Origin of the sequence: Dyella sp. (assembly GCF_036384435.1) — a bacterium.
In the GTDB taxonomy this organism is placed as follows: Bacteria; Pseudomonadota; Gammaproteobacteria; order Xanthomonadales; family Rhodanobacteraceae; genus GSA-30.
This window is the reverse complement of sequence record NZ_DASVMI010000157.1, coordinates 1-57,671: the sequence shown is the minus strand read 5'-3', so window position 1 is coordinate 57,671 and position 57,671 is coordinate 1. Positions and strand designations below refer to the sequence as shown.

At 62.8% G+C, this 57,671-nt stretch carries 47 protein-coding genes (1 of these 47 running past the window's edge); 33 read left to right on the top strand and 14 right to left on the bottom strand.

The genetic code is table 11. From position 1 onward, the window contains the following. From VF436_RS15365 to glk, 7 genes are all read right to left on the bottom strand, one after another. Positions 1–36 carry the beginning of a glycosyltransferase family 32 protein gene (locus VF436_RS15365; RefSeq protein WP_330904900.1) on the bottom strand. It extends 2,886 nt beyond the left edge of the window, so the window shows 36 of its 2,922 coding nt (coding positions 1–36); the start codon lies at positions 34–36; its stop codon lies beyond the left edge, outside the window. A 208-nt stretch (positions 37–244) separates the two neighbouring features. Further along, positions 245–1,960 carry an alkaline phosphatase gene (locus VF436_RS15360; RefSeq protein ID WP_414649869.1) on the bottom strand — a complete coding sequence of 572 codons (1,716 nt, stop codon included), beginning with the start codon at positions 1,958–1,960 and terminating at the stop codon, positions 245–247. Between the two features lie 63 nt (positions 1,961–2,023). Continuing rightward, positions 2,024–3,097 carry an acyltransferase family protein gene (locus tag VF436_RS15355; RefSeq protein WP_330904899.1) on the bottom strand — a complete coding sequence of 358 codons (1,074 nt, stop codon included), beginning with the start codon at positions 3,095–3,097 and terminating at the stop codon, positions 2,024–2,026. Beyond that, on the bottom strand, positions 3,094–5,406 hold the full coding sequence (locus VF436_RS15350) for a family 20 glycosylhydrolase (protein ID WP_330904898.1): 2,313 nt from the start codon (positions 5,404–5,406) through the stop codon (positions 3,094–3,096). The genes VF436_RS15355 and VF436_RS15350 overlap by 4 nt, the downstream gene beginning before the upstream one ends. Positions 5,407–5,429: 23 nt before the next feature. After that, positions 5,430–7,244: a glycoside hydrolase family 9 protein gene (locus tag VF436_RS15345; RefSeq protein ID WP_330904897.1), complete on the bottom strand. Its 1,815-nt coding sequence runs from the start codon at positions 7,242–7,244 to the stop codon at positions 5,430–5,432. 220 nt (positions 7,245–7,464) lie between these two features. Beyond that, complete coding sequence (locus VF436_RS15340; protein ID WP_330904896.1) at positions 7,465–10,200, bottom strand: TonB-dependent receptor; 2,736 nt, start codon at positions 10,198–10,200, stop codon at positions 7,465–7,467. A 111-nt stretch (positions 10,201–10,311) separates the two neighbouring features. After that, on the bottom strand, positions 10,312–11,289 hold the full coding sequence (gene glk, locus VF436_RS15335; RefSeq protein WP_330904950.1) for a glucokinase: 978 nt from the start codon (positions 11,287–11,289) through the stop codon (positions 10,312–10,314). A 484-nt stretch (positions 11,290–11,773) separates the two neighbouring features. Between glk and VF436_RS15330 the strand changes: the two genes are divergently transcribed. The 4 genes from VF436_RS15330 to nagA all read left to right on the top strand — a co-directional run bounded on the left by VF436_RS15330 (position 11,774) and on the right by nagA (position 16,406). After that, positions 11,774–13,042, top strand: a complete 1,269-nt coding sequence (locus VF436_RS15330) for a sugar MFS transporter (protein WP_330904949.1) — start codon at positions 11,774–11,776, stop codon at positions 13,040–13,042. 68 nt (positions 13,043–13,110) lie between these two features. Next, the gene (locus tag VF436_RS15325; protein WP_330904895.1) at positions 13,111–14,163 is read left to right on the top strand and encodes a LacI family DNA-binding transcriptional regulator; all 1,053 of its coding nucleotides are present in this window, start codon (positions 13,111–13,113) and stop codon (positions 14,161–14,163) included. Between the two features lie 36 nt (positions 14,164–14,199). Then, positions 14,200–15,240 carry an SIS domain-containing protein gene (locus VF436_RS15320; protein ID WP_330904948.1) on the top strand — a complete coding sequence of 347 codons (1,041 nt, stop codon included), beginning with the start codon at positions 14,200–14,202 and terminating at the stop codon, positions 15,238–15,240. Next, positions 15,240–16,406, top strand: a complete 1,167-nt coding sequence (gene nagA / locus VF436_RS15315) for an N-acetylglucosamine-6-phosphate deacetylase (RefSeq protein ID WP_330904894.1) — start codon at positions 15,240–15,242, stop codon at positions 16,404–16,406. Before VF436_RS15320 ends, nagA begins: the two co-directional genes overlap by 1 nt. Positions 16,407–16,704: 298 nt before the next feature. On the opposite strand, the gene VF436_RS15310 is transcribed toward nagA, so the two are convergent. Then, positions 16,705–18,414 (bottom strand): LTA synthase family protein, encoded by a 1,710-nt coding sequence (locus VF436_RS15310; protein WP_330904893.1) that lies wholly within the window; start codon positions 18,412–18,414, stop codon positions 16,705–16,707. Between the two features lie 181 nt (positions 18,415–18,595). Here VF436_RS15310 and VF436_RS15305 point away from each other — a divergent pair, with 181 nt between their 5' ends. Beyond that, positions 18,596–20,608: a bifunctional 2',3'-cyclic-nucleotide 2'-phosphodiesterase/3'-nucleotidase gene (locus VF436_RS15305; protein ID WP_330904892.1), complete on the top strand. Its 2,013-nt coding sequence runs from the start codon at positions 18,596–18,598 to the stop codon at positions 20,606–20,608. 484 nt (positions 20,609–21,092) lie between these two features. After that, a complete protein-coding gene (locus VF436_RS15300; RefSeq protein ID WP_330904891.1) occupies positions 21,093–23,339 on the top strand; it encodes an EAL domain-containing protein in 2,247 nt (748 codons plus the stop codon). A 300-nt stretch (positions 23,340–23,639) separates the two neighbouring features. Here the strand turns inward: VF436_RS15300 and VF436_RS15295 are convergent, their stop codons facing one another. After that, positions 23,640–24,083, bottom strand: a complete 444-nt coding sequence (locus tag VF436_RS15295) for an H-NS histone family protein (RefSeq protein WP_330904890.1) — start codon at positions 24,081–24,083, stop codon at positions 23,640–23,642. Between the two features lie 616 nt (positions 24,084–24,699). Here VF436_RS15295 and VF436_RS15290 point away from each other — a divergent pair. From VF436_RS15290 to thrC, 3 genes are read left to right on the top strand one after another with little or no spacing between them, the layout of a single operon-like run. After that, positions 24,700–25,851, top strand: coding sequence for a homoserine dehydrogenase (locus VF436_RS15290; protein WP_414649868.1), 1,152 nt, complete (start codon positions 24,700–24,702; stop codon positions 25,849–25,851). After that, positions 25,848–26,819, top strand: coding sequence for a homoserine kinase (locus tag VF436_RS15285; protein ID WP_330904889.1), 972 nt, complete (start codon positions 25,848–25,850; stop codon positions 26,817–26,819). The genes VF436_RS15290 and VF436_RS15285 overlap by 4 nt, the downstream gene beginning before the upstream one ends. A 6-nt stretch (positions 26,820–26,825) precedes the next feature. Beyond that, complete coding sequence (gene thrC / locus VF436_RS15280; protein ID WP_330904888.1) at positions 26,826–28,145, top strand: threonine synthase; 1,320 nt, start codon at positions 26,826–26,828, stop codon at positions 28,143–28,145. Positions 28,146–28,152: 7 nt separating this feature from the next. Here thrC and VF436_RS15275 read toward each other — a convergent pair whose 3' ends face one another. Beyond that, positions 28,153–28,725, bottom strand: a complete 573-nt coding sequence (locus VF436_RS15275) for a hydrolase (RefSeq protein WP_330904887.1) — start codon at positions 28,723–28,725, stop codon at positions 28,153–28,155. A 62-nt stretch (positions 28,726–28,787) separates the two neighbouring features. On the opposite strand from VF436_RS15275, the gene VF436_RS15270 reads away from it, so the two are divergent. From VF436_RS15270 to VF436_RS15175, 20 genes are all read left to right on the top strand, one after another. Continuing rightward, on the top strand, positions 28,788–29,405 hold the full coding sequence (locus VF436_RS15270) for a TetR/AcrR family transcriptional regulator (protein ID WP_330904886.1): 618 nt from the start codon (positions 28,788–28,790) through the stop codon (positions 29,403–29,405). 118 nt (positions 29,406–29,523) lie between these two features. Continuing rightward, positions 29,524–29,661 carry a hypothetical protein gene (locus VF436_RS15265; protein ID WP_330904885.1) on the top strand — a complete coding sequence of 46 codons (138 nt, stop codon included), beginning with the start codon at positions 29,524–29,526 and terminating at the stop codon, positions 29,659–29,661. A gap of 113 nt (positions 29,662–29,774) precedes the next feature. Continuing rightward, the gene (locus VF436_RS15260) at positions 29,775–31,352 is read left to right on the top strand and encodes a 2-isopropylmalate synthase (protein ID WP_330904884.1); all 1,578 of its coding nucleotides are present in this window, start codon (positions 29,775–29,777) and stop codon (positions 31,350–31,352) included. Continuing rightward, positions 31,349–32,287, top strand: coding sequence for a branched-chain amino acid transaminase (locus VF436_RS15255; protein WP_330904883.1), 939 nt, complete (start codon positions 31,349–31,351; stop codon positions 32,285–32,287). Before VF436_RS15260 ends, VF436_RS15255 begins: the two co-directional genes overlap by 4 nt. Beyond that, on the top strand, positions 32,284–33,696 hold the full coding sequence (gene leuC, locus VF436_RS15250) for a 3-isopropylmalate dehydratase large subunit (protein WP_330904882.1): 1,413 nt from the start codon (positions 32,284–32,286) through the stop codon (positions 33,694–33,696). Before VF436_RS15255 ends, leuC begins: the two co-directional genes overlap by 4 nt. Next, positions 33,693–34,286, top strand: coding sequence for a 3-isopropylmalate dehydratase small subunit (gene leuD, locus VF436_RS15245; RefSeq protein WP_330904881.1), 594 nt, complete (start codon positions 33,693–33,695; stop codon positions 34,284–34,286). Before leuC ends, leuD begins: the two co-directional genes overlap by 4 nt. Next, on the top strand, positions 34,283–35,380 hold the full coding sequence (gene leuB / locus VF436_RS15240) for a 3-isopropylmalate dehydrogenase (protein WP_330904880.1): 1,098 nt from the start codon (positions 34,283–34,285) through the stop codon (positions 35,378–35,380). Before leuD ends, leuB begins: the two co-directional genes overlap by 4 nt. A gap of 165 nt (positions 35,381–35,545) precedes the next feature. Next, positions 35,546–36,568: a ketol-acid reductoisomerase gene (gene ilvC / locus VF436_RS15235; RefSeq protein WP_330904879.1), complete on the top strand. Its 1,023-nt coding sequence runs from the start codon at positions 35,546–35,548 to the stop codon at positions 36,566–36,568. A 205-nt stretch (positions 36,569–36,773) separates the two neighbouring features. Further along, positions 36,774–38,642: a biosynthetic-type acetolactate synthase large subunit gene (ilvB, locus tag VF436_RS15230; protein ID WP_330904878.1), complete on the top strand. Its 1,869-nt coding sequence runs from the start codon at positions 36,774–36,776 to the stop codon at positions 38,640–38,642. Between the two features lie 10 nt (positions 38,643–38,652). After that, on the top strand, positions 38,653–38,901 hold the full coding sequence (gene ilvN / locus VF436_RS15225) for an acetolactate synthase small subunit (protein WP_330904877.1): 249 nt from the start codon (positions 38,653–38,655) through the stop codon (positions 38,899–38,901). Next, positions 38,898–40,466 carry a threonine ammonia-lyase, biosynthetic gene (gene ilvA / locus VF436_RS15220; RefSeq protein WP_330904876.1) on the top strand — a complete coding sequence of 523 codons (1,569 nt, stop codon included), beginning with the start codon at positions 38,898–38,900 and terminating at the stop codon, positions 40,464–40,466. The genes ilvN and ilvA overlap by 4 nt, the downstream gene beginning before the upstream one ends. A 323-nt stretch (positions 40,467–40,789) precedes the next feature. Beyond that, positions 40,790–41,764, top strand: a complete 975-nt coding sequence (locus VF436_RS15215; RefSeq protein WP_414649867.1) for a CsgG/HfaB family protein — start codon at positions 40,790–40,792, stop codon at positions 41,762–41,764. Between the two features lie 72 nt (positions 41,765–41,836). Further along, the gene (locus VF436_RS15210; RefSeq protein ID WP_330904875.1) at positions 41,837–42,094 is read left to right on the top strand and encodes a hypothetical protein; all 258 of its coding nucleotides are present in this window, start codon (positions 41,837–41,839) and stop codon (positions 42,092–42,094) included. A 366-nt stretch (positions 42,095–42,460) separates the two neighbouring features. Beyond that, positions 42,461–42,925, top strand: coding sequence for a hypothetical protein (locus tag VF436_RS15205; RefSeq protein WP_330904874.1), 465 nt, complete (start codon positions 42,461–42,463; stop codon positions 42,923–42,925). 173 nt (positions 42,926–43,098) lie between these two features. Continuing rightward, positions 43,099–43,569, top strand: coding sequence for a cupin domain-containing protein (locus VF436_RS15200; RefSeq protein WP_330904873.1), 471 nt, complete (start codon positions 43,099–43,101; stop codon positions 43,567–43,569). A 114-nt stretch (positions 43,570–43,683) separates the two neighbouring features. Next, the gene (gene ubiA, locus VF436_RS15195; protein ID WP_330904872.1) at positions 43,684–44,709 is read left to right on the top strand and encodes a 4-hydroxybenzoate octaprenyltransferase; all 1,026 of its coding nucleotides are present in this window, start codon (positions 43,684–43,686) and stop codon (positions 44,707–44,709) included. Positions 44,710–44,814: 105 nt separating this feature from the next. After that, the gene (locus tag VF436_RS15190) at positions 44,815–45,822 is read left to right on the top strand and encodes a sulfate ABC transporter substrate-binding protein (RefSeq protein ID WP_330904871.1); all 1,008 of its coding nucleotides are present in this window, start codon (positions 44,815–44,817) and stop codon (positions 45,820–45,822) included. Further along, the gene (cysT, locus tag VF436_RS15185) at positions 45,822–46,646 is read left to right on the top strand and encodes a sulfate ABC transporter permease subunit CysT (protein WP_330904870.1); all 825 of its coding nucleotides are present in this window, start codon (positions 45,822–45,824) and stop codon (positions 46,644–46,646) included. The genes VF436_RS15190 and cysT overlap by 1 nt, the downstream gene beginning before the upstream one ends. Then, on the top strand, positions 46,643–47,500 hold the full coding sequence (gene cysW, locus VF436_RS15180; protein WP_330904869.1) for a sulfate ABC transporter permease subunit CysW: 858 nt from the start codon (positions 46,643–46,645) through the stop codon (positions 47,498–47,500). Before cysT ends, cysW begins: the two co-directional genes overlap by 4 nt. A 3-nt stretch (positions 47,501–47,503) precedes the next feature. Continuing rightward, positions 47,504–48,610 carry a sulfate/molybdate ABC transporter ATP-binding protein gene (locus VF436_RS15175; RefSeq protein WP_414649866.1) on the top strand — a complete coding sequence of 369 codons (1,107 nt, stop codon included), beginning with the start codon at positions 47,504–47,506 and terminating at the stop codon, positions 48,608–48,610. Between the two features lie 154 nt (positions 48,611–48,764). Here VF436_RS15175 and VF436_RS15170 read toward each other — a convergent pair whose 3' ends face one another. From VF436_RS15170 to VF436_RS15160, 3 genes are read right to left on the bottom strand one after another with little or no spacing between them, the layout of a single operon-like run. Further along, positions 48,765–49,475: an aspartate/glutamate racemase family protein gene (locus VF436_RS15170; RefSeq protein ID WP_330904868.1), complete on the bottom strand. Its 711-nt coding sequence runs from the start codon at positions 49,473–49,475 to the stop codon at positions 48,765–48,767. Positions 49,476–49,528: 53 nt separating this feature from the next. Further along, positions 49,529–50,182 (bottom strand): N-methyl-D-aspartate receptor NMDAR2C subunit, encoded by a 654-nt coding sequence (locus VF436_RS15165; protein WP_330904867.1) that lies wholly within the window; start codon positions 50,180–50,182, stop codon positions 49,529–49,531. Beyond that, positions 50,182–50,808: a TetR/AcrR family transcriptional regulator gene (locus tag VF436_RS15160; protein WP_330904866.1), complete on the bottom strand. Its 627-nt coding sequence runs from the start codon at positions 50,806–50,808 to the stop codon at positions 50,182–50,184. Before VF436_RS15160 ends, VF436_RS15165 begins: the two co-directional genes overlap by 1 nt. Positions 50,809–50,922: 114 nt before the next feature. On the opposite strand from VF436_RS15160, the gene VF436_RS15155 reads away from it, so the two are divergent. The 3 genes from VF436_RS15155 (at position 50,923) to VF436_RS15145 (ending at position 55,329) form a co-directional block, all read left to right on the top strand. Beyond that, complete coding sequence (locus VF436_RS15155) at positions 50,923–52,374, top strand: 2OG-Fe(II) oxygenase (RefSeq protein ID WP_330904865.1); 1,452 nt, start codon at positions 50,923–50,925, stop codon at positions 52,372–52,374. 409 nt (positions 52,375–52,783) lie between these two features. Beyond that, positions 52,784–53,320: a hypothetical protein gene (locus VF436_RS15150; protein ID WP_330904864.1), complete on the top strand. Its 537-nt coding sequence runs from the start codon at positions 52,784–52,786 to the stop codon at positions 53,318–53,320. Beyond that, a complete protein-coding gene (locus VF436_RS15145; protein WP_330904863.1) occupies positions 53,317–55,329 on the top strand; it encodes an XVIPCD domain-containing protein in 2,013 nt (670 codons plus the stop codon). Before VF436_RS15150 ends, VF436_RS15145 begins: the two co-directional genes overlap by 4 nt. Positions 55,330–55,410: 81 nt before the next feature. Here the strand turns inward: VF436_RS15145 and VF436_RS15140 are convergent, their stop codons facing one another. Beyond that, the gene (locus VF436_RS15140) at positions 55,411–56,349 is read right to left on the bottom strand and encodes a LysR family transcriptional regulator (protein ID WP_330904862.1); all 939 of its coding nucleotides are present in this window, start codon (positions 56,347–56,349) and stop codon (positions 55,411–55,413) included. Between the two features lie 131 nt (positions 56,350–56,480). Between VF436_RS15140 and VF436_RS15135 the strand changes: the two genes are divergently transcribed. Continuing rightward, entirely contained in the window at positions 56,481–57,188 is a 708-nt protein-coding gene (locus VF436_RS15135; RefSeq protein ID WP_330904861.1) for an SDR family NAD(P)-dependent oxidoreductase, read from the top strand. Positions 57,189–57,671: the final 483 nt, after the last annotated feature.

Here is a 57,671-nt window from a genome sequence, read left to right as displayed (position 1 = left end):
CCACGTCATTGAATTGATCGAACCGGGGATTTTCACGTCGCCTCCTGCGTTTAGCCGTATCGTCCGTTCAGCGTCGATGCGATCCAGATCGCGACGCCGTGGTGATCCAGCTTCCCGCAACGAGGCATGATCGCGGTGGTAAGCCAATAGGCATCTTGCTTGAAAAGCAGCGTATCTGTGGATCACGTTGCCGGAGGTTCGACCAGGGATATCTAACGCATGACCGTGACAACAGGCGCGTGCACTAGCGTTGGCGTGAATCCATCCAGTCTTTGTAGAGCGGTCGGTTGATCGGCAAGCCCTGCGCATCGCATGCCTGCAAGGCACACAGCTCACGTACCAGGGCCGGGGTGTGCTGCACGATCACGTGAAAAATCGTGTTTTCTTCGATCTCGCCATGGAAAGCCGATGCGCCTGGGCCATACGCGAATACCGCAACGTCTTCGCCACCATGCGTCTCGGCCTTGAGTGGCACGGTTGCCTCCTGCATGTAGGATGGATCGTCAGTGCGCACGGTCGTGAGGTCTGGGCGGCCCATGGTGGCGGCCTTGAATTGCCCGGGCTCGTGAGGAAAGTGCTTGCTGCCCTCCGGCTGAATGTCGCTGGCGCCGACATAGCCCGCACCATTGGCGAAACCCAATGTCGTGTAAGGCTTGCCGGCCGCGTCAAGCGCGGGACCCGGGCTGCCTTTTTCGTCGTAGCTGTCGGTCACACCCGACACCAGGCCAAGCATGTCGTTGCCACGCCTTGGGTAGCCGGCAAACGTGAGCGTATGACTATGATCGGCGGTGACCACGATCAGCGTATCGGCCGGGTCGGTATGGTCGAGTGCAGCCTGCACGGCATCGGCCATGGCCACGGTTTCGTCCAGGGCACGGTAGGCATTGCCGGCGTGCAGGGCATGATCGATGCGACCGCCCTCCACCATCAGGAAAAAGCCTTTCGGATTTTGTTTGAGCACCTCGATGGCGCTGGCGGTCATCTGCGCCAGGCTTGGCTCACCGGCGCGATCCTGGGCGCGCTCGTGTTCGTAATGCATATGCGAAGGCTCGAACAAACCGAACAACTGCGGCGTATGTGACAGATCCAGCGCCTGGAGCTGGTCCAGGTTCCACACATACGCACCCTGGGGATGCTGGCGCTTCCACTCGGCAATCAGGTCACGCCCATCGGCACGTTGGCCATGCTTGTCGTGGTACTCGGGGTCGACCTGAGCGGCCGGCATGAATTCGGTACGGCCCCCGCCCAAGGCCACGGTGAGCCCCGCACGCTGCGGAAAATCCACCAGCTGCGCGGCAAAGTCCTTGCAGCCGGCCGTCCTGGCGGCGGCTGTGAGACCGGTATCGACCTCCCAGTTGCGTTCGGGCAAGTGTCCGTAGGTCGCCGCGGGTGTGGCATGCGTGATACGCGTGGTGGTGACGGCTCCGGTGCTCATGCCCGCTGCCGATGCTAGCTCCAGCATCGTGACCAGTTCCTGCCCCTTGCTGGCTGCACAATCCTGGCGAACGGGCACTTGCGAAATGCCGATGAAACCCGCGCGTGTCTTCACACCCGTCATGATCGCGGTCATGGTGCCGGCCGAGTCGGGAGTCTGCTGGTCGGTCTCATAGGTGCGGCTCAACGCACTGTACGGGAACTTCTCGAAACTCAACCGATAGCTTTCACCATCCACGCCCTTGCGCTGGCCGGCATAGACATGCGCCGCGGCGATGGTGGTCACACCCATGCCATCGCCCAGGAACACGATGACGTTCTTCGCCTTCTGCGTATGGCCTGCTCCGCCGTTGGCTCGCGCCGCTTCTGCGGCGCCATGGCGAAACCACCATTGCGGCGTCTCTCCTGCGGGACGCTGGATGGAAGGTACGTCGACCTGGGTCGTGTGGGCCGGTGGCTGTATCGCCTGGCTGGTGCAGCCGGCAAGCAACATGGAGCTCAAGGCAAAACTGCAACGAAAACGCATGGGTATCCTGCAACGACCGCACCAGGGAGCGCTCGATCATAGCTCAGGCACCGCAAGAAATTACTAAAGCTTGACGTACCAACGACGGCGGTCCATCGCGTATACGATCAGCCACCACACTGCAACAAACACCACGGCAAATGCCAGCGACGCTACGTATGGCCCTGCCATGGGCGTGATCCAGCCGGAAAACGCATGCGTGTAAATAGGATCCTGCAAACCCAATCCCGGCAGCAGGATCTGCATCAACTCGGAACCCGCATAGGCGGCGACCGCGTTGATGCCGAAACGTCGCCCAAAGGCAGGCCAACCGCGCCGGTCTACCAAGCGATGAAACAGCGCCAGCAATAACGCTGCCCATCCTGCACACCACAGCACGAACGAGGACGTCCACAGATTCTTGTTGAGCGGAAATACCAACGCCCACGCCGCACCGAGCAATACGCACGCCATGCCGGCTGCCCACACCACGCCCAGGCGCCCATCCCGCAACCAGCGACCGATACACAGGCCAATCAAGCAGGTGGCCAACGACGGCAACGAGGCGAGCAAGCCTTCCGGATCGTGGCCTCGGCCGGTGGCCGGATCGATCACGTAGACGAAGCGCCCGAACAGGGCCGTATCCGAGCGACTGACGATATTGATCCAGGGATCGAACGAGCCCCCCGCCAAGAGGATTGCCCAATACCCAAGCAGGATCGCCCCGATCGCCGCCCACTGCGTGCGTGGCTTGGTATAGATGGCAAACGCCGCCGTACCGGCAAAGCACAGGCCGATACGCTGCAATACCCCAGGGAAGCGCAGATGCGCACCGGGCATGATCCACCAGGCCAGCACATTGATCACAACACCCAGGGCCAGGATCTTCAGCGCACGCCACATCGCCGTGCGCAGCAGGGCGCCGCGATCGGCACCGCTAGCGACCCGAGGTTCAATCGCCAACGCCGACGACACACCCACGATGAACAGGAAGAACGGAAAGATCAGGTCCGTCGGTGTGCAGCCATGCCACGTCGCGTGTTCCAGCGGCCAGTAGACATGGTCCCAGTCACCGGGATCATTGACCAGCAGCATCGCCGCGACGGTGCAACCGCGCAATGCATCGACGGAAGCCAGCCGGCGCGGCGATGGATTCATGGCGCGCGCTCGTGGCGCAGCGATGCCTGGCCGATGGCATACAAAGGCCCGTCGATCGGCGAGGTAAATACCAGGCAAAGATCGTGATTGCCGTTGGCGGCCTTCATGGCGCCCTTGAGATTGAAGTTGAGTGAGCCTTCCGGTGCCGGCAACGGCAAGGTAGCCAGAACGGTGCCATCGCATCGGTCCTGGCGAACCACCAGTTCGCCGTGCGGCGTGGTCCCTGGATGGGACTTGACCAGCTTGGCATCGTGCGCCAGAGCGTAGTTGCGTGGCAGACGCGCCACGTCAACGCTGATCGACTGCACGCCGTCCAGATGCGCGCCACGGTACATGCGACATGCATCGAACACGTTGACGTTGTAGGTCGGCTCGACCGAGATGGCATCGGCGGTTGGCTGCAAGCGCAAGGTGAAGTCACTGCCGGGGCAATTGGTCAGTTCGCCGCTGTCCCGGCTCGCCAGCGTGTAGCGGTCGAAGACATGCATGCGCGGAGCTGCCAGCACGATGCCATCGGCGGCAAACGTCGCCGCGCGCACGGTTGTCGGCAACCCGACGGTCAAGGGCTTGGTATAGACCGCCGAGGTGGCCCCTGGCACGCTGCCATCCAGGGTGTAGCGAATCACTCCTGAATGCGCCTGGTTATCCAGGCTGATCACCGCCTTGCCGCTGGTGAGTGCGGCCTGGCGATCCACCTCAAAAGACGGCGCGAAGGCACTGTCGGCGACCTCCACGCCGGCGCCGCGATAGCGCTCGAACTGGGCAGGCAAACGCATCAGGAAACTGTTCCAGTTGCGCGCTGCCTTGGGCGACCATGCGGTCTCGGCGATGGCATCCAGGCGCGGAAAAATGGCGTGCTGGACGTGCTTGATGGTCGGCAGGTGCTCGGTCCACAAATTGGCCTGCAAGCCAAGCACATGCCTGGCCTGCGCGGCATCGAGTTCCTTGGGGATCGCCTCATAGGCGTAGATGTGTGCCAGGTCCATCGCGGGCAGGCGGCCGGAGTATTCGTCGTCGCGCTTGCTTTGCACGCTGTCGAAGTACAGGTCCGGGGCCGGCGACAACACGACATCGTGGCCTTGTCGCGCGGCGGCCACCGCACCCTTGGTGCCACGCCAGGACATGACCGTCGCGCTCGGCGGCACGCCACCCTCGAGAATCTCGTCCCAGCCGATCAGCCGGCGACCGTGCGCGGCCAGGTATTTGCCGAAGTGTTCGATCATCCAGCTCTGCATCGCATCTTCGTTCTTGATGCCCAGCGATTTCATCTGCGCCTGCACAGCGGGCGACGCCTGCCATTGATCCTTGATGGCCTCGTCGCCTCCCACATGGATGTATTGCGACGGGAACAGCGCCATGATCTCGTCAAGCACACCCTCCAGCACATGCAGGGTGTGCTCGTCGGTATTGAACAGATACGGGTTGACGCCCCAGTCGACGGAGACTGCTGGCCGCTTGCCGGTGACACCAAGCTCTGGATACGAGGCCACCGCCGCCTGCGCATGGCCGGGCAAGTCCAGCTCGGGCACGATGGTGATGTGGCGCTCGGCGGCATAGGCCACCATCTGGCGGATGTCATCCTGGGTGTAGAAGCCGCCGTACTGCTTGGGCTCTCCATGCTCGCCGGCACCCGGTGGCGTACGCCAGGCACCGATGCGCGTGAGCTCGGGATAGCGCTTGATCTCGATACGCCAGCCCTGGTCATCGGTGAGATGCCAATGCAGCACGTTGAGCTTGTGCAGCGCCATCTGGTCGATGATCGTGCGCACTTCGCCGGTGCTCTGGAAATGACGTACCGAATCGAGCATGAACCCGCGCCAGGTGAAACGCGGCTGATCCTCGATGTGCACGGCAGCCAAGGATACCGTGGTCGCGCCCGGCTTTGCCGTCAGCAGTTGCCATAGCGTCACCGCGCCGTAGAACAGACCCGCATCGGTGCGCGCACTGACGCGCACGCCATGCGCGGCGACATCGAGCACATAGCCTTCCGGATGATCGACCACTGCTTTTTCGTCGTGCACGAAGACAATCGACGCGTCGGCCGGCGCGTCGTCGCGTACGGCAAGCTTGGGACCGTGGGCTTGCGCCAGTTGCGCCACGAGGTAATCGGCAGCGTGCTTGGCCCCAGCGTCTGCCTTGGCCGCAATCACCGGCGTATGCGCATCCACGGTGAAGTTCCCTTGGGCGGGCGCCACCTTGGCGGGCATCGGAATCAGGTCCAAGGGGGCCGATGCACCATGACCGGCGGCGTGCGCCCCCATAGTGACGGTCAGGAGGGCCAGGTACAAGGCGTATCGCTTCGTCTTCATCGTCGCTCTCTTGAGGTCATCCATTACGGTCGGGGCAAGCTCACAGCCAGCAGATACCAGGCATCGTGAGGCAGCCACTGTTCGGTCCAGCGCCAGTCGTCGTCCTTGCCGGTCTGAGCATAGCCCAGGTCGAAAGCAATACCTTTCTCGTCATCCAGGCCACTGGTGATGCCATTGATGATGGCACCTGGCGCATTGGTGTACTGGTAGCTGTCGAAGAACATGTATGGCGCATTGTTGTGGCCGCTGGCCATCAGCATGCTGGTGTCGAACGGATTGCGACCGAGAATCCAGTGAAGCTGATTCCAGGCATACGCCTGCAATTGATGCTGGAATGCTTCATCGTCCTGGAACAAAGGAGCCGCCATGCGCGCGGCGGCGGCCAGTGACGCCAGGCGTGCATTCTCACCCTGCCACCACGGAGCGGCTTCGCTGTCGTGCGGAAAAAAGAATGCCACGCGCAGCTTGCCTTGCCGGTCGCGCACCAGTTGACGCGCCAACCCGAACGGATTGGCCGTATCGGCCGTCGCTTGCAGTTCAAACGCCAGCGATCGACGCAGCACATCGCGTATGCGTGCCTGCCGCGAGTCATCGGCGATCGAAGTATATTCGACCAGTGCCACCACTGGCAGGCCGGCATCGGAGGGATGGAAGAACGGACGCACGCCATCGTCGGCACGCCAGTAATCGTGGTAACCGCCATGATCGACCAGTCGCGCCATCAACTTGTCTGCACGCCCATCCGCCGCCTTGCGCCATGACGCATCCTGGGTCGCGCGATACAGCTCCACCGCTGCCAGCAAGGCGCAGTAGTCGTCGATGATGTTGTCCTTGCCGTCATTGGTCAGCTCGCCATTGTGCGCGTCCAGAAAGCGGTAGGCATCCTCGGCGGCGCGCAGGTAATCCTTGCGGCTGAAATCGCCCTCGGCATCCATCCGGCTGGCCAGGGCCAGCGCGGCGATTGCCATGCCACCCCCGGCGCGAAAGCTTGCCTCGTACGCATGCGGCCCACGCGCCGGCTGCTGGATGTACTCAGTCGTGTCGCCCGGCTTTTGCTTGATCTGGGTGCGCCAGTTCGGATCGCCGACATGCCGGTCCTGGGGTAGCTTGCCGGCACCGGAACCGTCGATGGATTGCCAGAACGAGCCATCCGGTCGCTTGTCGCGCACCAGGAAATCCGCGCCGAACAAGCCTTCGTCGAGCAGGCGGCGTTGGTATTCATGGAAGTTGCGATCGTGGCGCGCATCCAGCGCCTGCCAGGTGCGCAACAGGCTCCACGCCACCAGCGGCAATTGCTGGGTATTGAAATAGCGGGTGGGGTTCTGGTGCGAAAGATGGATGCCGTAGTCGCCGGTGGCGTCGTACCAGCCACCGCGCAGATCCAGCGTGCCGGCGCGTCCATCGGGATAGGCCAGCGTACGGTCGGCCTTGTCGAGCAAGCCGCTGGCACGCTGGCCCTTGAAGTAATAGATCACGTCGGACAACGTATGACGTTCGAGCACATTGTCCTGGACGTCGAAAATCCACGAGCGTTCGCCGTTGACCGCCAGATAGTAGCGACCCGGCTTGTCCAGCGCGCTGAAATCGGCCACCGCGTAGCGGCCCGGCCAGTGTTCGATCGCATCGCTGGTACCTGCGCTGCCTTGCCAGACGGTCTTGCCGCTATCGGCATCGACGACGGAGAAAGCGGTTTGCGGCGTGTCCGTACGCAGCATCGCCTGCTTGGGCGCGTGCGTGTCGTAGCCCACCTGGTCGACCAGGATATTCGAAGCGGCCATCGCCAGCGCGGGAGCGCTCGCCATGCAGAGTGCGAGCCACCGGGAACGGCGAAGTTTCATGCGTGTACTCATCCGGACACTATCGACCCGTACAGAGGGGCGAGAAGCCTGTCGTGATGGCTCGCCGTAACCGGAACGATCCGGCGAGCCTCACCAGCAGACATCCCGCAACGTGCATTGTGACGCCCTCGCGACCTTGACGAGCGAGGCGACACGTCCCACCGAAAAATCGGGCCCGGCAAATGCGCCGGGCCCTGGCGGGGAGGTTGTGCCTTAAACGTTAGAACTTGAAGCGGAGGTTGAGGTAGTACTGGCGACCGTTGTCGTAGAAGGCGTACGGCTGGCGGCCATAGCCCGGGTTGACGGTGTAGTACTTGAACTTCGGATTGTTGAGGTTCATCGCATCCAGCGCGACGGACATCCACTCGTTGATGTTGTAGCTGACCGACGCGGCAAGGTTGCCCATGCCAGCCTGGTAGAACGTGTCCGAACGGCTCACGCCAGCGTAGAACGACGAGCGATAGGTGTAACTGATACGTGCGTTGAAGTACTTGTTCTCGAAGTAACCCGACACGTTGTAGGTGTTCTTCGAGGTGCCCTGCAACGGCTTGCCGTCATCGGCATGGCCGCTGGCGAAGGTGTAGTTCGTCTGCACGCCGAAGTTTTCACCGATCGGCTGGATGTAGTTCAGCTCCACACCCTTGACGTTGCCGCCGACGTTGGTCGGTACGCTGACCTGGTAGGTAGCGAACACGTCATGTCCGGCGTTGGTGCTGGCCTGCACATCCTTGAACTGGATGGCCTGCGTGCCGAAGTTGACATAGTTATCCAGGTCCATGTTGTACACACCGGCCGACACCAGGCCGCGCGGCGCGAAGTACCACTCCATCGAGGCGTCGAAGTTGGTGGAGATCAGCGGCTTGAGCTGCGGATTGCCACCGGTACCGGTGTGGGTCAGGTCATCGAGCGAGTAGGAACCTGCCAGCGCGGAGTAATCCGGGCGGGTCATGGTCTGCGACGCGGCGAAGCGGGCGATCAGGTCATCGGTCAGGTTGAACTTCAGGTTGGCGCTGGGCAGGAAGCGACCCGAGCCACTGTTGTAGTTGTTCTTGTAGTAGTCACCAAAGGCCGAGCCGGTATAGGGGCCCGAGACGGTGTAATCAGACACCGAGCTGGTGTTGTAGTTGATGTCTTCCTTGGTGTGGACATAGCGCACACCAACGTTGCCGCTCCAGCGATCACCGGTGAAATTGGCCTGCACGTAGGCGGCCGTGTCCTTTTCCTTCACCTTGTAGATGTTCTGCCAGTTGTAGCGGGCGATCGGATCGCGCGTGGTGTACTGGGAATCGAACTGCGCAAGCTGGCCGGGGCTGTAGTACCAGATCGGGCCCGGGGCGGAGACGCCCAGATCACCGTTGAAGCTACCTGGATAGTTCTGCCAGGAGGTGGGGTAGTTGGCCAGATTCTGCCAATCGCCGGCCGGACCCTGGCCGATATCGCTCTTGTTCTGGCGAGTGTGATCGGAGTAGCGCACACCGAAATCCAGCGAGGACAGCGGGATATCGTCGAAAGCCAGCGAGCCATCGGCCTGGAAGAAGTTCTCCTTGTCCTTGACGTGGATGTCCTGGTCGCCAAAGATCCAGCCAGCCGAGGGCAGGATGCCCGACGGCGTGGAGTTGTCACCCCCAACGCCCCAGTTGATCGGCTTGCCGGTGCCATTCATACCCCAGGTACCACCCTGGCCTGCGCCATAACCCACTTCCAGCACGTTCTGGGTCGGGCTGTCGCCCTTGCCCTGGGTGGTGCCGACCTGGCCGGTAAAGGTCAGGTGGTCCGTGGCGCGCCACTCGGCGTCCAACGTGGTGTATGCCGAGGACGATGATGCGCCCGGACGCGAGATCTGGTCGTACACGCCCGAAGGCACGGTGCTTCCAGGAACCGGGGCAAACGACGCATTGGTCAGTACGTTGCCTTTGACCTGATACCCCTGCAGGCCCGCACCACTGGGGACAAACTGGCTCGTCCACAGCATGTAGTTGCGGTTGAAGTTGTCGGCCTTGAGCTTGGAGTAGAAGCTGTTGAGGTTCAAGGTCAGGTTGTCGAGCGGCTTCCACTCCAGGTCCACCGCGCCACCCTTGCGGGTACGGGTCTGGGTGAACAGCGTCGAACCGATTTCATTCGGGTAGTACACGCCGGCGAGATCCGGATGGGCCTGGGCAATCGCGCTGGTGGCGGCGATCTGGTTGTAGCCGCCGACCACTTCCTGGCCATCGCGCTGCAAGCTGCGCTTCTCGTAGAACGCCTGCGCCATCACACCGAAGGTGTTGTCGTCGCTCTTGTAGTTGAACAGGCCGCTGAACTGCGGCTTGGTGCTGCTGGGCAGATCCGAGTACACGCCACCGACGGACAACTGCGTGGTGTACTGCTTGGCGAATTCCAGCGGCTTGCGCGTGATGATGTCGACCGAACCGGCGGCGCCACCTTCCTGCAACTTGGCTTCTGAAGACTTGTGCACCACCACTTCGCTGACGATTTCCGACGGCAGCAGGCTGTAGCTGACACTGCGGCCGACCGTCTGCACCTGGCTGAGCACGAACCAGTCGCCGGTGCCGATGGTGTGGCCGTTGACCAGGGTCTGGGTCATGCTGGGGTTGGTGCCGCGCAGGCTGACGCGGTCACTTTCGTCGAAGCCGCCTTCGCTGGCGCTGGACGAGCTGATGTTCACGCCCGGCAGGCGTTGCAGGGTGTCGGCTACGTTCTTGGCCGGCAGTTTGCCCACGTCCTCGGCCGTGACGATTTCCACGTGCGCATCGGCGGACTTCTTCAGGTTCAGCGATTCGGCTTCGCTATCGCGGATACCGACCACTGTGACGGTGTTCAGGTCCTTGACGTTCTTCGAATCCGGGCCCTGCTGCGTGGCCGTGTTCGACTGTGCGGTGTCCTGCGCGAACGCGGCTCCGGAGATACAGAGTCCGGCAACGATACTGGCTGCAAGTAGAGTCTTACGGTAAGACATGGCTTCCTCCCCTCAGAGGCGAATCAACAGCGGTTGGTTTTGGCGTGCTTGCGAATGCTTCTTGCTGGCTTGCTTATCGATCGACGTGCTAAAGGCATGCTGTGCGCTCCCTTATCGAACCGGCCGGCTGTCCAGGAACAACCCGGCGGCACCGATGACCCCATGCTGGCCGTGTTCCATCAGCCGGACGGGAACCTGTTGCAGGAAAGCGCGCATCACGCCCTTGTTGAAAAACCGCTCGGCGAAGCGGCTGACGAGCAGCGTGTCGCGGATCTGCGGCAGGATGCCGCCGGCCAGGAAGACACCGCCGCGAGCGCCGTAGAGCAGCACCAGATCGCCGACGAAGCTGCCGAGCAGGCCGCAGAAAACATCCAGCGCCTCGACGGCCACGGCGTCGCTGCCATCGAGCGCGGCCTGGGTGACGGCGCTGGGCTCGTAGAGCGTGACCGCGCGCTGGCGCAAATCGGAGATGGCGCGATACAGGTTGACCAGGCCCGGGCCGGACAACGCGTCCTCAAAACAGACGTATGGCCGGTCGCGGGCGAGCCAGCGCAGGATCTCGATCTCCAGCTCGTTGCCGGGCGCCAGGGCGATCTGCCCGGCCTCGGTCGCCAATACGGTCGGGTGCGGATGGCCCGGCAACAGCACCGCCGAGCCCAGGCCCGTACCCGGGCCCATCACCAGCACCGGACCTTCGGCGGGCACGGCGTCGGTAGGGATGACCGTGGTGCAATCGGCCTGCGACAGGTATTGCGCGGCATAGGCGACCGCTTCGAAATCGTTGACCACGGCCAGGTGGTCGATGCCCAGGCTGTCGCGGATGTCGCGAATGGACACCGGCCAAGGCAGGTTGTCATTGACGATGGCATCGCCCAGCACATAGCCGGCACTGGCCACGGCGCACTGATCCACGTGCACGGCATCGCCCAGGCGGCCGACGAAATCCTTCAGGACCGCCGTCAGGCTGGGCCAGTCTGCGCATGCATAGCGCTCGTACTGGTGCACCTGGATCGGCTGGCGCAGCCCCGGCTGCTGGCTGACCAGGCCGATGCGGGCATGCGTGCCGCCCACGTCGGCCGCGAGAAACATCGCGCCGGCCGCTGGCGATCCCTGTGCCCTGCTGTGGTTGACCACATCCGCCACGCCATCCCCCCGTCAAATCCCCGTCACGATTTTGTAAAAACGTGCCCTGATGCGGCCGGAGTCTGCGAATGGATGACAACGTTGTCAACAGGACAATTCGAAGTCGCTCGTTTTTCTGTTGCCGCAATGCAGCACGAGACAATGACGACTGGTTTTTTGTCTCGCCGAGTCAAATGGCATCGCCACGCCATTTAGATCGATGAATAATGACAAATAGGCGGTTTTTGCGCATCGCGCCATTGCCTATGGCGGCCTAGGCCGTCGGTCATGGGGCAATCCTGTGTCCGGCTTGTCTCGCAGGAGGACAACAATTGACAACGTTGCACGTTAGCGCCGATAAAGCGGCTCGGGGAAGGTCACGGCCCACCGGCTGTCTTAAGCTGTCACGAAGCGTCTTCGCGGGGAGTAGTGCTACATGTCGTCCACCACCATGGCCGCGCAGCAGCGGTCGTCGAGCCTGGTACCGATGCTGATCATCGGTGTGCTGTTCTTCATCTTCGGCTTCGTGACCTGGCTAAACGGTCCGCTGATCACCTTCGTCAAGCTGGCTTTCAACCTGGATGACGTCAACGCCTTCCTGGTACCGATGGCGTTCTACTTGTCCTATTTCTTCCTCGCCCTGCCCTCATCGATGGTGCTCAAGCGCACCGGCATGAAGAAGGGCATGGCGCTGGGCCTGTTCGTGATGGCGCTGGGCGCGGTGCTGTTTGGCCAGTTCATCACCATGCGCATCTACTACGGCGGACTGATCGGCCTGTTCGTGATCGGCGCTGGCCTGTCGCTGTTGCAGACCGCCTCCAATCCCTACATCAGCATCCTCGGTCCCATCGACAGCGCCGCACAACGCATCGCCTTCATGGGTATCTGCAACAAGGTGGCCGGGGCGCTGGCGCCGGTGACATTCGGTTTCCTGGTGCTCAAAGGCATCGATAGCTTCGGCGACCAGGTCAAGGCGGCGCCAACGCCCGAAGTGCGTGAGCAACTGCTCAATGCGTTCGCCGCCAAGGTGCACATGCCATACATGGTGATGGCCGCCTTGCTGGTGGCACTGGCAATCTGGATCGTGCGTTCGTCACTGCCCGAGATCAAGCCGTCCGGCGCCAATAGCGAGCAGGAAATCGGCCATCGCAAGGGCAGCATCTTCAGCTTCCCGCACTTGTGGCTGGGCGTGCTGTGCCTGTTCCTGTACGTGGGCGTGGAAGTGATGGCCGGCGACGCCATCGGCACCTATGGTCAGGGTTTCGGGCTGGCCCCGAGCGAAACCTCGCACTTCACCTCGTTCACCCTGATCGGCATGTTGCTGGGCTATATCGCTGGCCTCGTGCTGATTCCGAAAATCATCTCCCAGCAATCGTATCTGGCGGTGTCGGCCGTGCTCGGCGTGCTGTTCACGCTCGGCGCCTTCGTCACGCATGGCTACATCTCGGTGGGCTTCGTGGCCGCGCTGGGCTTTGCCAATGCCATGATGTGGCCGGCGATCTTTCCGCTGGCCATCAAGGGCCTGGGCAGTCATACCGAGCAGGGCTCGGCCTTCCTGATCATGGGCATTGCCGGCGGCGCGATTGTGCCGCAGCTGTTTGCACACCTGAAGGCCTACTACAACTTCCAGTTGGTGTTCGCCGCGCTGATGATTCCCTGTTACCTGTACATCCTGTTCTACGGTGCGCGCGGTCACCGGGTAGGCCAGCGAGGAACCTGAAACCGCCATCCCAATGACCCCGGCCTGGGCTACGATGCCCGGCTGACCGCGCTACCGGAGTTCCGCCGTTGCAAAGCCCCACCATCAAGGATGTCGCCAAACGTTCTGGCGTATCGCTGAAAACCGTTTCCCGCGTGATCAACCGGGAAACGGCGGTGCGCGCGGACACGCGCGAGAAGGTCGAACGAGCGATCGAAGCGCTGGGCTATCGGCCCAACCCCTCGGCGCGCGGCCTGCGCAGCACGCACGCCTATGCCATCGGCCTGGTCTATGACAACCCGAACGCGCACTACGTGATCAGTATGCAGGAGGGCGTATTGTCGGCCTGCCGCGAGCGTGGTTTCGGCTTGCAGATCCATCCCTGCGACTCGTCCTCGCCAGACCTGGCCGAGGAGCTGTGCTCCCTGGTCAAGCGTTCGCGCCTGGCCGGGCTGGTGCTCGCGCCCCCCATGTCCGAACAGGACGAACTGATTGCCACGCTCAAGCGCGAGGATGTCACTTTCGTACGCATCATCGCCGCGCGCGAAGACCCCAAGGACGGCTCGCCCTGCGTCTATGTGGACGACCGCGATGCAGCCTATGCGATCACCGAGCACCTGATCCAGTTGGGCCATACGCGCATCGGCTTCCTCTGGGGGGAGGAGCACCATCGCTCCAGTCCGGAGCGGTTCCAAGGCTACTCCGATGCGCTGAAGGACTACGGCATCACGCTCAACAAGAAATACGTGCTACCAGGCAGCTATGCCTTTGACGACGGCTTTCGCCGCGCGCGCAAGCTGCTGGCGCTCAAGGATGCCCCTACCGCCATCTTCGGCAGCAACGATGAAATCGCCGCGGGCGTACTAGCCGCCGCGCGTTCGGCCGGCCTGGACGTACCGTGGGACCTGTCCATCGCTGGCTTCGAGGACAACCCGTTCTCCAAGCAAGCGTGGCCCGCGCTCACCACCGCGCGCCAATCCACGGGCGATATCGGCCGCCACGCCGCCTTGCGCCTGATGGACGACCTGCAACGCAAGAGCAATGGCGTCAAGGACGTCGCCAGCAACGAAGGTTTTTCCCCCGAGCTCGTGGTGCGCGGATCCACCGCGCCGCCGCGCGGCTCGATGCCACGCAAGGGCTGAGCGTTCCGAGGGAAGGCGCGCCCATCATCGATCGAGATATCCATGACTTCTGCAAGCGACACCCTGATGTACCGCGAAGCGGCCGAAACCGCCGACGTGGTAGCGCGCCAGCTTGAACAAAACACCAGCATCCTGGCCGGGCTCGGCCAGCATCTGCGCGCCCATCCACCCCGTTTCATCGTCACCTGCGCACGCGGCAGCTCCGATCATGCCGCCGCCTATGCCAAATACGTGTTCGAGACCCGCCTGGGGTTGATCACCGCCTCGGCATCGCCATCGATCTCGTCGATCTACGACGCCGACCTGAAACTGGAAGGCGCGCTGTTCGTAGCGATCTCGCAATCGGGCAAGAGCCCGGACCTGCTGCGCAGCGCGCAAGCCGCCAAGGCGGCCGGCGCCTATGTGATCGCGCTGGTCAACGTGGAAGATTCACCCTTGGCCGAACTGGCCGATACCGTGGTGCCGTTGCGAGCCGGCCCCGAGCGTTCCGTGGCGGCAACCAAGAGCTATCTGGCTACGCTCGCGGCCATTCTGCAGTTGACCGCGCACTGGAGTGACGACGCCGCGCTGCATGCCGACATCGCACGCCTGCCCGACGATCTGCGACGCGGCTGGGATGGCGACTGGAGCGCGCTGACACAAGGCCTTCGCGACACCGGCAACCTGTTCGTGGTCGGTCGCGGCTACGGCTTCGGCGCGGCACTGGAGGCTGCGCTCAAGCTCAAGGAAACCTGCGGCTTGCACGCGGAGGCATTCAGCGCCGCCGAGGTCAAGCACGGCCCGATGGCCCTGGTGGGCGACGGCTTCCCGGTACTGTTCTTCGGCCAGGACGATGGCACGCTGGATAACACACTGGCCGTCGCCAACGAGTTTCGCAGCCGCGGTGCACGCGTGTGGGTGGCCGCACCGGGCGCTCATGGCACCGATGCGCTACCGCTACCGGCCAACGTCGCGCCGATCGTCACCCCGCTGCTGGCCGTGCAAAGTTTCTATCGTGCCGCCAGTGCACTGGCGCTGGCGCGCGGCTATAACCCCGACGTGCCGCCCCATCTGAACAAGGTGACGGAGACGGTCTGATGGCATCGCAACACATCACTGCCCTGGTCAATGGCCGCGTCATGGGTGACCACGGCTTGCGCGATGGCCTGGCCGTGCTCATCCAGGGCGAGCATATCCTTGCCGTCACGCGCGCCGACGATGCGCGCGTAGCGCAAGCCGAGCGGCATGATCTGGAAGGCCGGTTGCTGTTACCGGGCTTCATCGACGTGCAGGTCAACGGCGGCGGTGGCGTGCTGTTCAACGAATCTCCCACTGTCGAGGCGCTTGCCGCCATCGCGGCCGCACATCGCACGTTCGGCACCACCGGCATGCTGCCTACGCTGATCACCGACACACCTGAAGTCATGCACGCGGCGCTGAACGCGGTCGACGAGGCCATCGAACAGGGCGTGCCGGGCATCCTGGGTATTCATGTGGAAGGCCCGTTCCTGGCACCGGCACGCAAGGGCATCCACAATGCCAGCCTGTTCCGCCTGCCCGATGCAGACGATGTGCACGCACTCAGCAGCGGTCGCCGTGGCGTGGTGATGCTTACGCTCGCACCCGACCAGGTATCGCTCGACACCATCGGCCAGCTCAGCCGGGCCGGTGTCGTGGTGGTGGCCGGCCATACCGCCGCCGACCATGACACCACGCGTGCCGCCCTCGATGCCGGCGTGAGCGGCTTCACGCATCTGTACAACGCGATGACCCCACTGGGCAGCCGCGATCCGGGGGTGGTCGGTGCCGCACTCGATGATCCGCACAGTTGGTGCGGCCTGATCGTGGACCTGCATCATGTGCATCCGGTAAGCCTGCGTGTCGCGATCGCGGCCAAGGCACGCGGCAAGAGCGTGCTGGTCACCGATGCCATGCCTCCTGTGGGATCACCCGATCCCACGTATATCCTCAATGGCCAGACCATCACCGCGCGCGATGGCATCTGCCAGAGTGACGATGGCGTGCTGGCTGGCTCCGCACTGGACATGGCCACAGGCGTGCGCAATCTCGTCCATGCCGTCGGCCTGCCCCTGGCGGAAGCCTCTCGCATGGCCAGCAGCTACCCAGCCGCCTGGATCGGCCGCGACCACGTCCAAGGTCGGATCGTCGCCGGACAGCGTGCTGATTTCGCGGTGATGAACGACGACCTGATCGTGACCGAGACCTGGATCGGTGGATTGCATCAGGTCCATGGCATGCATTGACAACACGACACTCCGAGCGCGCGTCTCGTGCTGGCGCGCACGCTCGAAGGGACTCGCTTGGCGCGTTTGTGGACCACCCATAAAGTAACCCGGCGCCGGTAAATCTCGTTACGCCCCGGTGCGCGCACACGGCAGGCTTGGCCCCTGGCGCGCCAATATCGGTTGGGTACTGTCTATGTATTTACGATCCCAAGATCCTGGAATGCATTGGCGATGCAATCGGCGACTCAGTCGCAGATTGGGGCTCCTTCAAATCTCCAAGACACGCCTGAATTCGCTCTCGCGCACGTCGACGCGGCTATTGGTATACGTGCAGCTTCTGGAATATCCACGCGTGATACGAATCGATCAGCGCCTGGTCCTTGCAATCGGCATACGTACCATTGCATTTGTCACGCAGTGCGATGGAGGCGGAGAAATAGGGATCGGCTGGCAGGCCCGCTGCCTGTAGCACCATGGTCGGCAGGTAGGCGATGTCCAGCGCGGGATATTTTGGCAACGCCGGTCCGTTGAAATTGCTCTTGAGCATGTAATAGGTCAGGTAGTTCTGCTGCGGTCGCAAGGCCTCGGGCAACTGGCGTTTCATATCGCGGATCACGCCACTGAACGAAGGCTGGTGATCGCCGAATTGCACGATCATGGTCGGATCGGGGCGATCGAGGAAATCATGCTCCAACTGCGTCATCGCGGTGTCCGAATCATGCAGACGCGCCAGGTAGGTAACAAAGTTCAATGCCTGGCGATCGGGCAAGGTCTTGAGGGGATTCTGGTTGAACGGCGGCGACAACGTGGACAACGGGTCGGTATCGTGCGGGCCATGCTGGTTGAGCGTGAGCACCATGACAAACACCGGCTGGCCCGGCTTCTTGACTTGGGCGTAAGCACGCTTGACCGCATCGAACATCTGCGCGTCGGTTTCCTCCCATTCGTCGAGCTTGAGGTCCTGCGCATCGAAGAAGCGATCGAAGCCATAGGCGTGGTAGGCGTTACGGCCATTGAGGAAATTGCCATTGGTCGGATAGACCGCGATCGTGAGATAACCCAGCCGCTGCAATTGCAACGGCAACGCATCATGCACGTGAGGCGCCAATACGAACGGCGCATACATACCCGCCGGCCCGAAGATGTCGTGCGGCATGCCGGTCAACGCGGCGAATTCGCTCATCCAGGTACCGCCGCCCCAGGTGTGCACACGCATGTAGCCGTGTGAGCGGGTACGTGCATCTTCCTGGAACAACTTCACGTGGCACTGGGGAATATCGCAGCCTTCGAAATCGGCAGGGTCGAAGGTGCTTTCTTCCAGCACTTCGATGATGTCCGGATACGGCGCATGCGCGGTCGCGGGCTGGCCGATCGCGGTGGACGCCCAGGTCTTTTCGGCATCCGCCTCGCTAGATTGCGCAGGCATCTGAACGCCCGATTCGCTGAACGTCACGAAGAAGTTGGTCAACTGCGCCGAAGCTTCATCGGAAAGCTTGTCCCAGATGTCGCGTCGGTGCACCACGGCGAACGGTCCGGCGGGCGATAGGCAACCCCAGAATGCGAACACGCACACCAACGTGCCGCAAACACGCCAGGTACGCCGGTTACGCCATTGCAGGCGCCAGTCATGGCGCCATACCAGCCATAGCATCGGCGGCACGACCAGGCAGATCGCCACGCTGACGCCGAACAGATGCGGGTAATGGCGCAGCGTCTCCAGGAGGCTGGTACGCGCGTAATAGATGAAATCCGATGCCATCAGCGGCGAATCGAGATAACGCAGCTTGAGGACCGACATCACGCGCAGCAGCAGGAATAGTGCACCGCTCAACACTAGCGCGATCGCCACGCGCGCCAGGGCGAAGGCCAGGGCTCCGAACGTGCAGATCATCAAGGCCAGGATAAAGCCACGCTGCGGCCAACCCGGTTCGCCCGCTGCCGCCTCGAAGGCACACCAGGCAAAAAACACACAGGCGAACAGGCAGGCCGCGCTGCCACGGGCGGCGCGAAACACGGTTGATGGCATCGTACGACTCGCCCCTGTTCTCTAACATGTTGTAATGAAAGCGACATGTTAGCGGCGACAAGCATGGTTCACGCCTCCTGAAAGCCATGACTCTCGGCAGGGTTCAGCCACCGTTGAACATGAAATTTCATGCCGATCTGCTAGGTTGACCGGCTCGACTCATCGAAGGGATCGTTTTTTCATGCGTTTATCCCAAGCATTGCCCCGGGCATTGGCCCCATCCGTTCTCGCGCTGGCGTTGCTCGCCGGTTGCGCCACCCAGACAGGTATGTCCGGCCACCACGTGACCATGGCTCCGGATGGCAGCAAGGCTGAGGTGGCGATCCTGGAGACCACGGACATCCATTCCAACGTGCTGAGCTATGACTATTACAAGGTCAAGCAAGACAGCAGCCTGGGTTACGAGCGCACCGCCACGCTGATCCGCCAGGCGCGCCAGCAGTTTGCCAACAACTTCCTGTTCGACAGCGGCGACACCATCCAGGGCAGCGTACTGGCCGATTACCAGGCGCAGGTCCAGAAAATCGGTTGCCGGGAAGAACTGGGCATCTACCGCGCGATGGATTCGATCGGCTACGACGGCGGCACCGCAGGCAACCATGAATTCAACTACGGCCTGGGTTTCCTGTCACAAGTGACCGGCACGCCTATGAACGTCGACGGTGGCCACAGCGATCGTTGCGCCGGACCGCATTTCCCGCTGGTGCTGTCCAATGTGTACAGCGCCCGCGACGGCCGGCCGATCTTCAAGCCCTGGGCCGTGGTGGAAAAGAACATCACGGTCACCGGCCCTGACGGCAAGGCGCGTACCGTGCCGTTGAAGGTGGGCATCATCGGCTTTACGCCTCCGCCGATCATGGAGTGGGACAAGCAGAATCTTGCGGGCAAGGTGACCGTCACCGGCGTGGTGGAAGCGGCCAACAAATACCTGCCTGAACTGAAGGCCCAGCATCCCGACCTGATCGTGGGTGTGCTGCATGGCGGTCTCAACACCGACACCTATACCTCGGAGATGGAAAACGGCGGTTGGTATCTGGCCGCGGTACCGGGTATCGATGTGTTGCTTCTGGGTCACTCGCATACCGAATTTCCGGGCCCCCATTACGAAGGCATGAAGGAGGTCGATGCCAAGCGCGGCTTTGTGCGCGGCACGCCGGCAGTCATGGGTGGCTTCTTCGGCAAGGACCTGGGCGTGGTCGACCTGGCATTGGAACGCAAGGACGGTCACTGGATGATCGACAAGGACAAGACACACAGCGAGGTGCGTCCGATCTGCAAGAGCAAGACCGATTGCGTCCCCGCCGACCCGACGATCGCACCGTTGGTAGCGCAGGCCCATGAGGCTGCGGTGGCTTATGTGAACACGCCGATCGGCGAAAGCCACGTGCGCATGAGCAGCTATTTCGCCGATGTCGGCAACATGACGGCGCTGGCCGCGGTCAATGCCGCCCAACGCGACTATGTCGCCAGCGAACTGCCGCACCTGCACCCGGAGCTGGCCCACGTCCCGGTACTCTCGGCGGCGGCGGCATTCCGCACCGGCTTCGGTGGCCCGGATGATTTCACCGACGTCGAGCCTGGTGCCATCACGCTGCGCAGCGCGGCCGACCTGTACTTCTATCCCAATACGCTCAACGTGGTGAAGACCGATGGCGCGGGCGTGAAGGCGTGGCTGGAGAAATCCGCCGAACGTTTCAACCAGATCGATCCCTCCAAGCCCGGCGAACAGGAATTGATCGGCAAGAGCTTGCCCGGCTACAACTTCGACCAGATCCAAGGCGGGCTGCACTATGTGATCGACGTGTCCAAGCCGGTGGGCCAGCGCATCAGCCACATGACCTACAACGGCAAACCAGTGAAACCAGGGCAGGTATTCGTGGTGGCGACCAATAACTATCGGGCCAGCGGAGGCGGCAACTTTCCCGGACTGAACGGCAGCAATATCGTGTTGGCCGCCCCTGATGGCGCACGCGAGATCCTTGCCCGTTGGCTGCAACAGCACAAGACGATCGAACGCAAGGACCTGGAGGCCACCTCATGGCATTTTGCGCCGTTGAAGATGCATGGTGTGGTGGTGTTCCGCACCGCGGCAAACAAGATCGACGTGGCCCGGGAAGCCGGGCTGACCAATATTTCGCAGGTGAAGGACAACGGTGACGGCACTGCGATCTACGCCATCAATCTCAGTCACTGAACACGCCACGACGCATGCAAGACAGGCGCCGGGTCATGCCCGGCGTTTTTTTGCATGTCGTTCGATGACTTGGCGTGCATGGCAGGCGCTCCAAAAGCGCTCCTTTCCGGCACGCCCGCCGAACCAGACGCGACCGGGGAGTGCGACGAAGCCACGCTGATCGACCGACCGCAGCTCGCGCTTGCGCCGCAGCCCGTTCGGCGCCCTCGCCGTGGTAGCGATATCAGGGATGAGGCGGTCGATGAACGCCTGGTGCCGAACGCTGGCCAAGCGGGCGTTTACGCCATCGTCGCGCCGTCAGGATCAGCCTGGATAAACAGGCCGCACCCGTCAACTCGATGGGGCTGCCCACGGATGACGAACGCGCGAGCTAAAGGTCGATCCCTATCGGGCCGATGCTCTGGCTGATGTGGTATCAAATAGCCAAGGGTTCGCTGGCAGCCGACGGGTGCCGCGTTGCCGGAAGGGGAGGCGGTTTTTCACGATGGCGCAGGCTTCGCCCGGGGTATTGACCCGCAGCCATGGGCTGCGCGCAATACTGTTGATTGTCGTCACGGTCCTGCTGGCCAGGATCGACGTGGGCTACCGGGCCAATTTCTTCGGCGTCAGCTCACTGGCCTCTCTTGCACACCTGGCCACCGGCGCCCTCCTGATCGTCACGCTGCGTTATCGCGAACGTGAACCCCTGGTTCTCTGCCTGGCGAGCATCACCGCGAGCTGGCTGGTCCGGATGATCCTGGAGTCACCCACATCCCCCTGGCGACCTTGCCTGTTCGGCATCGGCTTTGCCTTCGTGCTCTATGTGCTGCTGCGCCGCCTCCGTAACTTCGTCTACGGCGACGACGAGCCGCAGGTATTCCAGGCTCGGCATATCCCACGCTTCGTCTTCGCCGGCCTCGTGTTGCTGCCGGCCGTCTATGCATTCGGCAACCTGCTGCTGATCCCTTCCGGCCAGGGACTGCAATGGGCGCCGCTGGCCAGCAATATGGTGCAGGTATTCTTCGCCAAATTCTTCGGCGGGCTGATCGTGGCCCTGCCAGTGATCCTGCTCGACGAAGACGAGGCAGATGCCGACCGTCACTGGTGGGAACGCCGCTTCCCGTGGACGCCACTCATCATCGGCATCATCGTGCCTTTGGTCTGCCTGCGGCTGGCCACGCGTTACCACGCGGGCACCGACACGATACTGGAGCTGTTGCTTGCCAATCGCTTGCTGATTGCCGTGCTGGTGGTATGGTCATCCTACAAGCTGCCACTGCGTTGGAGCATGTCGCTGCTGGTCCTGGTGGAATTCGTATTCGCCACGGCGCTGTCCAGGCATATGGACCAGTCCGGCCAGATACCCGACCTGGCCGACCTGCTGCGGATCGGCATCGAATGCATGACGCTGGAATTGATGGTGTTGCTGCTGTACTTGTACAGCCGCGAGCGCAACGCCGCGATTGCCAAATACCGGCAGGCCAGCCTGATGGAACCCTTGAGCGGTTTGCCGAACCTGTCCGCGCTGCGCCTTAACCATGCGCGACATCCGGATATTCCGCTGGGTTTCCTGATCCTGGACCGTAGCGAGAAGGTTTCCTCCAGCTTCGGCGTGCAGGCACAGGCAGCCATGAACGCCTGGATTGCGCACCAGCTATCCCCTGTCGCCGAGGTCTTTCACATCAGCACCGGGCAGTTGGTCCTGCTGCTGCGCTCTCGTCCCGGCGGACACACCGCCAGCTGGGACATCGTGCTGCAACAGTTGCAAGCACAGGAATTCGTCTGGCAGGGAAGTCATTTCCATGTACTGCCATATCTTGGCGTAGCCGATGCCAGCCAGGGCGATACGCTGGATGCGCGTATCGTGCGCGCTTCCGATGCGGCCCTGGAGGCGCGCTTGCGCGGCGAATCGGCCGTGCACCGGGTGACCGTCAATGCACCGGGTGACCCGCGTGAACAACACCAGCGCGGCCTGGAGTTGTCCACCACGGTGCTGTCTCGCATTCGCGCCATGGAGATCGAGCTGTACCTGCAGCCTTTCGTTCCTCTTTCGTCGACAGCCGAGAGCGCCAGCATCAACGGTGAGCTGCTATGTCGCCTGCGCGACCATGACGGGCGCCTGATCATGCCGCATCAGTTCGTGCAGCAGTTGCAGGCTGATCGCCGTATGGCCGAACTGGACCTAGCGATGGTGCGGCATCTCGATCAATGGTTACGCGATCATCCGGAAAAACTAGCCGACATTGGCCGCTTCTGCATCAATCTCGCCAGCCAGTCACTGGCATCGCGGGGTTTCGTGCGCGACCTGCTCAAGCAACTGGATGACTTCGTACTACCGTTGCACAGCCTGTGCTTCGAAGTCACCGAAACGGCGGCGATCACCCACCAGAACGAGTCGCTGGCGTTGTTCCAACAATTGCGCGAGCGAGGTTGCCATATTGGCATCGATGACTTTGGCGTGGGTTATCAATCGTTCGAGCGGCTCAAGCAGATTCCAGCCGATATCATCAAGATCGACGGAAGCTTTGTCCGCGACATGGGCAAATCGGTCTACGACAACGCCGTGGTGCGCGCCACGGTCATGATTGCCGAAAAACTCGGCGCGCAAACAGTGGCCGAACATGTGACCGATGCCGATACCGCACGCATGCTGCGCGACCTGCGCGTAGACTGGGCACAGGGATTCTTCTTTTCGCCACCGTTGCCGATTGAAGAAGCCCTGCTTAGGGCCACGTCGGTTGTCGACATGTGACGCATAAGCCCTTTCACGAAGGAATATGCAAAAGGCCCTGTCATCACCTGCGTGGCAGGCGGGGCCGCTTTTGAGGGGAATCTTCTGAAACCTCTCATCGAAATGGTCACGCCGGCGCAGGCCGGAATCTAGCGCCCGTGGCTTCATCAACGCCAGGCGACTGCGTGCTGGCTCAGGTTCACTGGGCGATTCGCCGGGCCGAGGCCCGTATTTCAAAGAGTCGCTAAAAGTCGCCCCTGCCGCCCAGGCAAAAAAAAGCCCCGCGTCCGGGGCTTTTTTCGATTCTGGCGCCAGCCTCGATCAGCGCTTGACACGCTTGCGCGTGGCCTTCTTGGCGGGGCGGCCACGCTTGTTGGCAACAGGCTTGCCAGCCGCTGCCTTGGCACTGACCTGGGCGCCCTCGATCAGGAACTGCTCGATGCTCGTACCGCGACGCTTGAGCGCCTGCACGAGCCAAAGGGGCTGCCGGCCACGGCCAGACCAGGTCTCTTCGGGGTTTTCCGGATTGCGATATTTCGGTGCCACCATGGCGCGCTTGCCGACCGCCTTGGCGCGGGCGCCACGACCCGTGCCGCGAGAGGGGTAGATGTCGTCGAGCGTGAGACCACTGCCGCTCAGCAACGCATCGATCTTCTTCCGGACCTCCTGCACCTGGGTGGCGCGAGCCTCCTGCATGTGGGACTCGGCATTAGCGATGAGCGCCTGAAGCTGGGTCGGAGAAAGCGATTTGAGATCAATTGCCATGTGTTTTCCTAAGTATTTTAAATGGACCGGTGAGGTTGCACAAAGGCAGCGCGCAAAGCCAGCATCATGCGACCGTGACATGCTCAATTAGCGACATCGCGCACATCGCACTGCCTAAAAATATACAACCGAAGAATATATACCATTAAAACACCTCCGATAGATACCTGACTAGGCTTGCAAATCGGCGCGAAAACTCTCGAACACGGGAAAATAATCCCGATATTCACTTCCCCATGCCTCCACACGCGGTCTTTCTGACCGGGACAGCCAAGCTTCGGCACAATAACGGCCTATGCCAGAGGTCATGGGCATCGGTTGCAAACGCACCTATTGACTGCGATGCAGCATCCACCCTATGGTCAAGGCCATGACGCCTTCGAGCCTGCCAGCGCGCATTTCGCTCACCCCGGTATCCGCCGGGGCCGGTGTCGTGTTCATCGCGATTACGACTATTACCACGACCGGAACCGGAACCCGGCCTGGGCGGATGTCCGTACGCGTGCAAGAGTAAGACCCGAACGCAACGGCCCCGCCCCTCGACAGAGGCGGGCCGGCACTCCCCGAACCGCCAGATGACGAAGCAGGGCCTCCATTCACCAAAAAGGAGGTCATCGTGAACGTGTGTGCTCCGCTACCGGCCAAAGAATCCGCACCACCACCACTTCAGGCAGCGCTACCGACCACCGATACACGCCGCCGCGCGCTGGCCGTGGGCCTGATCGGGCCCGGCCGTGTCGGTAGCGCCCTGCTCTCTCAACTGCGCAATGCGCAACCACGCCTGGCGGGCAGTGGACTGGACTTGAAGCTGTGCGGCGTGGCCGCCAGCCGGCGCATGTGGCTGGATATCGACGATCCCGACCTCAATGCCCGTCACGATACCGCGCAAATCTGGCGTCCCACCGACCTGCACGCATTCGCCGATCATGTCCGCGGGCTCGATGGACGCCATGCACTGCTGATCGATTGCAGCGCTAATGATCATGTGGCCTCCCATTACGCCGATTGGCTTGCCCGGGGCGTGCACGTGGTGACGCCGAACAAGCTCGCCGGCAGCGGATCGCTGGAACGCTGGCACGCCATTCGCGCCAGTTGCCGCAGCGGCGCACGTTTTCGCTACGAAGCCACCGTCTGCGCCGGTTTGCCGGTGGTGCAGACTTTGCGTGACCTGCTCGATACCGGCGATCGCCTGCTTGCCGTCGACGGCATGTTCTCCGGCACACTGGCGTGGCTATGCCATCGCTATGACGGCAGCCGGCCGTTTTCCGCGCTGGTGCGCGAAGCCCATGGCCTGGGGTATACGGAACCCGATCCGCGTGACGACCTGTCTGGACGCGATGTCGCGCGCAAGCTGGTGATCCTGGCTCGCGAAGCCGGTTGGCATCTGTCGCTGGACGACATCGAGGTCGAGAGCCTGGTGCCAGCGGATCTGGCCGAGGTATCGAAGGAAGAGTGCCTGGCGCGGATGGATACCCTGGATGCCCCCATGGTCGCGCGCTTGGCCCAGGCTCGCGCTGAAGGCGGCGTGCTTCGCCATGTCGCAAGCCTGGATGCTCATGGAAACGCCAAAGTGGCGCTGACCGTGCTGCCTGCTTCGCACCCGTTTGCGCATTCGCGCCTGACCGACAATGTGGTGCAATTCACCACGCATCGCTATTGCGACAACCCCATGCTCGTGCAAGGCCCGGGCGCGGGACCGGAAGTGACCGCCGCGGGCATTTTCTCCGACCTTCTGCGAATCGCCGACACGCTTGAGTTCAGGCCATGAATGCACAATGTGAGGTTTATCCCCGGCCGGTTACGCGAACCATGCAAGCAGCTCAGGCGATTGCCTACGCCAGTGTCGGCAATATCGGTGTCGGATTCGACATTCTTGGCCATAGCGTGGCCGGCGCAGGCGATCGCGCACAGGTGCGGCGTATTGCCGAACCGGAAGTCCGCATTACCGCGATCCATGGTGCACGCGACCCACTGCCGACCGAGGCACGCCTGAATACGGCCGGCGCGTCGCTGCTTGCGCTGCGCAAGGCACTCGGCCTGGCCCACGGCTTCGAGCTGGTGCTGCACAAGGGCATTGCGCTGGGCTCGGGCATGGGCGGCTCGGCATCGTCATGCGTGGCAGCGCTGGTGGCGGCCAATGCACTGCTTGAGCGCCCACTGCCGCGTGAAGCGCTGTATGGCTTCGCCCTGGAAGGCGAGGCCGTCGCCAGCGGTGGGCGCCATGGCGACAATATCGGCGGCATGCTGCTGGGCGGCCTGGTGCTGGCGACTCGCGATCGTCTGGTGCCGATCCCGGTACCAGCGCAATGGCATTGCGCCCTCGTGCATCCGCATGCCGTGCTGGAAACACGCAAGGCACGTGCGGCCCTGGCCGGCGAGTATGCCTTGGGCGAGTTCGTCACGCAGAGCGCCCATCTCGCTCTCGTGCTGGCAGGCTGCTATCGCGGCGAAGCCGAACTGGTTCGCGAAGGACTGAAGGACGTGCTGATCGAGCCACGCCGGGCGCCGCTGGTGCCGTGCTTTCCACGGGTCAAGCAGGCTGCCCTGGATCACCATGCGATGGGCGCGAGCATTTCCGGCGCTGGCCCTAGTGTCTTCGGCTGGTACGAGAACCGCGCCGATGCCGAGGCCGCTGCGAAAGCGATGTCCCGCGCCTTCGCTGAAGGAGGCCTGGAAAGCGACGCATTCGTTTCACCCATCCAGGGACCGGCGGCACACCTGCTGGAAGAAGGCTGAGAATCCATGCACGAAAGGCTTCTGTTTCACAGTACCCGTGGCACTGCATCGGCAACACTCGAACAGTCCATCAGTGCCGGCCTCGCACCGGACGGCGGCTTGTATGTACCCGAGGCATTGCCGCGTCTGCCACCCGATGCGTTCGACGGCGCACATACGCTGGCCGAAGTCGCCGAACGCCTGCTGGCACCCTTTTTTACCGGCAGCACGCTGGAGAGCGCGTTGCCGTCCATCTGCGCCCAGGCACTGAACTTCGATACACCGTTGCGCCCGCTGGCTTCGCACGCGAATGCCATGATGCTTGAGCTTTTCCATGGCCCGACCGCGGCATTCAAGGATGTCGGCGCGCGCTTTCTGGCCGCCTGCCTGGCGCGCCAGCCGCGCGCCGATGGCGGCCGCCTGACCATCCTGGTCGCAACATCCGGCGATACGGGCGCCGCTGTCGCTGGCGCCCTGCACCGACAGGATGGTGTGGACGTGGTCATTCTTTATCCCGATGGCCGCGTGTCGCCACGGCAAGCGCATCAGCTGGGCTGCTTCGGCGACAACGTGCAAGCCCTGCGCGTGGATGGCAGTTTCGACGACTGCCAGCGCATGGCCAAGGCCATGCTTACCGATCCCGACGTGCAGGCACGCCGGCCGTTGTCATCGGCCAACAGCATCAGCCTGGGTCGTCTGTTGCCGCAAATGAGTTACTACGCGCACGCGGCGCTGAAGATCTGGCGCGAGAGCGGGATGGAGGCGAGTTTCATTATTCCTACCGGCAACCTCGGGAACGCACTGGCCTGTGTGTGGGCTCGCGAGATCGGCCTGCCCATCGGCCACATTCACCTGGCGTGCAACGCCAACGACACGTTGCCGGCATTTTTCAGCGGCGCTGCCTACACGCCGCAACCCACCGTGCAGACGCTGGCCAACGCGATGGACGTGGGCGCACCAAGCAACTTCGAGCGACTGCGCTGGACGTATCCGGACGAGACCGAACTGCGCGGCGAGTTGACCGCCTCCAGTACGAACGACCTGGGTATCCGGCAGACCATCGTGCGGCATGCGCGCGAGCATGGCGAGGTGTTCTGCCCGCACACCGCCACGGCGATGCAAGCACTCGACAGCTTGCCCGATGATGGCCGGATGCGGGTGGTCGTAGCCACTGCACATCCGGCGAAGTTCGAGACCGTGCTGGAGCCACTGCTTGGTTTCTCGCCGGATGTGCCCGGCCCCCTCGCAGCCATGCTTCATCGATCGGCCAGCGCGCAAGCGATGCCGGCCGACGAATCGGCATTCAAGGCGTGGCTGCTGGAAGAGACGCCACGTGCGATGGCGTGAGCGCGTATCAACCCTCCAGCATCGCCAGCACCTGCTCGGTACTACGCACCCGGCCCAACCGCGGGAAGATCTTGTTTATCGCAAACTGATGCATATCCAGGTCGGAGGCACTCATCGCGTCCTCGACCAACACCTGGTTGAAGCCCAGTTCGAACGCGACGCGTGCAGTGGATTCGACACCGATATTCGTCGAAACACCCCCTATCACCAGGGTATGCACGCCCCGGCGGCGCATCTGCAACTCCAGTTCGGTGCCATAGAATGCTCCCCATTGGCGCTTGACGATATGGATGTCGCCATCGCCAGCCTTCAGCTCAGGCACGTATTCCCACCAGTTGTCCGGGAGCTGGCGCGCCGGTTGCTGGACATCGGCCACGGGCTTGAGCGAGTCGGCAAAATCGGGCGAAAAGCCGACCCGGACAAGAACGACAGGCGCACTCAGTTCACGAAAACGGGCAGCAAGCCGGCCGGCACGACCGTACACTTCATCGGCGGCATGCGGGCCGCCCACAAAGGGAGTGATGCCCTGTTGCAGGTCAATCAGCACCAGGGCGGTGGAACGGGGGTCCAGCTTTTCCATGGGGGGCTCCGGATGGCAATATTGAGATAAGTGAGGACATCCTCGCTTAGGAGTTTATGAGGATGCCCTCACAAAAAACAAGCCCGGCCGCGCGCACCCCTCAGCGCAAGCGTGGCCATGAGCGAGTCGCCTCCTTGCTGGCCGCGGCGGCCGAGTGCTTCGTGGACAAGGGCTACGACGCCGCCACCATGACCGAGATCGCCGCTCGTGCCGGTGCATCCATCGGTTCGCTCTACCAATTCTTCCCAACCAAGGAATCATTGGCACTGGCCATGGTGGTCGAGCACGCCCAAGCCCTGTACGCACGCATTGCACAACTGGCGCCCCGGGCGGGCGACTGGGACAACGAAGAACTGGCCGGCCAGTTCATACGGCTGTTCGTGGATTTCCGTGGCCAGCATCCGGTATTCGCGGTGCTGACGGAAATGGCACCGTCCATTCCGCAAGATGACGCACTCACCATACGCATGCGTGTGCGCGACGAGCTCACCCAGGTCATGGCTGCCCGCTATCCCGCGCTGCCGTCATCGCAAGCTCATGCGGCCGCCACAGTCGTGCAGTACATGATGAAGGCGGCCGTTGCCCTGCATGCGGAGACGAACAGCCCCACCCGCACGGCCGCGCAACGTCAGTTACAGCACGCATTACGCCTGTATCTGGACGATCTGGCGCATGGATGACTGAACGTCCAGACATCTGGACGTCCAAATGCCGAATGGATCGCGATTTCCTGGATCGATAAAAAATTTCACAAGAAACTGTTGACAGCCGTTGTCAAGGACCGTTAGGGTCGACAACATGACGCAGCGCAACAGCTACCAGCGCATTACCGAAAAGATCCGTCGCATGACGGTCAGCGGTCTGCTGCAGCTCCGCGGCCAGCTCCTTCTTGCCCTTGTACTCGTACTCCTTATTACCAACGGAGGTGCGGGCTGAGGGCGTGTGACCAGGTAAAAGCTAAATAACCTGAAACCACCCAAAGAACCCCGCACCGGCAACGGAGCGGGGTTTTTTGTTGCCCTCGGCGAAGCACCCAACGCGGAGCCAACATGACCACCGACCAACAATCCAGTCCTGGCGAAGATCGCGTACGCATCTTCGACACCACCCTGCGCGATGGCGAGCAGGCCCCCGGTTTTTCGATGGATCGACGCGCCAAGCTGCGGCTTGCCCATGCACTGGAAGCACTCGGCGTGGACATCATCGAAGCCGGCTTTCCGCAGGCATCGCGCGATGATTTCGCCGCCGTTGCAGAAATCGCAGGCATGTTACGCCATGCCACCGTGTGCGGCCTGGCACGTTGCCAGATCGGCGATATCGATACTACCGGCCGCGCCATCGAGAAAGCGCATCACTCGCGCATCCACGTGTTCCTGTCCACCAGTCCGCTGCACCGCGAGCACAAGCTGGGCATGAGCAAGCAGCAGGTGATCGATACGGCGGTGAAGGCGGTCGAACGCGCACGTGGGCTATGCCACGAAGTGGAATTCTCCGCCGAGGACGCGCTGCGCACGGAACCGGAATTCCTGGTCGAGGTGTTCAATGCGGTCATCGCCGCCGGCGCCACCACGCTCAATGCGCCTGACACGGTCGGCTACACCACGCCCAGCGAAATGCATGAGCTTTTCAGCTATTTGCGCCGCCATGTGCGCGATGCCGACAAGGTGATTTTCTCCTCGCACTGCCATAACGACCTGGGCATGGCCGTAGCCAACAGCCTCGCTGCCGTCAGCGCGGGAGCCCGGCAAGTCGAGTGCACCATCAACGGCATCGGCGAACGCGCCGGAAATGCCGCGATGGAAGAGATCGTCATGGCACTGAAGGTACGTGCGCCTCATTTCGGCATCGATACGCGCATCGATACGCGCAAGCTGTATCCCACCTCCCGCCTGCTCAGCCAGCTGACTGGTCAGCACGTGCCACGCAACAAGGCGATCGTTGGCGAGAATGCCTTCGCACACGAATCGGGCATTCACCAGCATGGCATGCTCAAGCATCGCGGCACATACGAAATCATGCGCCCGCAGGATGTCGGTATCGCCGAGACGAAACTGGTGCTGGGCAAGCATTCCGGAAGGCATGCGCTGCGTGCGCGCTTGCAGAGCATGGGCTACACACCCGATGACGCGGAGATGGACAACATCTTTGCACGCTTCAAGTCCCTGGCCGACAAGAAGCGCGAAGTGCACGACGACGACCTGGAAGCCATCGCCCTGGGCCATGACCCGGAAGCCACTGGCCCGTGGCGCCTGGTGCAGCTCAACAGCAATTCGCACCTGGGCGGCAGCGCATCGGCCTCGGTCAGGCTCAAGCATGAAAACGGCGCAGAAGTGGGTGAAGCGGCCATCGGCGACGGCCCGGTCGATGCAGTGCTGCGCGCTATCGAACGTGCGACCGGCACCGAATTGGAGTTGACCCAGTTCCAGGTGCGCGGCGTGGGCGAAGGTGGCGATGCTCAAGGTCACGCACAGCTGACGGCACGCCATGGCGAACGCGCATGGGGCGGTCACGCCGTCAGTACCGACATCGTTGAAGCCACCGCACTGGCAGCGCTGGCCATCGTCAATCGTATCGAACGCCAGACGCCCTCCAGCGTCGCGGCAAAAGCCCAAGGAGCAACGGCATGAGTACCCCCTTTCTGTGGCACAACGGTCAGATCCGCCCCTGGACGGAAGCCACCGTGCACGTAAGCACCCACGCGCTGCATTACGGCTCTTCGGTGTTCGAAGGCGAACGCGTCTATGCCACTCCGGACGGTCCTGCCTATTTCCGCTTGCAAGACCACACCCGCCGCCTGTTCGAGTCGGCGAAGGTTTATGAAATCGAGATCGGCTACAGCGAGGACGAGATCAACGAAGCCTGCCTTGAGCTGATTCGTGCCAATCGCATGAAGTCCGCCTACGTGCGTCCGATCGTTTTCCGCGGCGCTGGCGGCCTGGGCGTGTTACCCAAGGCGGGCGCGCCGGTGGACGTGGCGATCATGGCGCTGGATTGGGGCGCTTACCTGGGCGAGGCCGCCGAGCGCGGGGCCGACGTATGCGTGTCGTCCTGGCACCGCCCCTCCCCCAACACCGTACCGAGCTGGGCAAAGGCCGGCGGCAACTACCTCAACAGTCAGCTGATCTGCCTGGAAGCACGCCGCGGCGGCTATGACGAGGGTATTGCACTGGGTGCCAACGGCTTGCTGAGCGAAGGCGCTGGCGAGAACGTGTTCGTCGTCAGGCGCGGACGCATCTACACACCGCCGGCCAGCGCCGGCATCCTCGCCGGCATCACGCGCGAATCGGTGATCGAGCTGGCTGCCGACCTGGGCTATAGCGTCGAGGAACGCGAAATGCCACGCGAGGCTCTGTACAGCGCCGACGAAATCTTTCTCACCGGCACAGCCGCCGAAATCACCCCGGTGCGCTCGGTTGATCGCAAGGCGGTTGGCGACGGCAAGCCAGGCCCGATCACGCTGAACTTGCGCGACCGCTTCTTCGGCCTGTTTGAAGGTCGCACTCCTGATACCCGTGGCTGGCTCACGCCTGTCCATACCCAAGCCACCCGAGAAGCTGCATGAACCCGCGCAATCTTTTTCAGAAACTGTGGGACGCACACGTCGTTGCTCCCGAAACCACCGATACGCCCGCCATCCTCTACATCGACCTGCACCTGGTGCATGAGGTGACTTCGCCGCAGGCATTCAGCGAATTGCGCGAACGTGGCCTCGCGGTGCGCCGCCCGGACCGCATGCTGGCCACGCTCGATCACTCCACGCCGACGCTCGCCGCTGGCGCCGACGGCGAACGCCCCTACGCCAATGCCGAAGCCAAGGCACAGGTCGCGCAGTTGGAAGCCAACTGCCGTGAATTTGGTGTCGCGCTGCATGGCTGGGACAGCAGCGATCGCGGCATCGTGCATGTGATCGGCCCCGAACTGGGCGCTACGCAACCGGGCATGACCATCGTATGTGGCGACAGCCACACCTCCACCCATGGTGCCTTCGGGGCACTGGCCTTTGGCATCGGCACCACCGAAGTCGGCCATGTCATGGCCACGCAGTGCCTGCTGCAACGCAAGCCCAAGACCCTGGCGATCCACGTCGATGGAGAGTTGCCGCAAGGCGTGGGTGCCAAGGACCTGATCCTGCACATCATCGGCGAAATCGGCGTCGATGGCGGTACCGGCCACGTCATCGAATATCGCGGTAGTGCGATCGAGGCACTATCCATGGATGAGCGCATGACCGTGTGCAACATGTCGATCGAAGCAGGTGCGCGCGCCGGCCTGATCGCCCCGGACGAAACCACGTTCGCATGGCTCAAGGGGCGCCCGCACGCACCGCAGGGCGCAGCATGGGACGAGGCGATCACGCGCTGGCGTGCATTACGTAGCGATCCAGGCGCCAGCTACGACCGGCAAGTGCATATCGACGCCAGCAAAGTGCGGCCGACGGTCACTTTCGGCACCCACCCGGGCATGGCGATCGCCATGGATACGCCGGTGCCGGCCGCACGCAACGCGCAGGAAAAGCGTGCGCTCGACTACATGCGGAGCAAGCCTGGCCAGCCGATGCGCGGCACGCCGGTAGACGTGGTGTTCATCGGTAGCTGCACCAATTCGCGCCTGTCCGACCTGCGCGAGGCCGCCAACGTGATGCGAGGCCGACGCGTGGCCCAGGGTGTGCGCATGCTGGTGGTACCCGGTTCCGAAGCGGTGCGCCGCGACGCCGAACGCGAAGGCCTGCATCAGGTGTTTACCGAAGCCGGCGCCGAATGGCGCATTCCGGGCTGCTCGATGTGCATCGCCATGAATGGCGACATGGCCCAGCCAGGCCAATTGGTGGTCAGTACGTCCAATCGCAACTTCGAGGGCCGCCAGGGCAAAGGCGCGCGTACCGTGCTGGCCAGCCCCGCGACCGCCGCCGCGTCCGCGCTGACCGGCGTGATCACCGACCCGCGCGAATTCCTGACCGAGGCTGCCGCATGAAACCCGTTACCCGTATCCAGTCCCGCAGCGCCGTGTTGCCAGATGAAAACATCGACACCGATCGCATCATTCCGGCGCGCTTTCTCACCACCACCGAACGCGCCGGATTAGGCAAGCTGTGCTTCAACGACTGGCGCTACCAGGCCGACGGCAGCGATAACCCGGCCTTCCCGCTCAACAAGCCCGAAGCGCGCGGTTGTTCAATCATCGTGGCCGGCCGCAACTTCGGCTGCGGCTCCTCGCGCGAACACGCCCCCTGGGCCCTGCTCGACTACGGCATCCGCGCGGTGATCTGTAGCGAAATCGCCGACATCTTTCGCAACAACTCGTTGAAGAATGGCTTGCTGGCGATCGTGATCGACGAAGCCGAGCATCGCTGGCTGCTTCAACACCCGGGCGTTGAACTGATCGTCGACGTGCGCGAGCAGCACATCACGCTGCCCGACGGTGGCCGCATCGGCTTCCAGTTGGAGCCCTTCGCACGCCACTGCCTGCTCAATGGCGTGGACCAGCTCGGCTATCTCTTGCAGCACAACGACGCCATCTCCCACTACGAACAACTCACGCAAGCCCGCAAGGAGGCCGCATGAAAGCCCACATCGTTACCCTGCCTGGCGATGGCGTCGGCCCCGAAGTGACCGCTGCCGCCGTTGCGGTGCTGCGCGCGGTGGCCGAGCACTATGGCCACGAATTCAGCTTCGAGGAACATGCCATCGGCGGCTGCGCCATCGACGCCCATGGCGAGCCACTGCCCAAAGCCTCGCTGGAAGCGTGCAAGCAAGCCGATGCCGTGCTGCTGGGCGCCGTCGGCGGCCCCAAGTGGTCTGATCCGAATGCTCGCGTAAGGCCCGAACAAGGCCTGCTCGCCCTGCGCGCAGCCCTGGGTGTCTATGCCAACCTGCGGCCCCTCCAGGTGCATCCGGCGCTGGCCAGGCTGTCACCGCTCAAGGAAGAAAAGCTGCGCCACGTGGATGTACTGTTCGTGCGCGAACTCACGGGCGGCGCCTATTTCGGTGCCAAGACCCGCACGAGCGACGCCGCCACGGACGAGTGCAAGTACACCGTCGCGGAAATCGAGCGCGTCACCCGTCGCGCCTTCGACCTGGCGCGCCAGCGCCGTCGTCATGTCACTTCGGTGGACAAGGCCAATGTGCTGGAGACCTCGCGCCTGTGGCGCACCACCGTGCAACGCATCGCGGCCGACTACCCGGACGTCAAGCTCGAACACCAGCTGGTCGATTCGATGGCCATGCTGCTGCTGACACAACCCGGTCGTTATGACGTGGTAGTCACCGAAAACCTGTTCGGCGACATTCTCACCGACGAAGCCGCCGCGCTGGCCGGTTCGCTGGGCCTGCTGCCCTCGGCCTCGCTGGGCGAAGGCAGCAACGGCTTGTACGAACCCATCCACGGATCGGCCCCGGACATCGCCGGCCAGGGTGTGGCCAATCCCACCGGCGCCATTCTCTCGACGGCCATGTTGCTGCGCCACTCGCTGCAACTGGAAGACGAAGCCAATGCCGTGGAGGCTGCGGTCGAAGACGTATTGCGTGATGGCCCGCATACCCGCGACATCGGTGGCCAGGCCAGTACCACGCAGGTCCAGGTGGCCGTGCTGAAGGCATTCGAGGAGCACGCCGCGACCAGCGGCGCCTTCTTCGCGGGCGCTCGCGCCTGTGGCTGATGGTTCTCTCCTTGCTGCCTCCGCGCCTGTGAAGGAAACGGCGTCGCCCGATCGCCCCGCGCGATGCCGATGCACCTCACCCCTCCTGCTCGAGCAGGCGCGGAGGCGGCAATTTTTTTTGATAACGCATTCCCTTTCCCACTGCGCCCTTACAGGAGCCTTTGCATGAGCCAACCCGCCGCAACGACCGACAAACTCAGCCACGCCCGCATCGCCGTTCTCGGTTACGGCAGCCAGGGCCGCGCGCACGCGCTGAACCTGCGCGACTCCGGCCTCGATGTGGTCGTAGGCCTGCGCCAGGGCGGCCCGTCATGGGAACGCGCCCGCGCCGAGGGCTTCAAGGTGGCCGAACCGGCCGACGCAGTACGTGACGCTGACCTGGTTGCCGTGCTGACGCCGGACATGACCCAGCCGGGCATCTATCGCGATGCCATTGCACCAAACATCAAGGCCGGCGCGACGCTGCTGTTCGCCCATGGCTTCAACGTGCATTTCAAGCAGATCGAGGCACGCAAGGACATCGACGTCGTACTCGTCGCGCCGAAGGGGCCGGGTGCCCTGGTGCGTCGCGAATATGAGATCGGTCGCGGCGTGCCCTGCCTGTATGCCGTGCACCAGGATGCCACCGGCAACGCCGAAGCCAACGCCAAGGCCTATGCGGCTGGCATCGGTGGTGGCCGTGCCTTGCTGATCGAAACCGACTTCAAGGAAGAAACCGAGACCGATCTGTTTGGCGAACAGGCGGTGCTGTGCGGCGGCGCCAGCGAGCTGGTGATCAAGGGCTTCGAGACCCTGGTCGAAGCCGGCTACAAGCCGGAGATCGCTTACTACGAGGTGATGCACGAACTGAAGCTGATCGTCGACTTGTTCTATGAGGGCGGCCTCAAGCGTATGCTCGAATTCATCTCCGAGACGGCGCAGTACGGCGATTACGTCAGCGGCCCGCGCGTGGTCGACCAGGACACCAAGCAACGCATGAAGGCCGTGCTCACCGACATCCAGGATGGCACGTTTGCGCGCAACTGGATCGCCGAATACAACGCCGGCCTGCCCAACTACAAGAAGCTCAAGCAGGCCGACCTGGATCATCCCATCGAGCAGGTCGGCGCCCAGTTGCGTGCACGCATGCCGTGGCTGAATGCCGGTGCGGCGCAACCTGCTGGCGAGCCACTGAAGAAGGCAAGCTGATTCGAGCGAGGAGTCAGGGGCTGGGCCAGGAGTGAGTGAACAGGAGTGAGGAGTGAGGAGTGAGGAGTGAGTAAGAGCTTGCTGTACGAAGCGCTTTCTCAACACCCAACGTCCTCACGCTCTTCTCCAACTCCTCACTCCTGTTCACTCACTCCTGGCCCAAACGCTCACTTCCAACCCAACTCAACCAGGTACACCAAGCGACATGACATCTGCGCAGCACCAGATCCCCATCCACGATGACACGCATCCCCTGGCCGGACAGATGATGAGCGGGGCTGAAGTCGTGGTCCAGGTACTGGCCGACGAGGGTGCGAAGGTTCTGTTCGGCTACTCCGGCGGGGCGATCCTGCCGGTCTACGACGCCGTGTTCCGTTACAACGCCACGCACATCGGCCCCGATGGCGGCGAACCGATGCCCTTGATCGTGCCGGCCAACGAACAAGGGGCCGGCTTCATGGCGGCCGGTTACGCGCGCGCATCGGGCCAGGTCGGCGTGGCGATCGTCACGTCAGGCCCTGGCGCGACCAACATGGTCACACCGGTCCGCGACTCGATGGCCGATTCGGTGCCCATGGTGGTGATCTGCGGACAAGTGTCGACCACGGCTATCGGCAGCGACGCCTTCCAGGAGGCGCCGATCAGCAACATCATGAGTTCCTGCGCCAAGCATGTCTTCCTGCTGACCGATCCCGATCGTCTGGAAGTGACCCTGCGCACGGCGTTCGAGATTGCCCGCAGTGGTCGTCCCGGGCCGGTGGTGGTCGATATCCCCAAAGACGTGCAGAACGCGATGCTCACCTTTGCCGGTCGCGGCAACTTGCCGATTCCCGGTTATCGCGCGCGCCTGCGTGCGATCGAGCAGGCCCACCTGGACGATGCGCAGTGTGCGGCATTTTTCCAAGCCATGGCGCAATCGCAACGGCCGCTGATCTACGCCGGCGGCGGTGTCATCGCCTCGGGCGCGGCAGATGCGCTGCGTCGTTTCGTCGATACCTTCGGCGTCCCTGTTACCACCACGCTGATGGCCTTGGGCGCCTATGACACCACCCAGCCACTGGCCTTGCACATGCTGGGCATGCACGGCACGGCCTATGCCAACTATGCGGTAGAAGACTGCGACTTCCTGTTCACGCTCGGCGCGCGCTTCGACGACCGTGTCGCCGGTGTGCCGGAGAAATTCGCCCCCGGCGCCCGCGCCGTGGCACAGATCGATATCGACCCGGCCGAAATCGGCAAGGTCAAGGCGGTGCAATGGCACCATGTCGGCGACTTGACCAGGACACTGACCCGGCTGTGCGACTACGGTCAGGCGCATGGTTTCGATCGTAGCAGCGCGCAAACCTATGCACCTTGGCACGCACACGTGGCGTCGCTCAAGCGCGACCACGCGCTGAATTTCGACCGCGACAGCGCGCTCGTGCAGCCCTACGCGGTCATCGAGGAAATCAACCGGCGCACGCAGGGCCGCGCCATCATCAGCACAGGCGTGGGCCAGCACCAGATGTGGGCCGCGCAGTATTTCCATTTTCGCGAGCCCCGTCATTGGCTGACCTCCGGCTCGATGGGCACGATGGGTTTTGGTCTTCCCGCCGCGATCGGCGCGCAATTTGCCCGACGCGATTGCGTGGTGATCGACATCGACGGCGATGCCAGCATCCGCATGAACCTGGGTGAGCTGGAGACCGTGACCACCTACGGCCTGCCCGTCAAAGTGGTCGTGCTGAACAACATCGGCGATGGCATGGTGCGTCAATGGCAGAAGCTGTTCTTCAAGGGGCGTTTCGCGTCGTCGGACAAGAGCTTGCATCGCAAGGACTTCATCAAGGCCGCGCAAGCCGATGGTTTCGAGTGGGCCCGGCGGCTGGAACATCCACACGACTTGCAGGCAACCATCGCCGACTTCCTCGATTTTCCGGGCCCGGCCTTCCTGGAAGTGCTGATCGACCCGGACGCTGGCGTATATCCAATGGTCGGCCCGGGCGCGAGTTACGCGCAAATGATCACCGGGGACCACATCGCCGCACGCGGTTCGATCGCCGATACGCGCGAACCGGCCACGGACATGTTCTGACGAGGCCATCATGAAACATACGCTTTCCATTCTTCTTCAGAACGAAGCCGGTGCCCTGGTTCGCGTCGCCGGGCTGTTTGCCGCGCGCAACTGCAATATCGATTCGTTGCATGTCGCTCCCACCCAGGACCCGGAGGTATCGCAACTGACCCTGGTCATGCAGGGTGCGGAAGGCACCGTGCAACAGATCATCGAGCAGACACGCAAGCTGGTGGACGTGATCGAGGTCAGCCGCCCGGTTGCCCTGGCCCATTCATGAGTGTCGCGGCTGCCAGCGAAAAGACAATGCGGACCGGGGACGAGCACGACCTGCTACGCCGTGTATTGCGTGCCCAGGTCTACGAGGTAGCGCGCGAAACGCCGCTCGATGAAGCGCCGTTGCTTTCGGCTCGATTGGGCCATCGTGTATTGCTCAAGCGCGAAGACCTGCAATCGGTGTTCTCGTTCAAGTTGCGCGGTGCCTACAACAAGATGGCCCAGCTCGATCACGCCGAGCGCGAGCGCGGTGTGATCGCTGCATCGGCCGGCAACCATGCCCAGGGAGTCGCACTCGCGGCCGCACGACTGGGTATTCGGGCGGTGATCGTCATGCCCATTACCGCGCCGCAGGTAAAGGTGGATGCCGTTCGTCGATTCGGAGGAGCCCACGTCGAGATCGTGCTGATCGGCGATTCCTACAGCGACGCCCAGGCGCACGCCGCGCGACTGCAAGCGCAACAGGGCCTGACGCTGGTGCATCCGTTCGACGACCTGGACGTGATTGCCGGGCAAGGCACGATCGGCATGGAGATCGTGCGCCAGCACGCACACCCATTGCATGCGATCTTTGTGCCGATCGGCGGCGGCGGACTGATCGCCGGCATCGGTGGCTACATCAAGGCACTGCGCCCGGACATTCGCATCATCGGCGTGCAGGCTTCCGATGCCGACGCGATGGCGCGATCGATCGATGCCGGCCGCCGCGTGACATTGAGCGACGTCGGCTTGTTCGCCGACGGCACGGCGGTCAAGCAACCCGGGGAATGGACCTATGCGCTGTGCCGTCAATACGTCGATGAAATCCTGCGCGTGGATACCGATGCAATCTGCGCAGCCATTCGCGACATCTTTCAGGAGACCCGGGTCGCGCCCGAGCCCTCCGGTGCCTTGGCCCTGGCCGGGCTCAAGCAATACGCCGCGCGCCCGCATGGCAGCGCACAGACGCTGGCTGCTATCGTCTCCGGCGCCAACCTCAATTTCGATCGCCTGCGCTTCGTGGCCGAACGCGCCGAGGTAGGCGAGCGGCATGAGGCGATTTTCGCGGTAAGCATCCCGGAAGAACGCGGCAGCTTCCGTCGCTTCTGTGCCGCGCTGGGCGAACGCAACATCACCGAGTTCAATTATCGCATCGGCAATGCCGAACAGGCACATATCTTCGTTGGTATCCAGACGCGCCATCGTGGTGAGAACGCCACGTTGCTGGAAACTTTTTGCCGGGAAGGCTTCAACGCCCTGGATCTGACCGACGACGAACTGGCCAAACTGCATTTGCGCCACATGGTCGGAGGCCGGTCCGCCCAGGCGCGCGATGAACAATTATACCGTTTCGATTTTCCCGAGCGCCCCGGTGCACTGACGCGCTTCCTCGACCACATGCACCCGGACTGGAACATCAGCCTGTTCCATTACCGCAACCACGGCGCCGACTACGGACGTATCCTGGTTGGCATCCAGGTGCCGCAAGCCGAACGCGCCACATTGACGCATTTTCTTTCGAACCTGGGTTATCCCTATCAGGACGAAAGCGACAACCCGGCGTACCGATTGCTGTTGCGCGAGGATTGATGGTTTTCGGGTTATAGGGATGGAAGGTGCAGGCGCAAGCTCCTTGGCCGGCGACAAGACCGCCGGGCTGCGGAGGTGACGTGGCCGTCGTGATCCCCGGCGCGCCTCGCTACCGGCCTCCTGTCAACTTGCACACCCCTCCACGATCACGCGCCTTCAATCCGCAAGCCGTTGTCCTGACAACATCTCCGAAACCACCGACAGATTCCCAGACGCCTCTGGCGCCTTAATTCCGGCCCTGGGCCGCGCCTTCGCGGCTCATCCTGACCGCTTCGGTACATCACGCGAAACGGCGGGATTTCAGGGAAGAACTAGGGACAGCCATGAAAACCAAGTCGATGAAGACCCTCGCCACCATGGCCACAGGCATGTCGGTGATACTCCTGGGCCTACCTGCCTGCGCGCAGATCGAGTCGAAGATGAAATCCGCTCAGACAATACGCCATGAAAAGACCGCACAGTTGCCAGTGTGCAGCAAGCCCCTGGGCACCGTGGCCGTGGAAGAGGCCGATGCTGGCTCCAATTGGTGGTCGGGGCAGCAATTGCCCGAACCCACGAAGCTGATCAAGGTATTCGTGGCCAAATCGCGCTGCTTCACTCTCGTTGACCGCAATCGCGGCATGAACGCAGCCATGCGCGAGCGTGAGCTGGCCTCCCGCGGCGAACTGCGTGGACGCTCGAATATCGGCAAGGGCCAGGTCAAGGCCGCCGATTACATCCTGGTGCCCGATCTCGTCTCATCCAACCGCAATGCCGGCGGCGGCCGTGTAGCCGGCTTGCTGGGTGGCCTGATCGGTGGCGGAGCAGGCCAGATAGCGGCCGGGCTGGATTTCAAATCAAAAACTGCCGACGTTGTCCTGACGCTGACCGACGTGCGTTCGTCCGAGCAGGTGGCGCTTACCGAGGGGAGTGCCAAGAAGAACGACCTGGGGTTCAGTGGCGCAGGCGCCCTATGGGGAGGCAGTGAATTCGGTGGTGCCGGCGTGGGTGGGTATGCCAATACGGAAATCGGGCAGGTCATCACGTTGGCCTATCTGGATGCCTACACGCGCATGGTTGAACAACTAGGCGGGGTGAGCAACAACGCAGCCGCTTCCCGTGCCATGCAGGCCGTCACCTTGATCCGATCCACGCAACTGCTGACCGATGCCACCGGCAAGGGCAAGCCGGTGCGTTCATTGCGCGCGGGCGCGACGCTGCACCCCACCGGCAACAAGCAGGGTGGCATGTGGGAGGTCGAGGATGAACTTGGCCAACGCGGCTGGGTGCCCTCGGAACTGATCGAGCTATCTCGCTGATCGTCCTGAAAACTTGCACAGGCCACAGAGGACATGATGGATAATGGCGCATCGCCGTTGGATGCGCCTTTCATGTCTGAGAAAACGTCCTCCCCGCGCTACTGGTTTCCCGCAAAAAGCTACGGTCTGGGTTGGGGCTTGCCCCGCGTCTGGCAGGGTTGGACGACACTGGTGGCCTATGTGGTGGTCATCGCCGTGCTGGCGCATCAATACCCTCCACACGAAGTCGGGAACCGATTCTGGCTTGTCACCGGGCTACCGACCCTGGCTTTGGTACTGGTCTGTCTGATCAAAGGCGAGCCGCCGCGCTGGCGCTGGGGCCGCAAATAGCCTCTCTGCTACCCCGGTCACACGGCCGGGACTTGCCCGTGGCAGCGGGTTCCATGGCATTATCCACGCATCGAATGTAAGGCTCACCCTCGTTCAGACAGGGGAGCACCAGGGGAAATCCGGTTATCAACGCGTGGACGGTACGTCCACAACCGGGTTTTGCATACGATCTTCAGTGGACGGCGTCATGGAACAGGATGCAAACGATGGGATGCGACTCAAACGCGCCACCCATGCCAATGACCGCGCCTGCCCGCGCCCATCGTGGTGCGTCGTCCGCATGCCCGCATTTTCCGCGCGTTCTTCGCTGCATACGAAGCGTGCCATCTCCATGTCCATTCAAAATCGAGTCGTAAAGGAGTACCCATGAAGAAGCTCGTCCTGCTTGCTTCCCTGGCCGCGCTGGCCGTGAGCGGTTGCGCCACCAAGAAGACGACGCTGGCCACCCAGATTTCCGGGCTGATCGACCAGACCACCCAGGCACAGACCGAGCCTGAGGCATTTCTTCGCCTGGAGTCCTACGGCGAAAACGCGGTGCCCTATCTCGTGCAGCACCTCAACGACATGCGTCCGCTTGGCGAAAAGAACATGGTGTTGAAGAACATCGTGATCGTCGATTCGAAGAAGACCGAGCAAGGCCAGCGCATGTATTCGCCGGAGGTGGTGCACGATGCCCTGGCCGCGCTGCTCAACCAGATCACCGGCAAGAGCTTCGAGTTCGTCTACAACGGCTCCGATCCGGCCACGCGGGCGACCAATAGCAAGGAATGGCAGGATTGGTGCATGAAGACGTATCCAGACAAGAAGGCGATCTGCAAGGTTCACAAGTAATCTTGCAGCGGCGCCTACCCGTGATCGGGTAGGCGCGAATTCGTTGGCGATGCTAGACGCGACGTGGTCGCGGCTTGGAGGTTTCACCCCCCATCTGCGACTGAATCGCAGATTGCTTCGCGAATGAATTGGCTCCTACAGTGGGCGCCTGTCAATTACGGGTAGCCAGGTTTATGTCCCAAACGCCGCGCGAGCTTCTCAGCGCCACCACCATCGACGCCATGCCGGTCGAAGTCAGGCAACACGCCTACAACGCCAATGCCATCCGGCTGGCCAAGTCACTTGGCGACGCGACCGGCTTGACGCAAATTGGCGCGCACCTGATCACACTCGAGCCAGGTCGCGAATCGAGCGAATATCATCGCCACCTGTATGAAGAGGAATTCGTCTACGTGCTGTCCGGCACCGGACAATTGTTGCTCGATGACCGCCCCTATGACATTGGCCCCGGCGATTTCCTGGGCTTTCCCCGCGGTGGCGCGGCACATGTGGTGAAAAATACAGGCGAAACGCCGTTGCTGCTGCTCGTGGCAGGGCAGCGCCTGGAGCAGGACATCTGCGATTATCCGCACTTCGGCAAGCGGCTGTACATTCATGGGCAGGGCGAGGACCTGGTGGATTTCGAGCAGATCAAGCCGGGCTGATAGCCACCACGGGCCCGGCCTTTACCTCACGGGTACACGGGTGCGCGGATCGGTTCCGCGTATCCGGCAGGCCCCAAGTGCCCCAGGCATCGCCCAGCCGTTACAATCGACCGCATGGCTCCCACCCCACGCAAGCGTCCTCGCCGCACCTCCGCGCCCTTGGCTGCCGCCCGGCGTCCGGTAGCGCCTGCGAAGAAGGCCGCCGCCGCGCCGCGGCCTGCCGACAGTTCTACGCGCGCCACGCGTGTATTGTCCTGGCTGCTACAGAAGCTGCCCCAGCAGCAGCGCGAGAGGGCGCTCGATTATCTGGTCCTGACCCGCATGGACCGCCCGATTGGCGCGTTGCTGCTGCTGTGGCCGACCTGGTGGGCATTGTGGCTGGCCGAGGGCGACTTCCCGCCGCTTGGCCTGTTGATCATCTTTACGCTGGGCGTCTTCGCGATGCGCTCGGCCGGGTGCGCGATCAATGACTTCGCCGATCGAAAGCTCGATCCCCAGGTGGCCCGCACCGCAGGCCGTCCCATCGCCAGTGGGCGCATCACGCCACGCGAAGCGCTGATCGTATTCGCCGCGCTGCTGGTGTTTTCGTTCGTGCTGGTGCTGTTTACCAACCACTTCACCATCGCCCTGTCGTTTGGCGGCGCGGCGCTGGCCGCCCTATATCCGTTCACCAAGCGTTACACGCACCTGCCACAGGTTGTCCTGGGTGCCGCCTTCGGCTGGTCGATTCCGATGGCATTCGGCGCGGTGTCCGGGCACGTGCCGCCGCTTGGCTGGCTATTGTTTCTGGCCAACATCGTCTGGTCGGTGGTCTACGACACCGAGTACGCGATGGTCGATCGCGACGAGGACATCAAAGCGGGCGCCAAATCCACGGCCATCCTGTTTGGCGACGCAGATCTGCCGATCCTGGGAATACTGATGGCCACCTTTGCCCTGGCCATGCTGTTCGTCGGCCAGCGCGCCAGCCTGGGTTGGTCTTACTGGCTGTCACTGGTGGCGGCCCTGGGGTTGTTCGGCTGGCAGCTCTGGTCCATCCGCACGCGCGATCGCACTGCCTGCCTGCAAGCCTTCCGCAACAACAATTGGCTGGGCATGGTGCTATGGATCGGCATCGTACTCGCCCTCGCTTTCCGCTGAGACGCCACGCTTCAACTTCCGCTTAACAACCCTGTCCGGAACATCGGCGATAACGATGGCCCATGGCCATCGCGCCGACATGCCGCTTTTCTGCCCGGAGACCGCATGCCGCTTCGCTCCCTGACCATTCCATTGTGCCTGTGGCTATGCCTGGCCACAGCCGCGCGCGCGTCGGAAACGAGCCTGCTGAACGTATCGTACGACCCCACACGCGAGCTGTACCGCGACATCAATGCCGCGTTCGCCGAGCAATGGAAACACGATCATGGCCAGGACGTATCGATCCACATGTCCCATGGCGGCTCGGGCAAGCAGGCGCGCTCGGTATCAGAAGGGCTGCGCGCCGATGTGGTGACGCTGGCGCTGGCCTACGACATCGACGCGATTGCCGCCCGTGGCTGGCTGCCGAAGGATTGGCAGCAGCGGCTGCCCGACCAGGCAACGCCCTACACCTCAACCATCGTGTTCATGGTGCGCAAGGGCAACCCCAGGCATATCCACGACTGGGACGACCTGGTGCGTCCTGGCATCCAGGTGATCACGCCCAACCCGAAAACTTCAGGCGGCGCGCGCTGGAATTTCCTCGCCGCCTGGGGGTACGCGCTGGACAAATTCCACGGCGACGAAGCGCAGACGCGCGCGTTCGTGCGCAACCTCTACAAGCACGTGCCAGTGCTCGATGCCGGCGCACGTGGCGCTACCACCACGTTCGCCCAGCGGGGTATCGGTGACGTGCTGGTCGGCTGGGAAAACGAGGCCATGCTGGCCAAGGCCCGACTTGGCGACGAGGATTTCGAAATCGTGCGTCCATCGCTGAGCATCCTGGCCGAGCCGCCCGTGGCCATGGTCGACCGCAATGTCGATCGCCACGGCACACGTGCGCTTGCGCAAGCCTACCTGGCCTTCCTGTATTCGCCGCAGGGGCAGCAACTGGCGGCAAAAAATTTCTACCGGCCACGCTCCATGCGCGATGCCGGCCCCTATGCCGCGCAATTTCCGCCGATTCGCACGTTCACCCTGGCCCAAGTATTCGGTAACTGGCATGAGGCGCAGGAGCGGTTTTTCCGCGATGGCGGCGAATTCGATCGCTTCGGCGCCAACGGAGGCCTCTGATGCGGCGAAACATTCTTCCCGGCTTTGGCCTGAGCCTGGGCTACACCATCGTCTACCTGAGCCTGATCGTGATGCTTCCGCTGGCCGCCCTGATCGCCAAGGCCTCGGGGATAAGCTGGAACGACCTGACCCATCTGCTCGGCTCGGGCCGCACACTGGCGGCCTTGAAGCTCAGCTTCGGTGGCGCGCTGCTTTCGGCCGTGCTCAACGTGGCGATCGGACTGCTGGTGGCCTGGGTGCTGGTGCGCTATCGCTTTCCGGGCCGACGCCTGCTCGATGCCCTGATCGACCTGCCGTTCGCGCTACCCACCGCGGTGGCCGGTATCGCGCTGACCGCTATCTACGCCCCCAATGGGTGGCTGGGTCGTTGGCTGGAACCGCTGGGCGTGCATGTGGCCTACACGCCGCTGGGTATCCTGGTGGCGATGATCTTCGTCGGCTTTCCCTTCGTGGTGCGCACCCTGCAACCGGTGCTGGAGACGCTTGAACGCGACGTGGAAGAAGCGGCGATGAGCCTGGGGGCCACGCGCATGCAGACATTTTTCCGGGTGATCCTGCCCATGTTGGCGCCCACCTTGCTGACTGGCTTCGGGCTGGCCATGGCGCGCGCGGTGGGTGAATACGGCTCGGTGATCTTTATCGCCGGCAATATCCCCAAGCATTCGGAAATCGCGCCCTTGTTGATCGTGCAGAAACTCGAACAGTTCGACTATGCCGGCGCCGCCACGCTCAGCCTGGTGATGCTGGCATTCTCCCTGATGTTGCTGATCGGCGTGTCGCGCCTGCAACGCTGGAGCCAGCGCTGGTCGGAGAGCCGCCGATGACGCCCTTGAGCCGTCCCGTCGCCTGGCCACGCCGCCTGGCTCATGCCAGCCTGATTGGCGTCGCCGTCCTGTTCCTGACGCTATTCCTGCTGCTTCCCCTGGCTACTGTGTTCTATGAGGCACTGAGGCAGGGCGTAAAAGCCTATTTCCATGCAGTGACACAGGATGAAGCCTGGCAGTCGGTCAAACTCAGCCTGCTGGTCGCAGTCATCGCCGTACCACTCAACGTGGTCTTCGGTGTGGCCGCATCCTGGGCGATGGCGCGCTTCCAGTTTCGCGGCAAGGCCTTGATCGGTGCCTTCATCGATCTGCCGTTCGCCGTGTCACCCGTGATTTCCGGCCTGCTGTTCGTCTTGCTGTTCGGTGCGCATGGCTGGTTCGGACCGTGGCTGGATCGCCACAATATCGACATCATCTTCGCCGTGCCCGGCCTGGTGCTGGCCACGATGTTCATCACGTTGCCTTTCGTGGCCCGGGAGTTGATTCCGTTGATGCAGGCGCAAGGCACCGAAGAGGAAGAAGCCGCGCGCGTGCTTGGTGCCACCGGCTGGCAGATGTTCTTTCGCGTGACGCTACCTAATATCCGTTGGGGCCTGCTCTATGGCGTGCTGCTGTGCAATGCGCGCGCGATGGGTGAATTCGGCGCGGTTTCGGTGGTGTCCGGGCATATCCTGGGTTTGACCACCACCATGCCACTGGAAGTGGAAGTGCTCTACAACGAATACGAATACGTCGGGGCCTTCGCCGTCGCATCGCTGCTGGCCATGTTGGCGCTGCTCACCCTGGGCATCAAGACCGTCCTTGAATGGCGCTATGGCGACCAGATTGCCTCGCATGGCGCGGCCAGGCATTGAACGATGACATTGAAACTATCCCACCTCATTCGCCGCTTTGCCGGCACCGCCGGACTCGACGATGTCAGCCTCGATATCGCGCCCGGCGAATTCCTGGCGTTGCTGGGGCCTTCCGGCTCGGGCAAGACCACGTTGCTGCGCATACTTGCCGGGCTGGATTATCCCGATGGCGGTAGCGTGATGCAGGGCGATCGCGACCTGCTGAAGATCAATGCGCGCCAGCGCAGCGTGGGGCTGGTATTTCAGCACTACGCCTTGTTTCGCCATATGACCGTGGCCGATAACGTAGCGTTCGGGCTGCGTGTGCGTCCGGCGCGCTCGCGCCCTTCGCGCACGCAAATCGCCGAGCGCGTGGAAGCCTTGCTCAAGCGCGTCCACCTGGAAGGGTACGGCAAGCGCTATCCGGCGCAGCTATCTGGTGGCCAGCGTCAGCGAGTCGCCTTGGCGCGAGCGCTGGCTGTGGAGCCAGAGCTGCTGTTACTCGATGAGCCATTCGGTGCACTCGATGCCCAGGTGCGTGTGTCATTGCGGCGCTGGTTGCGTCATCTGCATGAAGAGCTTGGGCTGACCACGGTATTCGTCACCCACGACCAGGAAGAGGCCCTGGAGCTGGCCGACCGTGTCGCCGTGATGAACAATGGACGGATCGAACAGGTCGATACGCCCGAAATGATCTACCAGCAACCAGCGACGCCGTTCGTGTGCGAATTCATCGGCAAGGTCAATCGCCTGACCGTGGAGCGCCGCGGCGGCCAACTGGTCAGCGGCTCGGCGACGCTATGCGACGATCCATGGGATGGCCGCTACGAACGAGCCCTGGCTTATGTGCGACCGGAACAACTGGCGTTGTCGGCGCACGGTCAGGGCGATAGCTGGGAGGCGCGACTGCGGCACATCTATCCCGCCGGCAGCGTGACGCACCTGGAGTTGCAATGGGAAGAACCCGATCAGGTGCTGGAAATGGATATCGCCAGCGAACAGATCGCACGATTGTCCTTGCGGCAGGACATGACGCTGCGAGTGCGCCCGAAGGTATGCACGTTGTTCCCGTTGGACGTGGATGGCCACGTCCAGGCGTCAGACCGGGTGATGCTGCGCTGGGATGTGTAAGCGCTTTGCAGGAGCGACTTCAGTCGCGATGCAAGTTGCGACTCAGATCGCGACCTGGAGGTTTCAAGAGCCTCCATCGGCGACTGGATCGCCGATGGCTTCGCGAATGAATTCGCTCCAACAAGCATCGTGCGTCGTGGTGGAATGCCGGAAACTAAGCATGGGAACCTGGGGCATCGAGGGCCCAGTCCACGGCAGCCTGCGCATGCAGCACAGCGGTGTCGAACAAGGGCAGGCCGGCGTTTTCAGGCTTCAGTAACAAACCGATCTCCGTACAGCCCAGAATGACCGCCTGGGCACCTCTGATCGCCAGTTCCGCGATGATCTGGCCATACCGTTCGCGCGACTGGTCACGCAAATCGCCATGGCAAAGCTCGTCGTAGATGATGCGATGCACATCGGCTCGCTGGGCGGCATCGGGAACGAGCACATCCAGGTTGAAGCGTTCGCGCAATCGACCGATGTAGAAATCCTGCTCCATCGTATAGCGCGTGCCGAGCAAGGCGACTCGCTCGATGCCCGCCACTTGCAATGCCATGCCTGTTGGATCGGCGATGTGCAGGAAGGGCACCTCGATGGCCGCTTCGATCGCACCGCTGACACGATGCATGGTATTGGTCGCGAGCACGATGATCTGGGCGCCACCGCGCTCCAGTTGCGACGCGGCGTCGGCAAGCTGGTGCCCGAGGGCATCCCAGTCATCGGCGCGCTGTGCCGCCTCGATGGGCGCGAAGTCCACGGTCAACATCAGCGAGCGCGCATTGTGATGTCCACCCAGGCGCGACTTGGCGTGCTGGTTGATCAGCCGGTAATACGCCGCGGACGATTCCCAGCTCATGCCGCCTATGATGCCGATGGTCTTCATGCATGCTCCTCATGCTCGCCAGGCCCTACTTTAACCCGGTACGCGCCTCGCCCTCATCCGCACAACTGCCGGAGCGATGCCTGGAGATTGCGGCGCGCGGCTGCTTCGAATCGATCGCGCATCGCCACGGTGACATAGATCGAGGGCCGATCCAGGAAGCTGCGCAGAACGCGCGCTCGTCCCGCGCGGTACAGCGGCGCGGGCGCCCAACGAAACTCCCGCCGCACCTGGCGCTCGTATTGCGCGAAGCGTTCAGGGTTCGCACCCAGGATCGCCAGGTCGATATCCACCAGCAGGCTGGCATCGCCCGGTTCCGGCTGCGCATGATGACACGTCGCCATCACCAGTCTGCGCATGCGATCGACAGCATCGTCCGGCACGTTGGCTTGCGACGCTTCGGCGACCAGCCATTGGGCGCTGACGTGCTCGTTATCCTGGCGGCGCGGCCGATAAACCGCATCGTGGAACCACAGCGCCAATGCCAGTTCATGCGGACGATCGGCGTCATGCCACAGCTCATCGAGCAGCCCCAGGCATTCTTCAAGATGCTGGCCCGTGTGATACGCGCGATGATGCTCGCCATAAGCGTCCAGCAGTCGGCGATGCAATCCGACCGGCGCGGCCAATGACCAGGCTTGCCAGAGTGCGATCCAGGGGATCTCACCGAGCACGGCTTCGACCGGAACTGCCTGAGCTGCACCAGACATCAGCGGCGATCCTTACCGGCAACCGCCGGCTCGCCGGCGATGTAGCGATCGACCCAGGTCGCGGCCATGTCCGCTGCAAAGCCGACGGGGACGATCTCCCGGGCATTGCTCGCCAGTGCGAATACACCCTCGACGAACGCCAGCAGGCCGGCGGCCAGATGATCGAGCTTGCGCACCTTGCGCCCTTGTTCGGCCAGGCAGGCACGCAGCAATTTGCGCAGCAGCAGCATTTCCTGCGCCACCGTTCGCTGATAGACCTCTCGCACATCGGGATCGCGCACGGCTTCGGCTCCTACCATCACCCAAGCCGCCACCGCATCGGGATCGGCGTCGGAGCCATAGCTCAACCTTGCATCGATATACGCCACCAGGCGCTGCCTGGCATCGATCGCCTCGGCTGCGCGCGATTGGTAGCGCTGTGTGGCATAACCGGCCAGGCGTTCGACCAGTGCCACCAGAATCTCGCGCTTGTCATGAAAGTGGTAATGGATCAGCCCCGGCGCAAGCCCGGCAGCCTTGGCAATGGCTTGCACCGTGGCACCGGCATAACCCTGGGTCGCCATGACACGCAGCAAGCCATCGACGATCTGCTGACGACGAAGTTCGGTGTTGGGCTTTCGTGGCATGAAGGGCTCCGGAATCCATAATTTGGTTATACACCCAAAAAATGCTTGACCGCCAGACCGGGCAGGTACAGACTTCGCAAAAATTGGTTGGTCAACCAAATATACGAGAAGGCGATGAATGTTGCGCAAAGCCCGTTGCCCAGCCATATGGGCACCTGCCTCATCGTGGCGGACTTCCTGACAGCCGAGGAATGCGCGGCCTATATCGCGCAAGCCGAGCAGCGCGGCTTCCTCTCGGCTGAACTGGACTACCCGCCTTCCTATCGCAACAATGATCGCCAGGTCCTGGACGACCCGGCGCTGGCCGCACGCCTTTGGCAACGATTGACCACACGCATCACCCTGCCCGAAGACGACGGTTGGATACCGCAAGGCATCAACGAACGCCTGCGCCTGTGCAGATATCGCCCCGGCCAGCGTTTCAATATCCATCGCGACGGCGTGCACCATCGAGGTGAATATGTTCGCTCCAAACTCACGTTCATGATCTATCTCACCGATGGCGATGACTTCGGTGGCGGCGATACGCTGTTCTTCACGGGTGGGCCCGAATGTATCGGCAATCCCGGCCATCTCGTCGCACGCATTCGCCCCAGGCGTGGCAGCCTGATCGTGTTCGATCACGATCTGTGGCATGCGGGCGAAGAGGTGACCTGCGGCAGTAAGCACATCCTGCGCAGCGACATCCTCTACCGAAACACGGCGGCCACTCCGGCGGCGCCGGGCCATCACGGCTATGCATGGACCTTGCTGCGGCTGGCCGATGGCCGCATCGCCAGCGCCGGCCGCGATGCCACCATCCGGCTTTGGCAGCCGGACGGCGAACCCGATGCCCTGTGGCGAGGCCATCGCCAGTCGGTGCTGGGCCTTGCCCAGCTGAGTGATGGGCGTGTGGCATCGATATCCCGCGATCGCAGCCTGCGGTGGTGGAATCGACAAGGCCAGTGCTTGAACGAGGTCGCCGCCCATGACGCGGCGGGGCTTTGCATCACAGCCCTGCCGCAAGGCCGGCTCGCCAGCGGTGGCGCCGATCATCGGATCCACATCTGGTCTGGCAACGGGCAACATCTGGCGTCATGCCAGGGACACCAGGGCTGGATCTGGGGCTTGGCAACCGACGGGCAGGATCGCCTGTTCAGCGCCTCGGAGGATGGCCACGCCATGGCCTGGACGTATGACGGCATCGCTCTGAGCACGCTTGCCGGTGACGTCCCGCTGCGCGGCATCGATATACGAAAGGACGCAGCACATACCCGCTTTGCCGTGGGGGATGCCAACGGCTGGGTGCGCTGTGGCCACATCGATGCACAAGGTTTCACCCTGACCCGTCGCTTGCGCGCGCATGCCGCCGCGATACGCCGGGTGCGCTTTCTCAGTCATGGCCAACTCGCCACCTGTGGCGAAGATGGCGCGCTGCGTATATGGGCCGAAGATGCCACCACTCTCATCCACGAATATAACCAGTCGCAGTTCGTGACCGACGTGATCGAATCGGGCCCTTCGTGCTGGATCGCCTGTGGTTACAACGGGCAATTGACCTGGCACGCGGGCCAGGCGATTGCGTAACGGCCGGGCGTCCATAAATCGCAACAACTCACGAAGACTGGCTAAAAAAGCGTCGATTCATGCGCTTGTACGCTAATAGCCATCTGCGAACCGGCTCTTCCTCGCGGCTGACGGGCATGTGATACCGTCGCGGCAGGGCACGACCAACCGGACGGGATGACCGCTTGTTTACCTTGTCGCCACACACCCTGCGCGGGGCACGCCTGTGCGCCTGCGGATGCCCGAGACCCTGGCTCATGGACGTCGTCGTGCCTTCGGCCATGCCCGGACGCATCGACATGCGACCGGGCACCCCACGGCCGCCAGGCGCAGTGCGCCTGCCCCAGTCATGAAAATGGACCGGCATGACATGCCTATTCGCCTGACTTTCACGCTTTCCTTGCTGCTGATACTGACCACAGGATGTTCCATGAGCCACGGTGATCCGCAAAATCCACAGAGAAATCCGCAGCCCTCCAAGCGTTACGAGGTCACTGCCACCGTGGATGCATCCGGTGCCTGGGATTCAGTGAATGGACGCGTGTTTTTCGACGTCACCAACGTGGAATGCACACCCAAGGATGAATTTCTCGGTATCCACAAGAAACCCAAGGACGTGGTCATCGATTTTACGATGACCCGCGTCGACGACAAGACCTGGAAAGGCTATTTCTATCGCGATGCCGTGCGTGATGAAGACTACTACGGGCTAGGCGTTTGCCATTGGGATGCATCCAACGTAGGCGCCGTCTTCGTTGCCCGCAAAGTCACGTTCGCATCGACGGAGACCTTTGACGACCTGTTGCACAAGGGCTCGCAGACGAATTACTTCAACAGGCATTTTCGTGACGATCCGTCACCGACGCTGGATAACGTACCCGGCCTTTCTGCCGTCAACCCGCAGGTGATGCAGCAGCCGGATGCATTCTTTCCGATCACTGTCTCCGTCAAGGAAGCCACGCCATGAGCGCCAGCCCCCAGGTCACTGCCGCTGCCGCCGTCGACTCGTATATCGATCGCGACCAAAGTGACATCGGCAAGACCGTCAAGCTGGGTGGGCAAAACTACGAAGTGTTCGGCTACAGTGCCGATCCTGTCACCGGCTTTCATGGCACGGCTTATCTCAACAAGGATACCAACCAGGTCGTCATTGCCTATCGCGGCACCGATCCCAGCAGCGAACACCAGCTCACCCGGGTGCAGGATGTCGCGGTTGATGCCACGATGGTCAGGGACAAGGTCAATCCGCAGATCCCGCTTGCCGATGCCTTCACCCAGCAAATGATCGACAAGGCGGCCAAGCTCGGCATTCCCAAGGACCAGATCACCGCGGCCGGACACTCCCTGGGTGGCACGGAAACGCAGATCGAAGCCTCCCAGTTCGGCTTGCAGGCTGCAACGTATAACGCCTACGGCGCAGCCGATATGGGTTACAAGGCGCCAGCCGATCCAAACCAGATCACCAATTACGTCATGGCCGGCGACGTAGTCAGTGCGGGCAATCATCACCTGGGCAACGTGGTCACCTTGGCCAGTCCCCAGGATATTCAGTCGATGAAGGACGGCCGTTACATCGACGCGCCACCCGGGTCGCAACCGCCCAATCCGTTTCTGGCCATGAGCCTGGCCGATCACAGCGCCACGCACTTTTCGCCGGATAACAACACCACGCCAAGCGTGCTCGATCCCAAGGTTTTTGCGCAGTACGAAAAGAACTATACGGACAACAAGGAAGCCATCGATACGTATCGCAACGATGTCTATCGCGAACGCGGCGAATTGTCCGCCGCACTGCGTCAGGCACAGGCGGGTGCCCCGGCCGCCCTTCCCGCCGACATCCATCAGCAGTTGAACGAATTTGCCGCGGTGAAAGTCGACCCGGCCATCCAGAAAGGCATCGAACAAAACAGCATCGTCAAAGGTGCCGAGCAGCGCCTGCAGCAGGACGCCGATGCCGTGCGCGCGGCCGGCCAGGATGCCCAGGCACAAAGTGACAAGAATGCACAGGTAACTCGCCAGTTCGGCAACATGCTGGGTGCCGGCAATCCGGTGGCGCCACTCGCGGGCGTGGCGTTAGGGGAGGCCGAACACCTGGCAGGCAAGGCCATCCACGCTACCGGAGACTACGCAGCGAACAAACTGCAATCGGCCGAACACGCCGTCGAGGCCGGAGCGCACAGCCTCACGGGCAAAGCCGAAGCGATCATTCACAGCCCAACGGTGCAGAATGCCGCGATCCCCATCGCCAATGCCTTTGTTGACACCTATAACACCGCCCAATCGGCCGGACGCTCCATCGAGAACACGTACGACTCGGCCAAACGGTCCGTGTCGGAGGGCATCGATCATGCCGAGCAAACCGCCAAGACCGTGGGCGCGGCGGTCAGTAAGGGCGCCAGCGATGCCAGGCAAGCCATCGCCGATGGCGCGCATGGTGCCGAGCAGGCCATGGCGCAACGCGCCCAGCAGGCATCCCAGGCGGTCGGCGCCGCAGCCGCCGATGTATCTCAGAAAGCCGATAAGGCATGGGACACCCTGACGCACCCCTCCAGTTGGTTCGACGATAAGGTCAGGCCGGCGCCCAAGCTGGATGATCCGGCGCATCCTGGGCATGACCTGTTCAAGCAGGCCCAAGGCCATGTCCAGGCACTCGATGCGAAAGTAGGCCGCGTATCGGACCAGCGCAGCGACAATCTGGCGGGTGTGGCCGCCGTCGCGGCGATGCAAAAAGGCATGACCCGTATCGATCACATCCTGCCCGATACGCATGATGGCGCGACCATGTTCGTGGCGCAGAACACCCTGCCCAACAAGACGATCACCCAGGTGCCGACAGTGCAGGCGATGAACACACCACTGGAGCAAAGCAGCACACAGGCGCATCAGTTAGCACAGCAACAGACACAGCAACAACAAGCCCAGGCGCAGAGCCAGACACAGAACCAGCAAATGGTACAGGCGGCGCCTGTACGCTGAGCATGGGGCGTTCAAAACGTGCTCTTGTCCCATGAAGCCGGGGCGACCAGCCATGGAAGACGCGGGGAGATCGCGCGCGCCCTACCCGGCTCGATGCGCAGGTTCGATCGTGCGGCACAACGTGGCCATGACATCGCGCAGCCAGCGATGTCCCGGGTCGGCATCCATGCGCGGATGCCAGATCGCCGATACCGTGAAGTCCGGCGTCGCCAGCGGAAGGTCGAAGCATTGCAGACCCGAATCGACGGTGCCGGCATCGCTGGAAGCATGACCCAGGCACGACCGGGGTGCCAGCGCGACCAGTTCCGAGTGTCGCGCCATGCGCATGGCGTCCATGAAACCGGGAACGACCACGTGCACGTCTCGCCCAAGACCCAAAGCATCGAGCGCATCGTCGACCGGCCCACGGAACATGGCCTGCGGTGAGGCAGCGACGTGGCCATAGGCCACCAGTCGCTTCGGTGTCACGCCTCGGCCCGACAGCAAGGGGTGCCCCGTGCGCACGACACCGACCAGGCGGTCGCGAAACAGCGCTTGAGCTCGCATCTCGGGTGCAGCAGCCTCGACCACGCCAATTTCCAGATCGATCAATCCTTCGCGCAACGGTTCGGCGTCCTTGTTCGGCTTGGGCGCGAAACGCAGGCGAACGCGTGGTGCCGATCGGGTGATCGTCTTGAACAGTGTGACCGCAAACAGTTCGACAAAGGCCTCATTGGCTCGTAGCGTGAACGTGCGCTCCAGCGATGCGATGTCCAAGGGATCGGCTGGCGGCCGCAATACCGCCTGGGCATCGCGGGCCAATTCGCGCACCCGCCCTCGCAGCGCCACGGCGTGGGGTGTAGGCACCAACCCACGGCCCGCCCGCACCAGCAAGGGATCGCCCGTGGCCGATCGCAACCGCGTAAGCGTACGGCTCATGGCAGACGTGCTCAGGCCGAGCCGGCGCGCCGCGCCGGTCACGCTGCCCTCGGCAAGCAGGGCGTCGAGCGCCACCAGCAGATTGAGATCGGCGTTTTCCATGTTCCGAGCATAGCCCATCCGTCCACCACACCAGGCGTGTGATGCAATAATTCATTGCATGACGTGCGTCTTGTGCACACGATACGGGCGTATCAGGATGGGCACCCCTTGATGGCTCGGGAGCCACGCATATGCCGACAACATCCTCTTCTGGCACGATCCTCATCGTGGGCGCATCACGAGGCCTGGGGCACGCCATGGCCGCCGAATTCCTGGTCAAGGGATGGCACGTGACAGGTACGGTGCGCGGGCAGACGCGCACGGCACTGCACGACCTGGCCGACGCCCATCCGGGACGCGTCGATATCGAAATGCTGGATATCTGCCAGCCCGATCAATTGGCCGCACTGGCCGCGCGGCTATCCGGCCGGGTGATCGACATGCTGTTCGTGAATGCTGGCACCACCAACCGCGACCCGAACCAGCCGATTGGCGAAGTATCGACGGACGATTTCATGCATGTAATGCTCACCAATGCGCTGAGCCCCATGCGTGTGGTGGAGAGCTTGCAGTCGCATGTTCCACCCACCGGATTGATCGGCGTGATGTCGTCCGGGCAAGGCAGCGTCAGCAACAACGAAAACGGGCAGCGCGAACTCTATCGCGGCAGCAAGGCCGCCTTGAATACGTTCATGCGCAGCTTCGCCGCACGCCACGCCACCTCTCCACGTGCCATGGTGCTGATGGCACCGGGTTGGGTTCGCACCGACCTGGGCGGCCCGGACGGCAAACTCAGCATCGAGGAGAGCGTGCCCAACCTGGTGAACGTGCTGCTGGCGGCGCGAGGAACGCCGGGGCTGCGGTATGTGGATTACCTGGGACGCACGGTGCCCTGGTGATCGCGTTGCGATGGGAGCAGGCCGGGTACGGATCGGCGTGACGCGTCACACGCATGCTTCACGCCTGGGACCTTGTCGCGGCTTGGCGGTTTGACCGCTCATCCGCAACCGCATCGCCGGTTGCCTCACCACGTAGATACCGTCTCGCGCCGATCTAAGCAATCTGCGATTCAGTCGCAGATGGGGGAGTTAAAACCTCCAAGGCGTAAAACCTCCAAGGTGCGACCATGTCGCGCTTTGCGTCGCGAATGAATTCGGCTGCGCAGAGCACATACCGCCCGCGCCGGGCCGCAGGGCCCAACGAATCGTCGTCATACCTTCCGTGCCACTCGCGCACGACCTCTTAATGGGCGAGGCAACCGGCTGGTTGCCTCACCCGCTCTGGGTCGTGCACCTGCCGCGCTAGGTGGCTGGGTCCTCCGTGCGCGCGGCCAAGGTAGATGCCCGTTCGCTCAAGACCAGCAGCGTCGCGGCCAGGCCGCC

Excerpts from the sequence above, each read along its gene's own strand:
- VF436_RS15360 (WP_414649869.1), bottom strand. The coding sequence starts at position 1,960 with ATGCGTTTTCGTTGCAGTTTTGCCTTGAGCTCCATGTTGCTTGCCGGC.
- VF436_RS15355 (WP_330904899.1), bottom strand. The coding sequence starts at position 3,097 with ATGAATCCATCGCCGCGCCGGCTGGCTTCCGTCGATGCATTGCGCGGT.
- VF436_RS15350 (WP_330904898.1), bottom strand. The coding sequence starts at position 5,406 with ATGAAGACGAAGCGATACGCCTTGTACCTGGCCCTCCTGACCGTCACT.
- VF436_RS15345 (WP_330904897.1), bottom strand. The coding sequence starts at position 7,244 with ATGAAACTTCGCCGTTCCCGGTGGCTCGCACTCTGCATGGCGAGCGCT.
- VF436_RS15340 (WP_330904896.1), bottom strand. The coding sequence starts at position 10,200 with ATGTCTTACCGTAAGACTCTACTTGCAGCCAGTATCGTTGCCGGACTC.
- glk (WP_330904950.1), bottom strand. The coding sequence starts at position 11,289 with ATGTTTCTCGCGGCCGACGTGGGCGGCACGCATGCCCGCATCGGCCTG.
- VF436_RS15330 (WP_330904949.1), top strand. The coding sequence starts at position 11,774 with ATGGCCGCGCAGCAGCGGTCGTCGAGCCTGGTACCGATGCTGATCATC.
- nagA (WP_330904894.1), top strand. The coding sequence starts at position 15,240 with ATGGCATCGCAACACATCACTGCCCTGGTCAATGGCCGCGTCATGGGT.
- VF436_RS15310 (WP_330904893.1), bottom strand. The coding sequence starts at position 18,414 with ATGCCATCAACCGTGTTTCGCGCCGCCCGTGGCAGCGCGGCCTGCCTG.
- VF436_RS15305 (WP_330904892.1), top strand. The coding sequence starts at position 18,596 with ATGCGTTTATCCCAAGCATTGCCCCGGGCATTGGCCCCATCCGTTCTC.
- VF436_RS15300 (WP_330904891.1), top strand. The coding sequence starts at position 21,093 with ATGGCGCAGGCTTCGCCCGGGGTATTGACCCGCAGCCATGGGCTGCGC.
- VF436_RS15295 (WP_330904890.1), bottom strand. The coding sequence starts at position 24,083 with ATGGCAATTGATCTCAAATCGCTTTCTCCGACCCAGCTTCAGGCGCTC.
- VF436_RS15285 (WP_330904889.1), top strand. The coding sequence starts at position 25,848 with ATGAATGCACAATGTGAGGTTTATCCCCGGCCGGTTACGCGAACCATG.
- thrC (WP_330904888.1), top strand. The coding sequence starts at position 26,826 with ATGCACGAAAGGCTTCTGTTTCACAGTACCCGTGGCACTGCATCGGCA.
- VF436_RS15275 (WP_330904887.1), bottom strand. The coding sequence starts at position 28,725 with ATGGAAAAGCTGGACCCCCGTTCCACCGCCCTGGTGCTGATTGACCTG.
- VF436_RS15270 (WP_330904886.1), top strand. The coding sequence starts at position 28,788 with ATGCCCTCACAAAAAACAAGCCCGGCCGCGCGCACCCCTCAGCGCAAG.
- VF436_RS15265 (WP_330904885.1), top strand. The coding sequence starts at position 29,524 with ATGACGCAGCGCAACAGCTACCAGCGCATTACCGAAAAGATCCGTCGC.
- VF436_RS15260 (WP_330904884.1), top strand. The coding sequence starts at position 29,775 with ATGACCACCGACCAACAATCCAGTCCTGGCGAAGATCGCGTACGCATC.
- VF436_RS15255 (WP_330904883.1), top strand. The coding sequence starts at position 31,349 with ATGAGTACCCCCTTTCTGTGGCACAACGGTCAGATCCGCCCCTGGACG.
- leuC (WP_330904882.1), top strand. The coding sequence starts at position 32,284 with ATGAACCCGCGCAATCTTTTTCAGAAACTGTGGGACGCACACGTCGTT.
- leuD (WP_330904881.1), top strand. The coding sequence starts at position 33,693 with ATGAAACCCGTTACCCGTATCCAGTCCCGCAGCGCCGTGTTGCCAGAT.
- leuB (WP_330904880.1), top strand. The coding sequence starts at position 34,283 with ATGAAAGCCCACATCGTTACCCTGCCTGGCGATGGCGTCGGCCCCGAA.
- ilvC (WP_330904879.1), top strand. The coding sequence starts at position 35,546 with ATGAGCCAACCCGCCGCAACGACCGACAAACTCAGCCACGCCCGCATC.
- ilvB (WP_330904878.1), top strand. The coding sequence starts at position 36,774 with ATGACATCTGCGCAGCACCAGATCCCCATCCACGATGACACGCATCCC.
- ilvN (WP_330904877.1), top strand. The coding sequence starts at position 38,653 with ATGAAACATACGCTTTCCATTCTTCTTCAGAACGAAGCCGGTGCCCTG.
- ilvA (WP_330904876.1), top strand. The coding sequence starts at position 38,898 with ATGAGTGTCGCGGCTGCCAGCGAAAAGACAATGCGGACCGGGGACGAG.
- VF436_RS15215 (WP_414649867.1), top strand. The coding sequence starts at position 40,790 with ATGAAAACCAAGTCGATGAAGACCCTCGCCACCATGGCCACAGGCATG.
- VF436_RS15210 (WP_330904875.1), top strand. The coding sequence starts at position 41,837 with ATGTCTGAGAAAACGTCCTCCCCGCGCTACTGGTTTCCCGCAAAAAGC.
- VF436_RS15205 (WP_330904874.1), top strand. The coding sequence starts at position 42,461 with ATGAAGAAGCTCGTCCTGCTTGCTTCCCTGGCCGCGCTGGCCGTGAGC.
- VF436_RS15200 (WP_330904873.1), top strand. The coding sequence starts at position 43,099 with ATGTCCCAAACGCCGCGCGAGCTTCTCAGCGCCACCACCATCGACGCC.
- ubiA (WP_330904872.1), top strand. The coding sequence starts at position 43,684 with ATGGCTCCCACCCCACGCAAGCGTCCTCGCCGCACCTCCGCGCCCTTG.
- VF436_RS15190 (WP_330904871.1), top strand. The coding sequence starts at position 44,815 with ATGCCGCTTCGCTCCCTGACCATTCCATTGTGCCTGTGGCTATGCCTG.
- cysT (WP_330904870.1), top strand. The coding sequence starts at position 45,822 with ATGCGGCGAAACATTCTTCCCGGCTTTGGCCTGAGCCTGGGCTACACC.
- cysW (WP_330904869.1), top strand. The coding sequence starts at position 46,643 with ATGACGCCCTTGAGCCGTCCCGTCGCCTGGCCACGCCGCCTGGCTCAT.
- VF436_RS15175 (WP_414649866.1), top strand. The coding sequence starts at position 47,504 with ATGACATTGAAACTATCCCACCTCATTCGCCGCTTTGCCGGCACCGCC.
- VF436_RS15170 (WP_330904868.1), bottom strand. The coding sequence starts at position 49,475 with ATGAAGACCATCGGCATCATAGGCGGCATGAGCTGGGAATCGTCCGCG.
- VF436_RS15165 (WP_330904867.1), bottom strand. The coding sequence starts at position 50,182 with ATGTCTGGTGCAGCTCAGGCAGTTCCGGTCGAAGCCGTGCTCGGTGAG.
- VF436_RS15160 (WP_330904866.1), bottom strand. The coding sequence starts at position 50,808 with ATGCCACGAAAGCCCAACACCGAACTTCGTCGTCAGCAGATCGTCGAT.
- VF436_RS15155 (WP_330904865.1), top strand. The coding sequence starts at position 50,923 with ATGAATGTTGCGCAAAGCCCGTTGCCCAGCCATATGGGCACCTGCCTC.
- VF436_RS15150 (WP_330904864.1), top strand. The coding sequence starts at position 52,784 with ATGAGCCACGGTGATCCGCAAAATCCACAGAGAAATCCGCAGCCCTCC.
- VF436_RS15145 (WP_330904863.1), top strand. The coding sequence starts at position 53,317 with ATGAGCGCCAGCCCCCAGGTCACTGCCGCTGCCGCCGTCGACTCGTAT.
- VF436_RS15140 (WP_330904862.1), bottom strand. The coding sequence starts at position 56,349 with ATGGAAAACGCCGATCTCAATCTGCTGGTGGCGCTCGACGCCCTGCTT.
- VF436_RS15135 (WP_330904861.1), top strand. The coding sequence starts at position 56,481 with ATGCCGACAACATCCTCTTCTGGCACGATCCTCATCGTGGGCGCATCA.